Here is a 57671-nt window from a genome sequence, read left to right on the forward strand (position 1 = left end):
AGAAGTACATGAACCACTAAAACAAGGGAAGATTCGAAACAGTAACTCTTATATGATTGCTGCTCAAATTGAGCGAGCAGGTGGAATTGTACGCTATTATGGACAATTTGCTGACGATTTAGAGACGTGTTATGAGACCGTAAAAAGAGCAATAAAAGAAGTCGATATTTTAATTACAACTGGTGGCGTTTCAGTAGGAGACTACGATTATTTACCTGCTATTTATGAGAGATTACAAGCTAATGTACTTTTCAATAAAATAGCGATGCGACCAGGAAGCGTGACAACTGTAGCTGAGCTAGAAGGAAAACTATTATTTGGTCTATCTGGTAATCCCTCTGCTTGTTATGTTGGATGTGAATTATATGTTAGACCAGTTATTCGAACATATTTGCAAAGAAAAGATCCGCATGTATATCGTGCAGAAGCGATTTTACAGAAAGATTTTCCGAAAGCAAACCCATTTACTCGTTTTGTCAGAGGGAGAGTAGAAATTGTAGATGGCAAATTGCAAGCTACACCAGTTGGTTTAGATAAATCTAGTGCAATTTCTTCACTTGCAGAGGCGAATGCATTTATCGTCCTGCCGGGAGGAACAAGAGGATTTGAAGCAGGAATAATTGTTTCGGTATTATTATTGGAATCGAACATAGGAAGTGAGTGGCCGTGGAAAGAACCACTTCGATCATATAAGTAATAGAAAAATAGATTGCTAACTTATACAAAGGTAAGAGGTGCAAAATGACACATACGTATTATGAAGTAATTGATACACCTATTTCAATTGAAGAAGTTACAAACAAAGTAATTCGGTGTGAGTGTGGTGCGGTTACTACTTTCATTGGTACCGTCAGAGAATTTACGAAAGGACGTCGTACGCTATATTTAGAGTATGTAGCATATAAAACAATGGCGGAAAAACAGCTTGAGAAAATTGGTAATGAAGTAGAAGAGAAGTGGCCTGGGACATATGTAGCAATTACACATCGCATTGGTACATTGGAAATTTCTGATTTTGCTGTTGTTGTCGCCGTTTCAACACCACACCGGAAAGCAGCCTATGAGGCGAACGAATATATTATGGAGCGTATAAAACAAATTGTTCCGATTTGGAAGAAAGAGTTTTGGGAAGATGGTGAGTCATGGATAGGTGATCAGTTAGAGAAAATAGCATATGCAAATGGTGAGCCTGAAAGGGAGATGAGAACATGATTGAAGTACTATTATTTGCACATTTGCAAGAAGAAGCAAGTAAGCCGGCCTTGTACATAGATTGTGAAAATATTACGGTTGCTGAACTAAAGGAAGTTTTCATTAAGAAATACAGCGTAGCGATTTCAAACGAGATAATGGTCGCCGTAAATGAAGAGTATGCAAATGAGGATGACATTATTCAAACTGGCGATGTAGTAGCAATGATTCCGCCAGTAAGTGGTGGTTGATTCTTTTCAGCCTAATCATGTTAGGACGTGATTAGGCTGGAGAGAATGAATATAACTATGCATACATAGGAGGGAACAGGATGAAAAGTCCTAATTTTCAATTAAGTTTACAAACTTCTAATCTAGTTATCGGTTTTATGGTATGGGTTATCTTATCATCATTAATGCCATATATTAAAGCGGATATTCCATTAACTGCGGGACAAATTTCTATGGTCACAGCAGTACCGGTTATTTTAGGTTCTATTCTTCGCATTCCAATTGGTTATTGGACAAATCGTTACGGAGCAAGAAAATTGTTCTTTATTAGTTTTATACTTTTATTATTCCCTGTCTTTTACATTAGTGTTGCCAATTCTATGATGGATTTAATTATTGGTGGATTATTTGTAGGGATTGGTGGTGCTGTATTCTCTGTAGGAGTAACTTCTCTACCGAAATACTTCCCGAAAGAGAGTCACGGTTTTGTAAATGGTATTTACGGTGTGGGTAACGCTGGAACAGCAATTACTTCATTTTTAGCACCTGTAATTGCGACATCAGTTGGCTGGAGAACAACAGTACAGTGTTATTTAGTTTTACTTGCAGCATTTGCACTTATGAACTTTTTATTAGGCGATCGTAAGGAAAAAAAGGTGAATACACCATTAATGGAACAAATAAAAGGTGTATATAAAAATGAAAAACTTTGGTTTCTATGTATCTTTTACTTTTTAACATTTGGATCATTTGTTGCATTTACAGTATATTTACCAAACTTTTTAGTATCTCACTTCGGATTAGAGAAAGTAGATGCAGGCATGCGGACAGCTGGATTCATCGTATTAGCAACAATGATGCGCCCGATTGGTGGTTGGCTCGGTGATAAATTTAATCCATTTAAAATATTAATCTTCGTATTTATCGGCTTAACACTATCTGGTATTGTTTTATCATTCATGCCTAGTATGAACGTGTATACGTTTGGTTGCTTACTAGTCGCATTCTGTGCAGGTATTGGAAATGGTACAATCTTTAAGCTTGTTCCAATGTACTTCTCTGAGCAAGCAGGGATTGTAAATGGGGTTGTGTCAGCTTTAGGTGGATTAGGAGGGTTCTTCCCACCATTAATTTTAACGTTACTATTCCAACTAACAGGTCATTATGCAATTGGATTTATGGCGTTATCAGAAGTCGCACTTGCTTGTTTAATCATTACAGTATGGATGTATAGCCAAGAGAAGCTGTTAGTGATGTTAAAGAATCATTAATAAAGAAAAAGAACCCTCCTAAAGTAATCTAGGAGGGTTCTTTTAGTAATAGGCTTCGATATGTTTTTTATTGCTAACTTAACAAACACTTGTATTCTAAAATAATGTGGTTTAAAAATGAAAAACAGAAGTTTTATGGAATTTTATGTTAAAATATAGATATCAGATGTTATTCAATTAAAGGGTTAGTTAAAGAAATTTTAAATCTCTTCCGAAGATAGAACTAATTTTTAGCATACAAATACTTAATTGGATCGGGGTGTTTAGATGAAAAAATTATATAAGTCCACTCAAGATAAACAAGTATCAGGTGTATTAGGTGGCTTAAGCGATAAGTATGGAATTGATGTAAGTATCCTTCGCATAGTCACTGCATTATCAGCCTTTTTTACTAGTGGATTTACGGTGTTACTTTATATAATAGCTGCAATTGTTTTGCCTACAGATAAAGATATTAAGAGATAAATGTATGAACTTAAATCTAATTCCACAATCGAGAACTCTGTTTTTTGTCTATTGAAAGTTTCCAAAGTAAAAGCAACAGTACGATTGTTATAAGACTGAAATGAACAAACGAAAAATCCTCATAAAACATTCGGAATATATCGAGAACGAAAATAATAACTTTTGAATTAAACGATGACTATTGATCGCTAACGAATCGATAAATAGTCGCTCCTTTCTAAAGGATATCTATTAATCTGTACAAAAAAATATTGGTGGATTTAAATATTCTGAAATTCCAAAAACATATGACGGTATTTATAACAAGAAAAAACTTCATATTTTTTAGGACCAGATTTTTTCGTAAGGCTAATGGATATTGTGAAAAAGTACACTTAAAATAAAGAATAAAGTTTAGGTCGATAAGATAAAATTATGAATTTGTATAAATAATCCATAATTTTCTTTATGAGTCATATTTGATATGTTAAAGAAAAGAGAGGGGAGGGAAATGAAATGAGAATTTTTGATGTACATTTTCATATTATTGATTTTAATTTTCCGATTATTGAGAACCAAGGGTATTTTCCACCCAACTTTGTTGTAGAAGATTATCAGAATGAAACTCCTAATTTGAATGTAATTGGTGGAGCGATCGTATCTGGTTCTTTCCAAGGGTTTGATCAAGAATATTTATTAAAGGCACTAAAACAGTTGGGTTCAACATTTTGTGGCGTAACACAATTACCTTTTACAGTGACGGATGAAGAAATACTAAATTTAAATGAAAATGGGGTAAAAGCATTACGCTTTAATATTAAAAGAGGTGGTTCAGAAGATTTATCGAAGCTGGATTACTTTGCTAGAAGAGTTCATGATTTAGTAGGATGGCATAGTGAGCTTTATATGGATGCAAAAGAGTTGCCCGAAATTGCATCCACTATAGAAAAATTACCAGCTATATCAATTGACCATTTAGGGTTATCAGAAGAAGGTTTACCACATTTATTAAAACTAGTTGATAAAGGGGTACATGTGAAAGCTACTGGTTTTGGTCGTGTCGAATTAGATGTTGAGAATGCCTTAAAGTCGATTTATGAAGTTAACCCAGATGCACTTATGTTTGGAACAGATTTACCATCTACAAGAGCAAAAAGACCTTTTGAGTATGGAGATATCAAATTGATTCAACAGCTATTTGATGAACAAGCTACCGATAAAATCCTGTATACGAATGCTTTCAAATGGTATTTTGGGTAGCGTCAGGGGCTACATTTGAATTAACTGTATCCATATTTAGTAAAGAGTTTAATCCAACTATAATGTATTTAGAATGGGGTATTAAATGTTTGTTTTTATTATATTAGACGTGATATTACCAATATTAATATTGATTCTAATTGGTGCAATCTTACAAAGAAAGTTCCAATTTAACTTAAAGCAACTATCTACACTTATTACTTATTGCTTGATGCCAGCGGCTGTATTTGTGAATATATATGATATTAGTATAGAAACAGGTTTGTTGCTCCAGATAATATACTATTTAATACTTTACAGTCTGAGTGTGATGATAGTAAGTCATTTCATTTCAAAAACATTAAAGTTAGAAAAAGGAGAAAGTGCAGCTCTAAAAAATAGCATTTCGTTAATGAATTCCGGTAATTATGGATTACCAGTAAGTCAATTGATTTTTAGTCACAATCCAGTGGGGGTTTCCATTCAGATTTTCATTGTGATTTTCCAGAATCTTTTAACTTATTCATATGGGATATATAACTTACTATCAGCAACAAAAACAATCGGAAGTATTATTCAATCATTTCTAAGACTGCCTGTATTCCATGCACTCATATTAGGGGTTCTCTTTCAATCTTTTACAATTCAAATACCTAATTCTATCTTTCTACCTCTTAATCAGCTTGCGAATAGTTTTGTTGCAATAGCACTCATATTGCTAGGAGCGCAATTATCCAACATTAAGCTTAATTTTTTCAATCGAGTCATAACATGGGCTTTAATTGGAAGATTATTGATGGGACCATTATTAGCACTTGCCATGATATACCTACTAAACATTGATGGTATTGTTGCACAATCATTATTTATTGCAAGTTCTTTTCCTACTTCAAGAAATACAGCAACTATTGCTATGGAGTATCAAATAGAGCCTGAACTACATGCACAAATCGTTTTATTTTCAACACTTTTCAGCATTATTACAGTAACTGTCGTTATTTATTTGTCATATATTTTGTTTTGAATATACGTGCAAAAACGGATAGAATTGAGGCGGTAAATGATGGACGGAAATCCCATCGATATGAGAAGAAAACAGTTTTTGATATATTGGGTGTCGTTTACAATTGTACCATGTCTGATAATCAAGCGGCTTAATTCAAAAAAGGAACCAAAACAAAAAGAACAAACGCTTCTAAAAAACGTTTGTCCAAAGGTAATTACTATTTTAGCTAAGAAATAGATTATTATTTGTGAGTACGAGAAAGCTTTTTTATAAGTTTAGGAAATATAGATGCTAGTTCCTGCTTCAAACGCTTTGTAAACGATGGATCCTTACCGGAAGTTGAAATAGTTACAATATATTCATCATTTCGGATGACACCAGGTGTGTGAAAGGATGATTCTGTGCCATCACTTACAACGTTAACCCATTGGAAATCATGTGCGGCTTGTTTGACCATCATATTGACATCATGTTGATTTGTAGCTGCATAAATAAGATGAGCATCTTTAATATCATCATTACTAAAAGTTTTTTGCTTCCAAGTAATATAAGGAAGTTCCTTCATTTCCTCACAAATCTCTGGGCTGATAACGGTGACAAAAGCGCCTGTATCTTTTAATCCAGACGCTTTCCGATATGCGATTTTACCACCACCAACTATAACAACAATTTTTTTATCTAAATTAAACATAAGAGGATACATATTATACATACACACATTCCTCCATTCGTTCTAATAATGCCAACTTCATATATGTATCAAATTGAAGACAATTACAAGTCGTAACGTGATCATATTTTTTTGTATGCAACTTAATTTTTTGAAGCAACAATCCGGTAAAGAGAAGGTACGGCATGACATATACACGGGACGCAGTCGATGTTATAGCCTTGAGCTCAGCAGTAAAAGAGGGCGTTCCTTTCGTTAAAAAGGAGCACGATACTGGCATACCGAGTTTTCGTTCGACCGCTGCTCCGATTTGTTGTAACTCATGTATCGGCTGTGGATCACTACTGCCTCGTCCTACGAGTAAAACGCTACTATCTTGCTTTGGCATAGTTTCAAGTATTCTTTTCACTACAAGTTCAACCATATGTGGATGCGTACTAAAAGGTGGTACAACTGAAAATGTTATTTGAGGATATTTCTTTTGTAGTTGCTCTATTTCAAAAGGAATATCACGTTTATAGTGAGCTGCTGCAAATAATAAAACAGGTACAATCATTATTTCAGTTGCACCCTCTAGTATTGCTTCTGTAACTGCATCCGAAATGGTAGGTGTCGTTAGTTCTAGAAAAGCTATTTTTTGACTCCTTTCGTTACGTTCTTTCATAACAGATTGAATAAAGTGAATGAATTGTTCATTACCTTCTCGCAGGCGACTACCGTGTCCAACGTATACAATTCCTTTCATCGTACCACCAAATCTTTCTTCATAATCATGTCTTGTAATTGTTCATCTACATTATGAAAACCAACTTTATTCGCATAGTGTAACGTTGGAATGTCGGTATACGAGAAGGGAAGAGTAAGAATATCGATAAAGCCAAGTCGTTTTATTTCTGATAAAAATGTATCAATTGAAGCACGTCCTTCAAATACAATGCTATCCCATGAGAATTCAGAAAGCATACGAGAATGAATTTCATCGAAGCGATGATCAATTGTATACTCATGAGTCATCATATAAGACCCAGCACCAATTTTTTCTTGAATAAAACCAATTCGATTAATATTTCTGCCTAAATAAACAGTTGTATCGGAAGAGAACTCTGCTTGTTTACTTAGTAGCCCATATTGCATAAGTTTTTCTTGAGTGGCAACGTTCATATACTGCAGTTTCGCCTGTAAGGAACGAATATCTTTCTGGTGCTTACTACATGATCGCATCAAGATTTCTACACTTTCATCTGAACAAAATACAAGGCGATCAACGTTAAAAATTTCATTGATTTGTTCAGATGTTAATGTGTATTCTTCCCTTTTGAAAGTTGGAATTTGATATGTTTCTGCACCGCATTCTTGTAACTTTTGCTTCATGAAACTGGTTTTATTTGTTGCGGATGCAAATAAAACTTTTTTACCATGCAATGGTTTACGTTCTTTCCAAGCGATTTGATCCCGTAAGGAAACGACATCACCAACAATTGTCATAGAAGGGTTAGAAAAATTTTCGTTTTTGACGATAGGAACAATGGTTGAAAGTGTTCCTGTGACAACGCGTTGCTTTCCAGTTGTACCCCACTCAATGACTGCTACGGGGGTATTTTCTTGTTTTCCTGCTTGTAGTAAATTTTCACAAATTGTAGGTAAGTTTTTTATACCCATGTAGTAGGCAATTGTATCGCTATTGTGGGATGAATTATATTTTCCATGATCGGTTAAAGGACCTTTTGCATGCCCAGTTAGTAAAGTAACGCTATTACTATACTCACGGTGGGTGAGGGGGATACCTGCATAGCTACTAGCGGCGATGCTAGATGTAATACCTGGTACAATTTCATATGGAATGTCCGCTGCTGCTAAAGTTTCTGCTTCTTCACCAACACGGCCAAAAATAGATGGATCTCCGCCCTTTAAGCGGACAACGATTTTTCCTTCTTGTGCAAATTGAAGGAGGTGGGCGTTAATCATTTCTTGACGCATAGTATGATTCTTTGGCATTTTACCGCAATAAATAAGTTCACAAGTTGGCTTTGTATAGCTAAGAAAGTTAGGGTTCAATAAGCGGTCATATAAGACAATATCTGCACGCTTTAAGCAATCTATCGCTTTTTTTGTAATAAGCCCCTCATCCCCTGGTCCTGCACCAACTAAATATACATATCCGTTCATAATCGCACCTCATCATTTTTTATTTAAAAGGAAGCCAGAGGAGGCTTCCTTTCGTAAATTACATGTTTATCCCGCTATTTGCAGGGCAGTAAGACCCCTACCTCAAAATTCAGCGAAAGCAAAGTAGTTAGGTAGGGATCACCTGCCCGTAAAAGCCCGATTGGTGAGGGCTAATAATCAGCGGGGGATGAACCAATCCCCGCTGATTAAAGTTTCACTTTATATAAATGTCACCATCAATAACTTCTACCTCGTACGTTTGGATACAGCCGTCATCAGGTTTTTGAACTTCACCTGTTAGTAATGAGATTTTCCAATCATGCAGTGGACAAAAGACGAATTCCCCAGATACAATTCCTTCCGCTAACGGTCCATTTTTATGAGGGCACCGATTTTCTACAGCTCGAATATCACCATTTGAAAGGCGGAATAGGGCGATAGACATGTCTTTCATTTGTACCTCTTTACCGATTTGAATAGGAAGGTCTTCCGCACGCATAACTTTTATTTTTTCTTTCGTTTGTATCATATAGATCACAGCTCCTTATTTCACAGTTTCTACTTCATACATCGCTTTTAAAGACTTCGTTTCTAGTGCTTCTCCCCAAGCTTCCGTATATGTGCTACGAGCTGTTTGGAAACGATCATTTAACATCGTGACCATACTTGTATCTTGTAGTATTTCTTTTATATGATCGAAGCCTAATCGTTCTGTCCAATAGGCAGTACGCTCCCCGTAAATACCAGTTTCACGATAATATTGCATGTAAGCTGTAGCGATGCGAAGGACATCGTCTTCAGTAGGGACGATCATTACAAAATCAGCCTCGCGTACTTCCGTACCACCATTTCCACCGATATACAGTTGGAATCCATTTTCAACACACACAACGCCGAAATCTTTCGTAAGTACTTCCGCACAGTTACGTGGACAACCTGTTACACCCATTTTCATTTTATGAGGTGTATCTACCATTTCTAATGACTGTTCAAGGAGCATACCAAGTCCTAATGAATCTTTCGTACCGAAACGACAGAAGCGAGAACCAACACATGATTTTACATTACGAAGCGATTTTGAGTACGCATATCCAGAAGTCATATTTAAGTCAGCCCATACGTTAGGTAAATCATGTTTCTTAACACCATATAAGCCGATTCGGCTCGCACCTGTAATTTTCACAAGAGGAACGTCATATTTTTTTGCGACTTCAGCAATTTTCATTAAATCATCTGCGGTTGTAACGCCTCCGTACATACGTGGAATAACAGAGAATGTACCATCGTGCTGGATGTTACCATTCATTCTTTCATTAACGTAACGGGATGATTTATCATCTACATATTCTTCCGGAATCGCCATACGTAAATAGTAATTTAAAGCAGGACGACATTTCGAACAGCCGTCTTCATGTGCAAAACCGAGTACATTTCGTACTTCTTTTGGCGATTTTAAACCTTTCTCGTGAATGGCGGCTACGACTTCGTCACGTGATAAAGTTGTACATCCGCACATACCAGCAGACTGCGCAGAAGCATCAAAAGCATCTCCGAGTGTATGAGCTAGAACTTGTTCCACAAGCGGACGACATTTACCACAAGACCCTGCGGCTTTCGTGCATCCTTTAACTTCTTCAAAAGTAGTTAACTCTTGTTCTAAAATGGCATGAACGATTGTACCTTTCGTAACGCCATTACATCCACAAATTGTGTCATCCGCACTCATTGTAGCAACGTCAAGTTCACTTTCTTCACCAGCTTTGTGAAGAAGGGAAGCGGCTGTATATTCTTGTATATCTTCTTCTTTCTTTAACATGCTAAAGAGGCGTGTACCATCAGTTGCATCACCATATAAAACGATACCGACGACTTTATTGTCACGAATTAATACTTTTTTATAGGAACGTTTACATTCATCAAAGATTGAAATTGCTTTCGTTTGATCATCTTCATAAATTTGACCAGCAGAGAATAAATCACAACCTGCAACTTTTAACTGTGTACCGACGATGCTGCCCGTATATCCATTAGTTTGTAAATTCGTTATATGTTTTGCTAATATTGCGCCTTGTTCATAAAGAGGGGCAACAAGTCCATATGCGATACCGTCATGTTCTGCACATTCTCCAACTGCATAAATGGATTCATCATTCGTTAGCATATAGTCATTGACTACAATGCCGCGATTTACAAGTAAACTAGCATCTTTTGCTATTTGAGTATTTGGGCGTATTCCGACAGCCATTACGATTAAATTACAATCTACAACTTCACCATCTTCAAATTGAATGCCCTCAACATGGTCTGTACCAAGAATCTTTACAGTTTTCTTTTCCATTAGAAACTTCATGCCTTGCGCTTCTAAATCTTCACGCAATAGGGAAGATGCTTTCGTATCTAGTTGTTGCTCCATTAAGCTAGGCATTAAATGAACAACATGTACGTCCATTCCTAAGTCAATAAGACCTCTTGCGGCTTCTAAACCGAGTAATCCACCACCAATGACAACGGCCTTTTTCTTTTCTTTAGCGGTATCCATCATAAATTGTGTATCTTCAATTGTTCGAAATCCTGTTACACCAGGAAGGGTGGAACCTTCAACTGGTAAAATAAAAGCACTAGAACCTGTTGCGATAATGAGTTTGTCGTATGTAACAGTACGATTTTTTTCTGTAATAATAATTTTTTCTTTTCGGTTAATACTTTGAACTCTTTCATTTGTATACAAAGTTATTTCATTTTCTTCATACCAACTGTATTGATTCATAATGATATCTTGCATATTTGTTTTTCCTTGTAATACATGAGAGAGCATAATACGGTTGTAGTTCGGATGTGGTTCATCTCCGAAAATAGTAATCTCATATAAATTACTATCATGTTTTAATATTTCTTCCATACAACGTATGCCAGCCATACCATTTCCGATCATAACTAAACGTTTTTTCATTTTCGTTTCCCCTTTTTATGTGAAATGTTGAACAAAGGATTATATTTCTATTATAGAAAATTAAAAAGAGGGAGATGTGATATTTATCACATTTTTATCCCTTTCGGCAAGAAGACTCCATCTAATTTGTGTTACGGGTGAAACCCAACAATTCAGGTGGAGATGAATTGCTATCATTCAATAGACCAAACACTTTTGTTTGGTTCATAATAATTTTCCCGGGGGCGAATATTTATTTCTTTTTGTCTTGCGATATAATCCGCCCTTAGATAAGGAGGGAATATATCGTAAGATAACGAAATTGGATAATAATCATCATTCGGTTACTTGAGCCAAATGTAATTACGATGAAGAACATGTTCACATTTTGTTCCGTTTCGTTCCAAATATTGATTTGTCAAAAGTAATTAACAGTTACAAAATTATTTCTTTCCTAAGATAAAACACTATCTTAGGAAAGAAATAATTTTAATGGACTCTCTAAGAAAGGTGGTGAAAACAATGGCTAGAAAGAAAGCAGTGAAAGTATTACGTAAACAAAAGAAAAGAGAAACCATGCAACGATTCACGCAGAAATAGAATATCGGACGAGCTTGTCTCACAGCTAAAGAATTTCGCTTACTGCAACGCATGTCACATAGTTCTAAAGCATTGCGAAATGTTGGATTGTACACGATTAAACAAAGTTATTTGAATAATAACAAGATGGCTACTGTAAAAGAAGTGGACACTGCCATGCAAACCGATATGAACTACTGGGGTATTCAATCAAACTCTGTTCAAGCGATTCGTAGAGCCTTATTTACAGAAGTGAAGAGCTTTTTTAAAGCAATGGAACAGTGGAAGAAAAAACCTGAAACCTTCACAGGTCGTCCTAAGTTTCCGAATTATTCCCGTTCCACTGACAAACGAATCATTGAAATCTATCAAGTTCCAAAAGTTGATAATAACGGGTATTGGATGATTCCGATGAATGTTGCATTCAGAAAAAAATTCGGTTCCATTAAAATACGTATGCCTAAAAACGTAAGAAATAAAAAAATCTCCTACATTGAGATTGTACCGAAGCAAAAAGGTCGGTTCTTTGAGGTGCATTACACATATGAAATGCACGTTTCTCAAATGAAGAAGCAATCCACGACTACTAGTAACGCTTTGAGTTGCGATTTAGGTGTAGACAGATTAGTAAGTTGCGCAACAAATACAGGTGACACATTTTTAATTGATGGAAAAAAACTTAAATCCATTAACCAGTACTTCAACAAAATGATACGTAATCTGCAACTGAAAAATGTGGAAAATGGACTTTCAAAACGAGTTGTAACGAACAAAATGGCTGCACTTTGGCATAAACGAGAAAGACAAATAAATGGTTACATTTCACAAACTGTAGGCTTGTTGTTCGAAAAAGTGAAAGCATTCAACATAGATACTGTTGTCGTAGGGTATAACGCTGGTTGGAAACAAAAATCTGATATGGGAAAAAAGAATAATCAAAAATTTGCTCAAATCCCATTTCATAAACTGATTGCAGCAATTGAGAATAAATGTATAAAAGAAGGCATCCGATTTTTAAAACAAGAAGAAAGCTATACTTCAAAAGCTAGTTTTCTTGATAAAGATAGGGTCCCAGTTTGGGATAAGGATGATAGGACGCATTATCGCTTTAGTGGCAAACGAATCACTCGTGGTCTGTACCAAAGTAAAGCAGGAACATGTATCCATGCTGATATTAATGGTGCATTGAATACATTGGAAAAATCAAAAATTGTACAATTGGATGACAATCTCAAAGTGAAAACGCCGATTCTATTAAAAGTGCAAAAACGTAGGGCTTTTGCTTCGCGCATAGCTTAGTGGGTGTGTCAACCATCCATGTGTACTCGACTTGTCGGGGCTTGTAGCACACGCCGGGTTCATCTGAGTGGTGGCTTCTTCTACAAGGAAGAATTGCTCTTTTTCGAAAGGGTGGTGCAAGTGGGGAAACGATTGTTCGTTTCTAGTACCAACCAAAAACTTACTTGGGGTGTTACCTTAAGGTGGCATGAATTCTAGAGCGTCAAACTGTCTAGCGATAGACGAAAAGACCTAGCGTTCTAACTCAAGCCTCCACTGAAACGTTTTATCTCAGTGGGGGTAGTTGACAATGATTCACAAATTGTTAAAATTCGGATTTGTGTGAGGGGGATGTGGATATTTTTCGCAAAATGAAAAAGCAGGACATAAGTATTTACACTCATGTCCTGCACTTGATTTATACTCTCGTAATGGCACGTGGAAATAAAATATTATTTTCTAAATGAATGTGCTCAAATAAATCAGACTCTAGCGCTTCAAGACGTTGGTAAACAAGTCGATAAGTGCCGCAAGCGCCTTCTGGTGGAGTAAAGTCATTTGTCACCTTACGAAGTTCTTTAATAATATTGCCAGCGTGGTTATGTTCATTTTCGAGCTCATCTACTACTTTACGTAACTTCGCATAGTTTTCATCAGTTGGATTTTGTTCGAATGCTAAAATTAATGGGAAATCTTCCGTTTCTTCTTTAATTAAATGTTGTTCTAATTCCATTTTAAGTTCATGAAATAGTTTATGAATTTGAGCTAAATGAGGCTGATTTGCTCCATGAACGCGTAATACTTTCGTCACATATGGACTTAGCTGTGGCAACTCTTCATTTAAATAGCGATGATGCTTATTTACAACATAATCAATCAATTCTTGATAAGAAGCATTTTTCCAATCAATTTCAGATTCATTTAATAGTTTCGTATTATTATAAAGTGTATTTAACTCTGTAATTACCTCTGTTGCCGATAAATTTCTTTCATTAATTGCGTCAATAAGTGGTCTACTACCACCACAACAAAAGTCTATTCTATATGATTTAAAAAGATCACTAGCTTTCGGGAATTGTGTTACAATCTCACCGATAATTGAAGTTTCAGTAAATGTATGTTTCATATGAATGCCTCCATAAAATTTAAATGTAATATCTAAATTAAGAATAGCGATAAATTAAAATTAATGTGGTGATTTAAATCACTTATTATGTGTCATTTTTGAGAATAATAAAATGAGTTTTATAAAAGGGAGAGGGAGGGTAATCCGTCGCAATAGTTTCTGATAATAAAAAAAGAAGCTTACTAGAAGCTTCTTTTTTACTACTATTTTTCACATGCAACTCCATCGCCATCACGATCAAGTTTAGAGCTATAACCTGGTTGATCTCTATATAATGGAGCTTTTCCAGCGTTTTTAACTTCAGTACAATTTTTGTAAGTTACATTACTATTGTTACCTGCAGCTGGTTGTGTTTGAGCTTGCTGTACTTTTTGCTCTTCTTGTTGTTTGCGAGCTTGTTCATCAGCCTGGCGTTTTTGCTCTTCTTGTTGTTTGCGAGCTTGTTCATCAGCCTGGCGTTTTTGCTCTTCTTGTTGTTTACGAGCTTGTTCATCAGCCTGGCGTTTTTGCTCTTCTTGTTGTTTACGAGCTTGTTCATCAGCCTGGCGTTTTTGCTCTTCTTGTTGTTTACGAGCTTGTTCATCAGCCTGGCGTTTTTGCTCTTCTTGTTGTTTACGAGCCTGTTCATCAGCTAGACGTTTTTGCTCTTCTTGTTGTTTACGAGCTTGTTCATCAGCTAGACGCTTTTCATCTTCTTGCTTAAGAGCTTGCTCTTCGGCTTGGCGTTTTTCATCTTCTTGTTGTTTACGAGTTTTTTCGTCCGCTTCTTTCTTTTCTACTTCCTTTTTCTTTTCGTCATCTTTTTTCTCTTCACTATTAGAAGCAACTTGTTTATTCGTTGCTGTCGTTTTTTCAGAAGAAGGACCTGAAATACCTAATAGCACAACAAAAATGACAAATAAAACAGCTGTAATGATAAATTGTTTTTTTGCAACACCTGTCTTTTTAATTACAGATAATATTGCTAGTACGAGGAAGAAAATAAATAAAACAAAGCTTAAAATAGAAAAGAATTCAACGATTGGGTGATTAGAAGTCTCTGCGCCAGTTATTATTAAGACGATTGAAATCATAAAAAGAATAACGGTAGAACGACCATATCGTATTGCTTTACCATTTTTCTTAAAGAACGAGATGATGCAAAGAATTAAAAGGATAAAAGCAATAAAAAATAAAGCTGCACCAATATTACTCAAAACTGCCATTTTCATACCTCCATTTGTAAGATTTTCTCTATTGATTATATAGGGATTTATTGGATATTACACGTTTTATATTAATTTAGAAAATTAATATTTTTAATAGACGTATAAACATTTGTTTTGTATATAAGGAAAAATAGATATATTTACTATTACATTTTGAAAGAGATTTCATAAATTATGGTATATCGATTGAAAGGAGGAGATTTGAATGGAATTTCAATTATTAGTGAATTGTGTGTTACAAGAAGGGAATGCTTACTTTTTAGTAACAAAAGTAGACGATGTTATTACGTTGAAAGTGCCAATTACAGCAGGAGTAGCAGGTTTATTCTTAGCTTTAGGTGTACCAAGATGTTCTTAATTTAGCTTTTGATAGTAAAAGGATGAGGGACAAGCCTTCCCCTTTTACTATTACATAATTTTTTTATGTAAACTAAATAAGGATTTTTAAGTTTTTTAATATTATTTTTGCCATAGCACGTTTAAAACGGACATGCATATACTATAATGTTTCATTGGCCTTCGATGATGAACGATAGTTTTAAAAAGTGTATCGAAAGTAGAAGTGATATTCTTTTCAATAATGAAAATAAAAGAGGTGCTAGTATATATGAAAAGACGAACGTATGATATTCCAGTCGTATTACGAAGAGAATGGTTTTTAATAGAATTAGCGCATTTAACAAAAAAATATGGGATTGAAATAGCAACTAGTAAAATAGAAGATGCACCATTTCTAAGAGATCAAGTTACAGAATTCAAAATAGGAGCGGGTTTGCAATACGATAAATATGATGATGAGTACATCATCGAGTTTTAAACAAAGAAGCTGCGTATAAAAGGTTATTAAAGAGACCTTTTATACGCAGTTTTTTTGTAAAGAGAAAGCTTTATTGAGAAATATTCAAAAGGCTTATTGTAAAAAGGAATGAAGAAATGTTGAGAGAATAACGTTTGATAAGAAAGGAATGCGGCTATTAATTTCTTATTATATTGTAACGTAAAAGTAATTGATTAAATGGAATTTAAAACAATTGGTGTTCAACGTAATGGTAGCGTTTTCTTTCGGGAGAAAAAGGGGGATGTTAATGGGAATTATGAAAAGGAGTATCGCATTATTTATTGTACTTTGTTTTATGAGTCCGCTGGTTTTTAGTGCAAATGTACACGCAGAGGTTGTAACAGAGCTTAAGACTGGCTTTCCAAATCAAGAAGTATTTACTCCTGGAGAATGGTTTTTAGGTCAGAAACCTGCTAATTATGATGAGAATAAAACACCAATTCTCTTTGTACAAGGAAGAAATGGTAATGTGGATAGTTGGTATGGAAAGACAGTATATCATGAGATGAATGATATGTACGATTATGCTTTGAAAGCAGGCTATCAAACTGTATTTATTCAATTATATGATGCCGCGGGGAAAGGATCAGCTAGCCAATGGGACAATGGAAAATTGTTAGCACAAAAGCTTGAAGAGATTTATAATCATTTTGGCAAAAAAGTAAATATTGTAGCTCACAGTAAAGGTGGTATTGATACACAAGCTGCGTTAGTTGGATATGGAGCGAATCGATTTGTTGGAAATGTTATTACGCTTGCCACTCCGCATTACGGATCCAATTTAGCGGATTTATCATATAGTTGGTGGGCAGGATGGCTTGCCTCTATATTAGGTCAAAAAGATGATGGGACATATTCATTGCAAATAGGTGAAATGGCAAAGTTTCGTTCTACAATAGATAATAATCCTGCAGCTAAATTAAACCGTTACTATACGGCTACTGGGACAAGCTGGGGACCTGTTTTTTCAGCACTATCTATGGGCGGGTTGTATTTGTCATCATACGGTTCTAATGATGGATTGGTGAACGAATGGAGTGCTAAGTTACCATATGGAACACATTTATTTACAGATTCACGATTTGATCATGATAATATACGAAAAGGTTCAGCCGTTTTCGCACGAATTGAACCATATTTACGGACAGTAAATGTACCAGTACCAGCTTTATTAGCCCCGAGTAATAGTTCAGAGGATAAGGCAGAACAATTAAACACAACTTCTAATCAAGCTATTTTAGGAGGAGAGTTGTCACAAAATGAGTGGGTAGGACAAACTGTCGCAGTTGATAAAAAAGCAGAAGGGGTAGTTTCTATTTTAACAGCTTCTTCAGATGTAGAAATACAACTAATATCTCCAAAAGGAAAAGTTTATACAAATAAAGATAGTGCTGTATCTACTGGTGAAGGTGAATCTCTCTTTAAAGGAGCCACTATAAGAACATTTAAATTTGATAAAATGGAAGCAGGAGAATGGCAAGTTAAAATGATGGCGAAGCAGCCGAAAGATGCATATTTAATCGTGACCGATTACAAAAAAGATGCTCCGTTCGTCCTTCAAATGCCGGCAAAGGTTAAAGTAAATAAAGCAGAGTATAAACTCAAAAAATCACCTGTAGCTCCAGAAATGAAAGGCGATCTTTCAGTAACAGTACGAGTAATTAATAAAGATGGAAAATTAGTTTCTGAATCAAATGAATCGAAAAACATTAATACAACTACATTTACAGGTGCTTTGAAAAATATAGAACAGCCAGGTGTATATAACGTTACAATTGATATGAAAGGAATGAATAAGGAAGGACAACCTTATAATCGTACGATAGTTAAATCGGTTTATGTGGAGAAGTAGGAAAGAATGAATCGGTTTTAATAAAAAAAGTGCCGAATTCTTGTGGAAGAAGGATTTCGGCACTTTTTCATGTTTATTAGATGAATAGAAAAGTGAAATAGGAGCTTATGTTCTATAAGAGGACGATAGGAATAAAAAAAACGTTATGCAATAAAAAAGATGCTGAGTTAGCATCTGAATGTGAGGGAATAATATTAACTTAGTTTTGTAACTGTTAATTCAACTGAATTTATACCATTATCACAAGTTACAATACTTTGATGATTAAAACCACTATTATTTCTAAGTTGAAGAGTTGAATTAGCAGGCACCGTAACAATAGTTTCGCCAACTAGTTGAAGGCATTCGTTATTTGATGAAGTATTCATTTGAAAAGCGAAATCACCTTGACTATTAGCAAGTGGATTATTATTTAAAAATATAGTTATGACTGGAATATGGGGAAATACAGGATTTAACGTAGTGTTAATACTTGAAATGAAAGAAATTCTATAATCACCAGCTTTACTAAATTGTATAGTAGTCGGATTTAATAAGGAAACTCCCCCTGCCAAAGGGCCAACGTGATTAAACGGAAAAGAACCTCCAAAAGGAACAGTTATAAACTCAGTTTGCCAAAAAGTGCCGTAAGCAGGCTTAGATGATTTATGTGAATGGTCGCATGAACATTTTTTATACGAACTGGAAGATTGATGGCACGAACATTTTTTATATGAACTAGAAGAAGAGTGGCATGAAGATCTTTTATATGAACTTGAAGAATGATAGTATGAACCCAATATATTACCTCCTATTATTAATAAATGTATAACACATAGTAGTTTATGCAATCGAAAAGCAATTGGCGTGTATACTTGTCCATATATAAGGTAATAGATTTGGGATAAAAAGCTGGCATAATATAAAGTGCTCTAATGAGGAGATATAGTTTTCAAAAAAATGGAGTTAGAATATTCTATGTAATGAATTTTGGAGAAGAAAAAGGATGAATATTTAGCAGATAACTCTATCCAAGGTTTTAAAATGTTGAAGTATTTAAACTTTAAGATAGTATATCGCCAAAGTAAAGAAGAGAAGTATTTAAAGGACAGCATTTTAGTGAAACAGAGAAATGGATAAAGCGATGATTAAGTTTTTAACTTAGTCGTCGCTTTTTATTTATGTAGTTGTGCAGGAAGAAGGCAAAAAATATCGAATGAATGTAATTATACAGAATTGTTTGTATTTATTTCGAATAGTAGTTAAAGATACGTTAGTTATATTTCAAACAGTAAGAAAAGAGAGATTAAATAATAGAGGGAGCAACTTACATGGAAAATATATTAAAGGTATCCTCAAAATCAAGTCCGAATTCAGTGGCAGGTGCAATAGCGGGCGTACTAAGAGCAAGTGGCAAAGTAGAAATCCAAGTGATTGGAGCTGGTTCTTTAAATCAAGCGATTAAAGCAATTGCGATTGCAAGAGGTTTTGTAGCTCCAAGTGGCATTGACTTGGTTCTTGTTCCAGCATTTCAAGAGGTTACTATCGATAATCAAGAAAGAACAGCAATCAAATTAATTGTAGGTCCTAGAAGGAGAAGGTCTTAATAGCGAGCATTAATATAAGGGGATTTGAAAAGGTCGCTAGATAAAGCAATAACAAGACCACTCTCACTTTTGAAGTGAACCCGAATAGTGGTACATGAGAAAAACACCTCCTGAATTCGCATACTAAGTATGCAAATTCAATGGAGGTGTTTTTCGTTTGAAGACAAGAGTTCATTATCCAGAAGAAATAAAGTGGAAAGTGATTGAGATGAAAAAGGATGGTTATTCAAATCGTACCATTATGGAGATACTCGAAATTAAAAATGTTTCCCAAATTAAGACATGGATGAAATGGTATCGTACAGGTCAAACTTATCGTTTTCAACAACCTTTAGGAAAACAATATTCTTATAGAAAAGGGCCAAAAGAGCTAAATGAATTGGAACAGCTACGATTAGAAAATAAACATTTAAAAACAAAATTATTTTGTTGTTGCTGGAATAAAACGCTGGTATCTTTCGCGATATACTCCTACTAATTTTTCTTCACCATTAATTATCGTGTAGATTTCCGCTCCGTTTTTTGGTTCTAAGATTCATATTCTGGAATAATCCGTCCGTTTTCGGACATTACAAATCCATTTCCTGTTTGAGGATATTGTAAGTAGTCGCTAGGTTATTTATTGGTCATTAAAATTATCGCCATAAGGGATAAAAAGTAAATGTAAACGATCCGCTACAATATAAAGTACACAATAGAAAAGGGGGAAATATACTATGTTACGACAAATGAAGCTTTTGTATATATGAAGTAGAAAAAGTAAAAGACCACCTGTAAAGGGCGGTCGAAAATCGTTCTTACTATTTATTTTTTAATGCTCTATTTAAGAGGTCAACTATTTGCTCTAGCCATTCTATAGGGGTAAGGTTTAAAGCAGGAAAATAAATTTCGGCATTATATTTAATGAACTCTTCTTTTTCATGAACAGTTAAACCACTTTGTAGGAATGATGTAATGTCTTCAATCGTATTCTCTAAACATATATTAGTAACTTCAGTGATAAATTCGTTTATGGCGAATTCGAGTGATTCAATATCTTGATGGAAAGTTCCTGCTAAAAAACCACCTAATTCTTCATATTGTGTGTATTTATCTTTCATGTAAACTCTCATCTATCTTTCTGGATATCCTGTAATAATAAAACTACCATCTCTGTCTTTTTTAAAACAATTTTTGCATTTGTTACTTCTGAGATAATTTCTGATCCTCTAGCAACATGCCTACCAGTAATATCTGTACTTTGGTATCTTAACGGTAAGGTTGGCCTGCTGTTAGGGTTATTTAACCATCTGTTTATTTTTTCCGTATTTTGCGGGTTGCTTAAAACTTCATTTGTTATTTTTTCAGCCGTAGCTCTATCGGCAAAGGTGGACGCACCTGTTATTGTAGAATTACTTTCTAATCTTTGCAATAGTTCTTCATCCGTTTTACCTACATGTCTTTCTAGTAAATGTCCACCTCTAGCCTCATGTGCAGCTAGGCCTCCTCCAGGGGCAAGTGAACTGCTATCACCAGGTTTTACCTTACATGAAAGCTTTACAACTTATAAAATAAAAAAGGTAGTTATTTCGATTTCCTTTTTTAGATTCTATTTCTGTATTAGAAGAACATAGTAGATGAAGGATTAAAGTTTAAAATTAATGGGTGATAATAACAAATAACTTTGAACAATTTGTCATTATCACCTCACTAACTATTGAATGTATATTTGTTATACGGTAGCCCCATATGGAAAGGAAAATATACAACGTAACAGTAAATGAAGTCTATATGTTTGTGAAGTAAGATAAAAGCCGTTTCCTTTAGTAGAGACGGCTTTTGGGTAGCATTGCATTTTGTATCTTTTTTTTAATAAATCAACGGTTTGTTCTAACCATTCTAAAGGTGTTACTTTTAATCCCTCAAAATATATTCCATCTGCAGCTTCTTTTATATATCTATTTTTTTCTTCGTTACTGTAATCACTTTGAATAAATTAAGTTAAGAAAATAATAGCATCTTGTATATATTCTTTGTTTTCCTCTTCTATTAGTTCTTGAATTACCTCTTCATAGAAAGAATCTTGATGAAAGTTTCCTGCTAGGAATTGATAAATTTCATCTTCTGGATTGTGTTTTAATAACATATTTATCCTCCTATTTATTAATTTGGATAGCCAGTTAAAATAAATTTTCCGTTTGCATCTTTCTTTAAAATAATTTTAGCATTGGTCATTTCCTCAATTGTCGTAGAACCTCTTTGAATTCCTCTACCAATTATTTCATTACCACTATAGGGTAAGGCTAAGGGCCGATTATTACGTGAATTATTTAACCAGTTTTGAATAAGTTCTTGGTTTTTAGGGTTATTTAAAGCAGGTAAGTCAATATCAATAATATTTTTACCATAATTGCTTGCAACTTCAGGATTTATTGAGAAACTAGTATAAGGGCTATTATGTTTTGCTCCCCTTCGATATCCACCTAAGATATGTTCAGTGACAGTTACTTGTCGGCCCTTATACATCCCTTCTTTATTTGCTGGGATTAAGTTTCCATTCTCACCAATATGCGGTTTACCAATGCCGTTTGGTCGTGTTGCTGATTTTAAGTAATCCTCTCCTCGTAAAAGATTTTTACTTTCTACTGCAGCATGCGTCATCTAAACGCCTTTTCCCACTTTAGCAAGTTTCCCGACAGGTGTAAGACCAGCTACTGCCATTCCACCTGCAAAAATTCTATCCTAGGTTGAAAGTTTTTCGCCAGTAGATGGATCAACTCCATCCCACGCTCTTTTAATATCATACTCACCACTTATTTCACCAGCTATATCTCTAGCTAATTTTTTACCATCAAATCCTTTTTCCTCCGAAGAAGGTTTACCACACATTGCACCTTCTTCCATTGTAACATCTTGATTATCTGCGTTACGGAATTTTTCGGCAATTCGTTTCAAATCCTCTTCCACTTGTATAATTGAATTGATAGATGTAAAAGCTTTTGGTCTCGCTTCATTGAACATTTGAATGAACTGTTGATTAGAGGCACCAATCCATTGAAAACACAAATGATCAATTTCATTACATAAATTATTATGTATAGATTCTAATGCGATTCTGGTATTACTTGCATGATTAGCAACTTCTTCTAGCATTTCAGGTGTTACTTTGATTTGAACCATTTCTTTCCTCCCATTCCCAATTTAAATTATGAGAGAAAAAGAAAAAAGGATATTATTTGCTCACATTTTGCTCACAAATAATATAAAAACACATGAAAAAATATGAAACTCTTTTTTTTGAATAGAATATAATATAACAAAAAAGCATCGAAAATGCTTGTATAACAGGCATTTTCGATGCTTTTATAGTTTTATATAACATGAAATGAACAACCCTAAAACTGCTCATTCTTCTCCCAAGATTCTACAATATAATGAGCAATCGTTGGGTTGAATCCTTTACCAACTAAGAACATAATCGCAGCAACTTCTGTTAAAGCATGTTTGTGTGATGTATGTTTCGCTTCATTCAAGCCGTAATCTACCCAAGGTTTTACGAAATCAAGTACAGGTTTCTTTAAAGGTAAAAATTGTGTACCGACAACTTGTTGGATTTGTTGTTGCGTTGGTTCTGTAATAGGTCCAGGTGGTAAAATTTGTGGTTGTGTAATATCTAAAGTCGGCCCAGGTGGTAAAATTTGTGGTTGCGTCGGATCAATTGTTGGTGGTTTAGGTGGTGAGACACGTGCGTCATAGTTTGGTTGATACATTTGTTGTTGGTATGGATTTTGTTGATATTGTGGTTGCGTCTCGTATGGAGTACCTTGAAATTGAGGTTCTTGGCTAGGTTGTGCTACGTATGGATTTTGAGGATATTCATAATTTGGACGTGTGTCATAAGGGTTTTGAGGATATTCAGTTTCTTGATTTTGCGGTGTTGCGTATGGATTTTGTTCGTATTGTGGCTCTTGATGTTGTGTCTCTTGCTCCTCATATTGTCCAGCATATCTTTGTTCCTGATGTTGAGGATAAAGAGGTTGTTGTGGGTAAGGTGGTTGGTTATTATAGAACATTTTTATTCCTCCTTCATAATGATGCCTACCACCTAGTGTATGGGCGGACAAGAAAATATGTGATGAAAAAATGCGGGCGTGTTACAATAAGTAACTGGGTGAAGATAAAATGATAAAACAAGAAAAAATACAAAAAACAATAACTTTCGTAAAGCATATTTTAGAAAAAGATGCGAGTGGGCATGATTGGTATCATATTGAACGCGTACATAAATTGGCGATTTCTTTATCCGAGCAAGAAGGGGGAAATCGTTTTATAATTGAAATGGCAGCATTACTTCACGATGTAGCAGATGAGAAGTTAAATGAGAGTGAAGAAGCAGGAATGAAAAAAGTTTCTGATTGGTTAGAAGAGTTACGTGTTGAAGAAGATGAAAGTAAGCATGTTCTTCATATCATCGCCAATATGTCTTATAAGGGCGGTCATGGTGGCACAGTTGAGTCACTTGAAGGTAGAATTGTTCAAGATGCGGATCGTTTAGATGCTCTTGGTGCAATTGGAATAGCTCGAACGTTTGCATACGGAGGAGCGAAAGGGAGATTAATGTATGATCCAACTATCCCTCCTCGAGAAGTGATGACGAAAGATGAATATAGAAAAAATAATGATCCATCTTTAAATCATTTTTATGAAAAGCTTTTAAAACTAAAAGATTTAATGAACACGAACGCAGCAAAACAAGAGGCTGAAGTTCGTCATCGTTATATGGAACAGTTTATTGAACAATTTATGAAAGAGTGGAATGCACAAATATGAAAATGTTAACTGTGGAGAACTTATCGAAATCATACGGAGAAAAACCGTTATTTGATGGATTATCATGTAGTATTACAGAAGGACAACGTGTCGGAATTATCGGTGTTAACGGCACTGGTAAATCAACGTTATTAAAAATTATTGCAGGATTAGAAACTCCTGATACAGGTGATATGACGCATTCACGCGGATATACAATTAGTTATTTATCACAGCAACCAGAGTTTGATGAAAAACTAACAGTATTAGAGCAAGTGTTCCATGGTGATACACCTTTAATTCGTCTTCTTCGTGATTATGAACAATCGTTATTAAATATCGAAAAAGATCCAAGTAATGAAAAAGTACAGGAACAATTATTTGCAGTGCAGCAACGTATGGATGCGATGAGTGCATGGGAAGCAAATGCGAATGCAAAATCATTATTAACGAAATTAGGAATTACTGATTTTACAGCAACTGTTGGAAACCTATCTGGTGGACAAAAAAAGCGTATTGCAATGGCGCAATGTTTTATTGAAACACCTGATTTATTAATTTTGGATGAGCCTACGAACCATCTTGACCATGAGACAGTTGAATGGTTAGAAGAATATTTAGCAAGATATACAGGTGCGGTATTACTTGTAACCCATGATCGTTATTTCTTAGATCGTGTGACAAACCGTATTTTTGAATTAGATAACGGTAAACTGTATAGCTACGAAGGAAACTACAGTACATTTTTAGAAGCGAAAGCACTTCGTGAAGAGCAAGAATCGGCACAAGAATCAAAACGCCAAAATTTATATCGTCGTGAACTTGCTTGGATTCGCCGTGGTGCAAAAGCCCGTTCTACGAAACAAAAGGCGCGTATTCAGCGTTTTGATGAGCTGAAGGGACAAGAAGGACCAGCAGCGAAGCAATCAGTTGATATTGCACTAAGTGGAAGTCGTTTAGGAAAGAAAGTACTTGAATTAAAAGATGTAACGAAAAAATTTGGTGATAAAACAGTATTACATAACTTTAATCATATTGTGAAGCCTGGTGATCGTATCGGAATCATCGGAGCAAATGGAAGCGGAAAATCATCACTATTAAATATGCTTGCAGGAAAATTCTCTCCTGATAGTGGTGAAATTGAAGTAGGACAAACTGTAAAAGTTGCCTATTATACGCAAGAAAATGAAGAGATGAATTTAAACCAGCGTATGATTGAATACATTAAAGAAATTGCGGAAGTTATTCATACGACAGACGGAAAAGTAATTGGCGCATCTCAAATGTTAGAACGTTTCTTATTCCTACCGCATTCACATGGAACAACGCTTGGTAAACTATCTGGTGGCGAAAGAAGACGGTTATATTTATTGCGTATTTTAATGGGAGAACCAAACGTACTATTACTTGATGAGCCTACGAATGATTTAGACACACAAACATTAACAGTGCTAGAAGATTATTTAGAAGATTTCCCAGGTGTCGTTTTAACTGTATCGCATGACCGTTACTTCTTAGATAAAGTAGTAGATGAATTGTTCATCTTTACTGGCGAAGGCGAAGTGCGTGAATTCCTAGGTAGTTATACAGAGTATTTAGAAATGGAAAAAACGAGAGAACTCATTGAGAAAGCAGAAGTTCAAAAGGAGAAAAAAGTAGTAGAAGAGGCTCCGAAACAACAACGTAAACGTAAACTTTCTTACAATGAGCAGCGTGAATGGGAAACAATTGAAGATACAATTGCACAACTAGAAGAGAAACTTGAATCAATTGGAGAAGAACTTACGAATGTTGGATCTGACTTCACAAAGGCCCAAGAATTATCTGAAGCAGGGCAGAAGATAGAAGAAGAGCTAGAAAAAACGATGGAACGATGGAGTGAACTATCCGACATCGTTGAAGGATTAAAATAAAAACAAGCTGCATATATTGAAAAGTAAAGAGAAAAACTTTACACTATTGGTAGAACCTATTTTAGGAGGGAAAAAATGAGAACATCTAATCCAATGTTGAAAAAAGAGGCATTCCGTAAAGAGGGAGCAAATACTTCTGCGATGACTATTGGCGGAACAGTAGGCAAAACGTTTATCATGCTTATCTTGCTGCTTGCAACGTCTGTCTATTCATACATACAGATGACGCAAGGTACGATGAAAATGCCAGTATTAATTGGTGCTTTAGTTATTGCGGCAATCGTTGCATTTGCATCTATCTTCTTCCCGCGCATATCACCAATTGGTGCACCGATTTATGCGGCAGTAGAAGGGGTAGTGTTAGGAAGTATTTCAGCAGTTTATGCAATGAAATTTCAGGATTCTATCGTTTTAAACGCTGTATTACTAACAATCTCAATTCTATTTGCGATGTTAGTTTTATATGCAACACGCGTAGTGAAGGTAACTGATAAATTCCGCACAGGTGTTATGGCAGCAACAATGGGAATTATGGTTATGTATTTAATCGTATTCTTATTAAACATGTTCGGTGTTTCTGTTCCATATATTCACCAAGGTGGAACAATTGGTATGATCATTAGTGCAGTTATTATTGTAGTTGCTGCATTAAATTTATTACTAGATTTCGATTTAATCGAAAATGGTGCACGTAGCCAAGCTCCAAAATATATGGAATGGTACAGTGCAATGGGTCTAATGATGACGCTAGTATGGTTATACTTAGAAATTCTTCGTTTCGTTTCTTACTTTACGAAAAATGACTAATAAAAAATCCTGCATGAAATGTGCAGGTTTTTTTATTTTTAAAGATAAATTGAAAATATGGATGTTGGCGACTTAAATTGAAGGGGGATGGAATATGATGAAAGAGAAAAAGGGATTATGAAAAAACTATTTTCTAAAAGTTTTTTCATAGAACTAGATGACGCTTTAACATATCCATCAGCAGAAGTTATTCGTTCAGCTATTGAAAGCTATGCGGCTAAATGTAATGAACAATTAAAAATTGAGAGTAAAGTTAAACCGATTACTTTCTACTTAGAAAATGTAATGTACCGCGCTGAAATAAAGATGGCCCGCGGAGGATATTACATATCTTGCAGTGAAGTATAATATTTTTGGAAACCTTACATGTTTAAACTATGTAGGGTTTCTTTTTTTGATTTGTAAGATATAAAGTAATAATTTTTGCTTACAAACATATCATTTTGCGCTTTTTACCCTTCCAACATTTTTCTTTACAATGAAGAAAAATATGTGAGGTGGTATAACTTATGATGAATCGGGTTGTATTAATCGGTAGATTGACAAAGGAGCCAGAATTATACTACACAAAACAAGGTGTCGCTTATGCACGAATATGTGTTGCGGTGAATAGAGGTTTTCGAAATAGTTTAGGTGAGCAACAAGTAGATTTTATTAATTGTGTTGTATGGAGAAGGTCGGCTGAAAATGTAACAGAATATTGTACGAAAGGCTCACTTGTTGGGATTACAGGGCGTATTCATACGAGTAATTACGATGATGAACAAGGAAAGAGAGTATATAGAACTGAAGTTCTGATTGAGAGCATTACATTTCTGGAGAGAAGGAGGGAGGGGGCATCGCAATAAGATGTAAAGAGTATTAAAAGTTAAGAGGGCTTTGTAGCATAGCCCTCTATTATTTTTGATTGATACCTTCCCAAACAACATCTAACTGTTGATTGAGTATATTTTTTGCATTTGTTTCATTAGAATTTAATAGGGATTGGGACATGAGTGTATAAAAATAAGTACTCATAATAGTAGAAGTGATAATATTTATATCCCATTGACTGTTTAATTTTCCTGTTTCTTTCGCTGCTGTAATAATTGAAGACAAACTTTCTTGTAGCTGTTGTATACTTTTTAATTCATTTTCTACTAAGTAGTTAGATTTAATAATTTCAAAAACAGCATGCTTCATTAATTCTCCATGTCCAGTAAAGCGATCTAGTAAGTCTCCTAAAACAAGTTTGATTCGTTCTTTTGGATGTTCCACATTTTCATACGTTTTTAAACTTTCATTCCATAGTTCAATTTGAGAATCACCTAAAAATAATAATATGTTTTCTTTTTTCGGAAAGTAGTTGAAGAAAGTTCCTTTTGCAATCCCACATGCAGTAGTAATATCTTGAACCGTTACATTTTCGTACCCACGTTCTTGAAAGAGCTGTACTGCTTTTAGGAATATAAGTTCTTTTAATTCTTTTTTTCTCGTTTCTCTAAGCATATAATCGACTCCTAATACAAACAATTATATCTGTTTATTAGAGTATCTCAAATGAAATCTTATTTCATGCCTCCTAATTTTACTGTTTAATACAATTGAAAGAAGGATAGAGAGAATTCCGTTCATACTTTTCGTTGGAGTTTGTCATAAATGAAAACTGTATAGTTCATGTGCTTGCCTATCAGAAATCCATTTCGGAATATGTTTCATTGCTTGGTTTCTTAGTATAGTTAAAGGTTTACTTTCTATTTGCGCCATTTTTCCAACTTTCCACGCAGTGTTTGAGATTTTTTCAATTCTTTCTCGTCTTTTTTGTTCGTATTCTATAAATGCTTGGCGATAGTGGGCATTATTTTTGATGCATTCAGCAAGAATAATAGAATCTTCAATTGCCTGACAAGCCCCTTGGCCTAAATTAGGTGTAAGTGCATGGGCAGCATCCCCAATAAAGACGATGCGTTTGTCAAAAAACTGTTTCATTGGAATAATGTCTACAATATCACGATGAATCATATCAATGTCAGAGGCGTTATTTAAAATAGATGGGATGGGGTTATGGTAAGTTTTGAAATGATTATACAAATCTGCTGTTGTGTAATCCTTGTATTTGGGATCTCTAGCTTTAGCGTTTATGAGCGCATACCAGTATACTTCGTTGTTTGGGAGAGGGACGATACCAAATCTACCGTTTGTTCCCCAAGTTTCAATAAAATCGTTTGTTAAAGATAGACTATGAGCTGGAGTTACGCCGCGCCAACACGTATAACCGGCATAACGATAACCGTCACTTTGTGTTACTTGTTTTCGAACGACAGAATGAATACCATCTGCAGCAATGAGTATATTGCCGAGTGCTTCACTACCATCTTGAAATAATATTTTTAAGGCGTTTTCTTCATTTTGTTCTATTTTTACGCACTCTTTTCCCCATTCGACAGTACCTTCTTGTAGTTCGGAAAGTAGCAATTGATGTAAATCTTTTCTATGAATGGAGTACATTTTTGGATAACAAGCTGGAATGGTCAATTTACTAAATATAGTTCCTTTTTCGGATACAAGGTTAAAACCGTCACTTTCGTTGCCAAATTTTTTTATTTGCTCAGAAATTCCGTATGGTTCAAGTGCTTGCATCGCATTTGGGGCAATGATAATACCTGCACCAGCAACAGTAGTTTCAATATTTTTGTCATATACTTTTACATCTAATCCTATTTTTTGTAAGGAAATTGCTACACAAAGACCAGCAATACCACCACCTATAACCATGAAATTATTCATTTGTTATCCCTCCACAATTAAGTGACTTAACTCATAAAATGACCATGGTCATTTTATGAGTTAAGATTAATACCTTTTTTTGTTATTGTCAATTAGACTTTTAACTATAGTTCCGGAACGATTAGGTGAAAATAGAAATAATTGAAATTCTAAAAATGTAGAAGAGGAATTAGTAAAATTAAGCATCCGAGTAGGAGTATAGAGGGATAACATGTTACAATACAGCTAAGAACACGCAATAAAGGAGAGTTTTTTACGTGAAGATTAAAGCAATTGAACCGACGCCAAGTCCAAATACAATGAAAGTTATTTTGAATGAAGTATTACCATCAGGAGCGCGTAATAATTATACAAATGAAAATAAAGAACAAGCACCAGTGCAAGTGCAAGAAATTTTGAAGATTGAAGGCATTAAAGGTGTGTATCATGTTGCAGACTTTTTAGCAGTGGAGCGAAATGCGAAGTATGACTGGAAAGTTTTATTACAACAAGTTCGTGCTGTTTTCGGTGAAGAAATAGTGGAAGAAAGCGAAGAACAACAACTTTCTCATTTTGGAGAAGTGAAAGTGTTTGTTCAAATGTTCTTTACAATTCCGATGCAAGTGAAGTTAACAGATGGAACCTCAGAAGAGCGTGTTGGTTTACCTGATCGTTTTAAAGAATCAATTATGAAAGTGCAAATGTCTGCACCTAACGTTGTGAAAGAGCGTAAGTGGGTAGAGCAAAGTACACGTTACGGTAATTTTGAAGAAATCGGGAAAGAAGTAGTAGAAGAAATTATTGCTGCTTATTCAGAAGGACGTGTAAATGAAACGGTTAAAGAATTATTAAACCAGGCAGGTGCTGTTGAAGTAACGATTCAAAAGCGTGAGCCATATAAAGTAACAGAAGAGATGATGAAAGATTCTGACTGGAAAAACCGTTTTGCAGCTTTAGAACAAATGGATCCAACGGAAGAAGATATGATGGTATTGAAAATGGCATTAGATGATGAGAAAGTATCTATCCGCCGTTTAGCAACAGCTTATTTAGGTATGGTAAAAGGTGAAGGAGTATTGCCGTTATTATATAAAGCGTTATTAGATCGTTCAGTAAGTGTTCGTCGTACAGCAGGAGATTGCTTATCAGACGTAGGTGATCCAGCAGCGATGTTCGTTATGATTAAATCTCTGAAAGATTCAAGTAAATTAGTACGCTGGCGTGCAGCAATGTTCTTATTTGAACTTGGTGATGAAAGTGCAATTCCGGCACTAAAAGCAGCAGAAGATGATCCGGAGTTTGAAGTGGCGATGCAAGCACGTTTAGCTTTAGAACGTATTGAAGGCGGCGAAGAAGCAAAAGGATCAGTATGGAAGCAAATGACGGAGTCTCGTAAAGGGGAATAGTTTATGATTGTTTTCTATGATAGTTGGTGCCCGATGTGTACGGCGGTTGCAGAACGTACGAAAAGATTAGATAAAAAGGGTAAGATGAAATTTGTTTCATTTCGAGATGAAGATGTAGTTGAGAAGTATGAACTTTCTCAAAAATTACAAAGTAAGATGGAACAAAGATTGTATATTTTTAAAAATAATAAGTGGTATGACGGAATTCATAGCATTAACGTATTAGCAAAGGCCGTTCCATCTTATTGGTTTGCAGTACCTTTTATAAAACTATCTATCGTACTTGGATTTGGAAGTAAAGTATACGATTATATTGCCAACAATAGAAAACTTGTCCCAGTTGGACACTGTCGTGAAGGGGTTTGTGAAATCCCTACAAAAAAATGAAATCATCGTTATCTTTCTTTTGCACCTATTAATAGAGCGTGATATGATAAATTTGGAATGAAAGTTGAAGGAGAGATACAAGATGTCAAATGCATATGAAGAATACATGCGTCAAATGGTAATTCCAATGCGCCAAGAGTTAGTGCGTTCTGGATTTGAAGAGTTAACTACAGAAGAAGCTGTAACAGAATTTATGGAGAATGCATCAGGTACAACTTTAGTAGTTGTAAACTCTGTTTGTGGTTGTGCAGCTGGTTTAGCACGCCCATCAGCAGGTCAAGCGGTTGTACGTGCTGAAAAACAACCTGATCATCTTGTAACTGTATTTGCAGGTCAAGATAAAGATGCTACTGTAAAAATGCGTGAATACTTCGGAGAAATTCCTCCATCTTCACCATCTATGGCATTACTAAAAGGAAAAGAAGTTGTTCACTTCATTCACCGTCATGAAATTGAAGGCGCAACAATGGACGAAATTATTACAAACTTAGAACAAGCTTTCGAAAAGAATTGCTAAAGTAGGGGGAGAGTGAATCTCCCTCTTTTCTTTATATAGAGGTGAAAAAATGATAGTAACAACAGCAGGAAGAACAAATAAAGAAATGAAAGATTATGCAAACAAGGTAGCAGCAGAATTAAATCTTTCTTTCGTTAAACGTAATGACATACCAGTACATAAACTGCATGAGCAGTATGAACAAGATGTACTTGTCGTAGGGAAAAATCGATTAGCCATTTATCCAAAAGGTACGGAAGAGTCGTTTTTCTTTCATCCAAACTCAGCGATGTTTCGTGTGAAAAGGTTAATGCGCGGAGAACATGATCCATTTATACAAGCAGCTAAATTAGAGAGCGGAATGACAGTATTAGATTGTACGCTCGGTATGGCATCAGATAGTATTGTAGCTAGTTATATCGTTGGTGAGAACGGAAAAGTAACAGGGCTTGAAGGAAACGAATATATGGCTTATATCATGAAAAAAGGCTTGCAAACATGGTCTTCATTCGTTTCTGAAATTGATGAAGCAATGCAACAAATCGATGTGAAGCAAACGGAGCATTACGCATTTTTAACACAATGTGAAGATAATAGTTATGATGTCGTTTACCTTGATCCGATGTTTGAAGAAACTGTCATAGAATCAGATGGAATTAAAGGATTAAAACACTTCGCTTTGTATCATGATATTACTGACGAAACAATTGCGGAAGCGAAGCGTGTGGCGAGAAAGCGTGTCGTTCTGAAAGATCATTTCCGTAGTTCTAGATTTGAAAAACATAATTTTCAAGTATACAAAAGAAAAAGTGCTAAGTTTCACTTTGGTGTAATTGACCCTTGCTAATTGTTTGAAAAGATGTATAATAAGCAATAATTAATTAAATATACTGTCTGTGATGAAGAGAGTAATCTTTTTCAGAAGGAAAGCGAGCTAGGGATGGTGTGAGCCTAGTGCAGAAGAAAAAGATGAAGCGCACTTCGGAGACGCTTCTTGAACGAATAGTAGAGTAAGCCGAGGCCCCCTGTCCTCGTTATAAACGGGAAAGTGGTTCGAAATGAACAACAAGGGTGGTACCACGGGTTAAAACTCGTCTCTTTTTTAGAGACGAGTTTTTTGTGTTTTAAAAAATAAGGAGGTTATAGTATGAATTATAAAACGCAGTTTGCGAAAAGTTTATCGAATATTTTTACGAATGAATTAACAAAAAATCAAATTTTAGATTTAATCGAAACACCAAAACAAGATGAATTCGGAGATGCAGCGTTCCCATGCTTTTCACTAGCGAAGCAATATAAAAAATCACCAGCTATTATAGCGAAGGAATTGGCGGAGAAATTAAATGATCCGTTCTTTACGAAAGTAGAGGCTGTGGGTCCTTATGTAAATGTCTTTTTTAATCGTGAAACAGTAAGTGATAAAGTATTAAAAACGATTTTAGCGGAGAAAGAAGAGTACGGTCAAAATCACTTTGGATGTGAAAAAACGGTAGTTATCGATTATTCCTCTCCTAATATCGCGAAACCTTTTTCAATGGGGCATTTACGTTCTACAATGATTGGTAATTCGCTGAAACATATCGCCGAAAAATGTGGGTATGAAGTTGTCGGAATCAATTATATTGGCGATTGGGGCACGCAGTTTGGAAAGTTAATTACTGCATATAAAAAATGGGGAAATGAAGAAGTTGTTAAAGAGGATCCAATTCGTGAGTTATTTAAGTTATATGTTCAGTTTCATGAAGAAGCAAAAGAGAACAAAGAACTAGAAGAAGAAGGACGATCATGGTTTAAAAAACTAGAAGAAGGAAATGAAGAAGCAGTCGAACTTTGGAATTGGTTCCGTCATGAGTCTTTAAAAGAATTTTCTCGTATTTATGAACTTCTCGGTGTGGAATTTACAAACTTTCAAGGAGAAGCTTTCTATAACGATAAAATGGAAGACTTTATTGGGATTTTAGAAGAGCACGATTTACTTGAAGAATCAGAAGGCGCATTAGTCGTTAATTTAGAAAAAGAAGGTATGCCGCCATGCTTAATTAGAAAATCAGATGGTGCAACTATTTACGCAACGCGTGATTTAACAGCGGCATTGTATCGTCAAAACACATACGAATTTGATAAAGCGGTATATGTTGTAGGCCCAGAACAAAGCTTACATTTCAATCAATTTTTCACTGTATTAAAAAAGCTTGGTTATGACTGGGTCGATGGTATGGAACATGTACCGTTCGGGTTCATATTAAAAGATGGTAAGAAAATGTCGACACGTAAGGGCAGAATTATTTTATTGGAAGAAGTGTTAGAAGAAGCTGTTGCGCTTGCGGAACAAAATATTGAAGAGAAAAATCCGAATTTAAAACAAAAAGAAGAAGTGGCAAAACAAGTCGGTATTGGAGCAGTTATCTTCCACGATTTAAAAAATGAGCGTATGCATAATATCGAATTCTCATTAGAAAATATGTTGAAATTTGAAGGAGAAACAGGACCGTATGTACAGTACACACATGCGCGTGCCTGTTCAATTTTAAGAAAAGAAAGTGTGGAATTTGAAACGTGTACTTTTGCATTAAAAGACGATTACAGCTGGAGTGTAGTAAAATTACTCAACAAATTCCCGCAAGTAATTGAAGCAGCCTTCAACAAAAATGAGCCATCTATTATTTCAAAATACGTATTAGATGTAGCACAAGCGTTCAATAAATATTATGGAAATGTTCGTATATTGGAAGAGAGCGAAGAGAAAGACAGTAGACTGGCATTAGCTTACACTGTGACGGTTGTATTAAAAGAGGGATTACGTTTACTTGGGGTGGAGGCACCTGAGGAGATGTAAATATGAAAAGAATTATTATGAACTTAGTAATAAACTGACAAACCGGGTCTAGTATGAACCTGGTTTGTTTTTTTATTGGATATATAATTTTTTTGCAAAATCAATTAAAATATTTTTAGAGAGGGTGATTCATATTGATTCGAACTTTTATTTTACAAATTCCTTGTCATAGAAGATCGGAAAGAAGTTTCCTTAAACTACAAAAATACATACCTTTATGTGCGCGTTGTACAGGCATGCTTATCGGTATTTTAATGTTTCCAATTTATTTTTATATGACACCTTCGTTTCTGCTTGCAATAATACTATCATTTTCCGCTCAAATTCCGTTACTTATTGATGGATTCACCCAAAAATGGAAATGGAGAAGCAGCACAAATTTACTAAGAGTAACGACCGGTTTATTAAGCGGTAATGGTATGGGGCTATTTATTGCCTCTAGCATTATATGGATAACATCTAAAAGCATATATTAACGGAAGGAGAACTTTACATGTTTTGGATTTACTCAGTTCTAATTCTTATTTCAGGAGGAAGCGGGATTAGTTTTCTCATTCATGAAAGAAATATAGAAGCAATAATTGCTTTTGTTATTTGTACAATATTTATTGTGTTACTCTATTTTCACCTAAAAAGAAATGACGAACATAGAAACTGTGATTGCAGTACATTAGCTTGTACCGATTATACTGATTGTAATTGTTAAATTATGCGAGTGGAAAAGTTAGTGTATCATTTAAGGTATACTAGCTATTTTTATTAGAAGTGTAGGAATGTGACTATTAAATGGAGAACTTTAGTTTTGTATATAAAAGGAGGTGTTGGACCTGAAAGAGTATGATTGGAACAGCAAACTAACATATTTAAAAAATACGAGAGATTTATATTACAATGACGATTATTTAAGTTTTTTAGTAAATACAGTTTGGAAGATTTATGAACCGGTACATATTGTTGATTATGGTTGTGGATATGGTTATTTAGGCTTAGTTTTGTTGCCATTGCTTCCAAAGGGATCAAAGTATACAGGCATTGATAGCGGGGAAGCATTAATAGCTGAAGCGAGAGAGTTGTTTCGTTCGCTTCCATATGAATCAGAATTTATTGAAGGAGATGCTACAGAAATTGAATTGGAAAATAAATATGATATAGCAATCTGTCATGCCTTCTTATTACATATGAATTCACCCAAAGCAATGTTGCAAAAAATGATAAATTCGATTAAGGAGGGCGGACATGTTATTTGTTTTGAACCACATTGGATTTCTAATATGTCCTCATACACGCTAGACGGATTAATTCAATCGGAAATTATCCAGCTTGGTGTTTTGCAGAAGTTATTTGAAGAAGATGTACACAGAAGTGGTAGAGATGGCAATATTGGCATGAAAATACCAATGTATTTAAGTGAATTAGGTGTTAAAAATATTGAATGTAGAGTAAGTGATAAAGTGAATTATTTAGATTCTAATTTAAATCAAAATGATAAGCAAGGATTATATAATTCTCTAAAAGAAGAGGGGATTGCTAGTAATCCAGGTGAAAAACAACAATTTATAGACCGTTTAATGAGTCGGGGCTTAACATTTGCTGATGCACTCGCTCAATATGAAGCAGAACTACGATTTTTTGAAATGTTTCATATACATGCATCTTTAGTATATGCTCCGAATATGAAAATTACATTTGGTGAAATAAAGAAGTAAATATCATATTAGAAAAGTAAGGGAGAAGGAGAATTGCTACATTTCTAATATGGATAGGTTATCATTATTATCAAGATTTTTCGGTGAATCGATATATCTTATCAAATCGTTAATATAATTTCATCCACTGAATGAAGGCTCAAAAAAGAAGATAAAACCCATCTTCGAATAATACATGTTATTTCATCAAATTAAACAAAATAACGAGAAAAAGTATCGTTTTTAAGATATTTAGTTATAAACTTGAATAATATTAAATAATATCGTTCATTATATGAGGTTTTAGTTGAATGCATACTATATGATGTGTAAAATCTAAGCAAGTAGGTTAGAATACTGCTTGCAAATGGCAGTATAAATAATAATTTGAGGTGAATGCATGCTAGATTTTAAGCAATTAGAGATTTGTTTGAAAGAAAAGAGATTCGTAGATGGATTACATGAGATAAATAATGAAATTGCGCATATAAAAGAAACGAATAAGTTATCATACGTGAAGAACTGGCTTTCTAACGTCTCGTCACCTAAGGAGTTTGATACATTAATTCGTCTTGCTGATGAAGGTTTGATGCATCAATATAGCTCCTTTTTAATTCGTTATACTTATAAAAAATTCCCAAATATGAGAACGCTCTCTTTATATTGTGATGAATTAATTGATGAGCGTAAAATCCTTGATGCTGAACAATTGTTAAAAGCTTCTTTGGAAAAGGTAAATGAAGAGGAAACTGATGCGGATGTTTTAACGAAAGCATACTTTACGTTAGTTAGATGTTTGCTAGATATGAAGCGAAATGAAGAGGCCTATGCCTATATGCAAAAGGCGGAAAAATATAGTACGCGTGCAGTTTTTGATAAATGGGGTTACTTATATATACAGACTGGTGAGTGGGAGAAGGCAGAGGAACAACTTTTATTCGGTCAGCAGCATAAAGATTGTGAAGAGTTAGCTACGTACTTATTGGCGCAATTATATGCATATAAAGGTGAACAGCAGCGAGCGTTACAACTCATTAATGATGCGATTGCAAAGTTCCCTCAAGTACCATATTTCTATTTTGAAAAAGTAAAATATTTATTAGATTTAGAGCGCTATGAAGAAATGTTAGCGGTAATAGATAAAATCAATCATATGCTTCCGCATCATGCATATACAACTTATTTTATACATTTACGTGCAGAAGCATTTTATAAAATGAATAATATTCACGATTTGCAAGCACTATTGAAAAGTGAAAAGAGTTTGAAAAATTCTCTATATCATCATATAGAAAAAAATCCTGATGGAAAAAAGGTTCGTTTACCGATAGTTCCGGTTGTACAAAAGGATAACTATTGCGTTCCGACAAGTTTGGAAATGATGTTAGGGGTATGGGGAGAAAAACGTACGCAAGATGAAATTGCACAACATATTTTTGATGTAACAGGTTCTAAGTTTTCAGATACAGTTACATATATAGAAGAGCAAGGTTACGAATATCGTTATTTTCAAGGGAATGAGGAAAATTATAAGAGATTACTCAATCAAGGTATTCCCGTTTTATTAAGTATAGATATTGAGCACGCTTCCCATGTACAAGTGCTTTCTGGTTATGACGATGTACTGCAAGCTTTTTATATTCAAGATCCGAATTTCTTGGAACCGATTCTTGTGGAATATGATAAGTTGCAAGAAAAATATCGTTATACAGATTGTTTAGCTATTACGTTTATACCAAAAGATAGAATGGAACAACTTTCATTTTTAAATGAGGAAGAACACACTTATTATAAAACAATCTTTTCTCTTACAGATCATTTAGGTGAGCAAGATAAAGAGGGAATTGAAAAGTTAGTACTATTTTTAAAAGAAACAAGTGAAAATCCAAACACTTGGTTATATACGATTAAACATTTAGATGCTGAAGTAGATAAAGATTTTATTCAGTTTTGTATAGAAAAATTAATGAAAAAGTTTCCGAGCTCTGACTTTGTGAAATTGCATAGTGCACAGTGTTTTATTCGTCTGCAGGATATGGAAAAAGCAGGACAGATGCTTCAAAGTGTGGAGAAGAAAAGCAATCAAGCGTTGTATCATTTTATAAATGGACGTTATTCTTTTGAGCAAGATAATTATGCAGAATCGATTGCTAGTTTTCGTTCATCATTACAATTGGATGCAGATCAACCAGTTGCGTGGAGTTTCTTAGCATTATCATACATGTATATGGATCAATCCGAAAAGGGGCTAGAGTATTCTCTAACAGCTATAGAACGTAGTCCAGAAAGGTTTACACTTGTAAATCACGGTTTAATTTTAATAGATTTAGAACGATATGAAGAAGCATATGGATTCTTTAATGATTTATTAAAAGAATATAAATATGAAGCGCACATATGGTATGAACGTGCAAGATGTGCTCAGTATTTAGGGAAAGTGTATTTGGCGGTAAAAGGACTTAAAGTGGCGATTCAATTAGATAAAACAGCAGCCTATTTATATACGAAGCTTTCGGAAATCTATGAATCGGATTTGGATGATGAGAAAAATACGAAGGAAATTCTATTACAAGGAATTCAAAATTGTGAAGATCAGGCGTCTTTATATGTTCGTTTAGGAGATTTTCATTTTCAAAATGATGAAATTGAAGAAGCGGAAACTATATATAAGCGTTCTTTAGAAGAAAATAATGAAGATGTATATTCTCATTTCGGTTTAATTCAAGTTTATATGGCAAAGGAACAATATAAGGATGCAAAAAACTATATTGTCAGTATTAATAAGCAATTTGAAGACAATCAAGATTTCCTTATGAATGCTGGTATGGTGTTATGGGATGCTGAAATGGCATTAGGTGAGGATGAAAAAGAGTTAAAACTTGCACTTTCTAAATTAGAGAACGGTATACGAAGCGTATACGCTAATATAGCGAGCGTGTTGGATGAGTATGTAAATCGAATAAAAGACACAGCTTTTGTGCAACGAGGCATAGCATTTTTAAGAACGTTAGAAAAAGAAAAAGAAAAAGAGGATGTAATTGAATACGGTTGTTACGCAGGTGTTTTATATGAATCTATTGGACAGTATGATCAGGCGATAAAACGGTATAATGATGCACTTAAGAAAAAACAAGATTCATTGCCGTATTTCCGTATCGGTGAAACATTCATGGCGTTAGGGCAATTTCAAGAAGCGAAGCATGCGTATGAAACATGTTTAGAAATGGATAAGAACTTCTTAGGTGTACATTTGCAGCTTGCTGAAATATACGAAAAAGAAGAGAATCGTTCCAAAGAACAAAAGCATATGGTCCAGGCGATGAAAGAAGAACCAATGCATATAAATATGGAATATTTAGCGCAGCTTTCAGTAGAAATGAATCTTCAGGAAGAATTGCTAGTTGAACTAGAAAAATTGGAGGAAGAAGTTCCTGAAACATGGCGTTTAGATGCGATTGCATACGTGTTTGGCGCGATGAATGACATAGATAAAGAAAAAGAATATATCGAATGCGCAATGAAAATAGATGAAGCGCATGTGGAAGTACTATATCATTATGCGAAATTGCTAGTTAAAAAGCAGAATGCAGAAGCAATCGAAGTTGCGCTGAAAGTAATGCATAAAGATTTGGAAAGTGAACGTATTTTTGGTGTGTACGTAAAAGCAATGGAACAACATAAAAAATTATCCCAAATACGAGACGTACTTCATACGCTAAAGGTGAAAAAAGCAGAAAGAAGTACAGCGTTTATGTATGCAGCTACTGCGGTTGCCGAAAGATTAGTAGAAAGGCAACAAAATGAGCAACCGAAAAAATCTATATTTACAAGAGCATTTTATCGTATGAAAAATCGTGCGAAGGAAATTTCAATGATTACAGTTATTATTGATTTATTTGAAATCTCCTTAAAGTTAAATCCGAAAAATAGTATGGCAGCGCAGCGTTTCGCAATATTTTATGAGAATGCGGCGATGAATAAAGAAGCTATAGAGGTTTTACAAACATCGTTAGAAAATAAGTGGGATTATGATGTAGCGAAGCAACTTGTAAATCTTTTCATTGAGTGTGAGGAAGAAGCTATGTTACGAGATGCTTTGGAATTAACGAAACAAATGGTTCGAGAGCTACCGGATGATTATGATACTCTTCTTTTACAAGCGAGTGTATTATGTAAGCTAGGCGAAGAAAGAAAAGCCGAAAAAATTTACTTGCAATTAATTGAGAAAACACCATTTGTAAGTAGAGGATTCCTTGCTTTAGGGGAAATGTACCAAAGTCAAGAGAGGTTTGAAGAGGCGATTCATTTATTAGAAGGTGCTTCTGTGCATCATCCGAATGAAACGGCAATTCTTCTTGCTTTAGCATCTTCGTATCATAGAGCTGGGCAAACGGCCAAGGCAGAAGAAATAACAAGTGAAATATTAGCAATTGATGCTACTGACTTGTTAGCAAGATACGATCATGCTTGTTATTTAACAACATTAAACAGAAATGAAGAGGCAAGAGATGAACTTGAAATTGTGCTTCGTGAAGATGAAACAGGATTTTTCGCTGAACTTGCAGAGGAAGATGAAGATTTAGCAGGATTGCGAGAATTTGAAAAGTAATTGTATAAGAATAGAGAAAAAGGGTATAAATAAAAATATATTTCGAATTAGTTGACAATTAATTGTTTAATGGCATAAAATAACTTTTAATAAAGTATACAAATCTGAAGACGAGAAAGAGTAAAATAGTGAGCTGTTCTCCAGAGAGCCGGTGTATTGCTGAAAGCCGGTGTGCAGACGTTATTTGAAAATCATCTCCGAGGAGCCGTGGCTGAATAAAGTAAGCTCGGACGGATGTCTACCGTTACAAAGAACGCGTATGTTAGTACGTTGCTAAGTGCTATTAGTGAAAAGCTAATAGAATTAGGGTGGTAACGCGGGTAAACCCGTCCCTACTTCATAGGGGCGGGTTTTTTGTGTGCTTTTAAAACATTCAAAGGAGTGATTGTAGATGAAGAAAGTAGATGTAAAAGAGTGGGCTGTAGGGAGAGAAACACGTATTCGTAAACAGTGGAACGAACAGGGCATTTTTGAACAATCAATTCAGAATAGAGAAGGCGCACAATCGTTTGTGTTTTATGAAGGACCACCAACGGCGAACGGTTTACCACACGTCGGCCATGCACTTGGTCGGGCAATTAAAGATTTAGTAGCGAGATATAAAACGATGGCTGGATATAAAGTGTTAAGAAAAGCTGGCTGGGATACACATGGATTACCTGTAGAATTAGGCGTCGAAAAACAACTTGGTATTTCAGGTAAGCATGAGATTGAAGAGTACGGCATTGAGCCATTTATTCAAAAGTGTAAAGAGAGTGTATTCACGTATGAGAAGCAGTGGCGTGAATTTACGGAGAGCATTGGATATTGGGTAGATATGGATGATCCATACGTTACTCTAGAGAATCCATATATCGAAAGTGTATGGAATATTTTAGGGACGATTCATGAAAAAGGTTTGTTATATAAAGGACATAGAGTTTCTCCATACTGTCCAAGCTGTCAAACATCGCTTAGTTCACATGAAGTTGCACAAGGATATAAAACAGTGAAAGATTTAAGCGCAACGGTTAAGTTTAAAGTAAAAGATAGTGAAAATGAATATTTCCTTGGATGGACGACAACGCCGTGGACACTTCCAGCGAATGTTGCACTTGCCGTACATCCAAATATGGAATACGTTAAAGCGAAACAAGAAGGATATGTATACATTGTTGCGAAAGAACGTGTACAAGAAGTATTAAAAGAAAACTATGAAGTATTATCTGTTCATAAAGGCGAAGAATTAGTAAACACATCTTATACAGCACCGTTTCCGATGAAGGAAGTTACAAATGGATACCACGTAATTGCAGCAGATTTTGTAACAGCAGATAGTGGTACAGGACTCGTTCATATCGCTCCAGCATATGGGGAGGACGATTATAAAGTCGTTCAAAGTGAAGGGTTATCATTTTTACATGTTGTAGATGAGAAAGGTGAGTATACAGAAGCAGTACCGTTCTTAAAAGGAAAGTTTGTAAAAGAATGTGACGTTGATATCGTTCGTTATTTAGCGAAAGAAGGGTTACTATATCATAAAGAAAAATATGAGCATAGCTATCCGCACTGTTGGCGCTGTGATTCACCATTACTTTATTATGCAGGAGAAAGCTGGTTAATCCGAACAACTGAGATTAAAGAAACATTTTTACGAAATAATGATTCTGTTAAGTGGTATCCAGACCATATGAAGCATGGACGGTTTGGTAAGTTTTTAGAAAACATGGTGGACTGGAATATTAGCCGGAATAGATATTGGGGAACACCTTTAAACGTATGGGAATGTGAAAGCTGCGATCATCAATTTGCACCGAAAAGCATTGCCGAATTAAGAAAGCATAGTACGAAAGAAGCACCTGAAGATTTAGAATTGCATAAGCCGTATGTAGATGAAGTGCAAGTTTGCTGCGAAAAATGCGGAAGTACAATGAATCGCACACCAGAAGTAATCGATGTTTGGTTTGATAGTGGTTCCATGCCGTTTGCACAATATCATTATCCATTTGAAAATAAAGAGTTATTTGAAGAACAGTTTCCAGCAGATGTTATTGCAGAAGGCATTGATCAAACACGCGGATGGTTTTATAGTTTATTAGCCGTATCAGCGCTATATACAGGGAAAGTACCATATAAACGAGTGTTATCACTAGGGCATGTTCTAGACGAGGAAGGACAGAAAATGTCTAAAAGTAAAGGAAATGCACTAGATCCAGTTGATTTAGTAAATCAGTTTGGTGCAGATGCTTTAAGATGGGCTCTACTTGTTGACAGTGCTCCGTGGAATGCAAAGCGTTTTTCTGAAAGAACAGTACTGGAAGCAAAATCTAAATTTGTAGATACGTTAGTCAATGTATATAGCTTCTACGTTTTATATGCAAATTTAGATGAGTATAATCCGAAAGAAAAGTATGAAGTTAAACGTACGAAATTAGATGAATGGGTATTATCAAGATTGCATAGCACAACGAAAAAAGTGAGAACAGCACTTGATGATTATCAATTTACGAATGCAGCTCGTGAAATCGCGGCGCTTGTAGATGGAGTCAGTAACTGGTACGTAAGACGATCACGTAATCGTTTCTGGGAATCTGGTATGAATCCTGAAAAAGCAGCTGCGTATGAAACGCTTCATGAAGTGCTTGTAACAATTAGTAAATTAATCGCACCATTTACACCGTTTGTAGCTGAGGATATTCATCTGAATTTAGAAGGAAGAAGCGTTCATTTAGCAGATTATCCGGTTGTAAACGAATCACTTATCCAGCCTGAGTTAGAAGCAGAAATGGATGCTGTTTTACAAGTTGTTGAACTTGGAAGAAGTAACCGTAATCAACATTCATTAAAAGTAAAACAGCCGTTAGCGGAACTTGTATTACTAGCGCATAATGAAAATGATATGGATTGGGAATCTTATCGTGATATCATCATGGATGAGCTAAATGTAAAAGCGTTCCATGTTGAACTCGATGAAACGAAATACACGTCCTATCAATTAAAGCTGAATTTTAAAACGGCTGGGCCGAAGTTTGGTAAAAGTGTGAATGCAGTAAATGGCTGGCTAAAACAATTATCAAAAGAAGAAGTACAACACTTTGTATCTACAGAAAGAGCAGTTTACGAAGTAGCACCAGGAGAAGAAGTAGTTGTAACAGCTGAAGATGTATTAGTAGAGAAAGTTGCGAAATCAGGATTTTCAAATACGACTAACGGTCAATATACGGTCATGTTAGATACGAATGTAACTGAGGAATTGTTACAAGAAGGAGTAGCACGTGAATTTATTCGTGCAGTTCAAGAATATCGTAAGCAGTTGAATTTACCGGTTAATTTACGAGTGGATGTAATTCTTGATACAGAAGAAGAACTACAGCAAACGTTAACGAATCATAAAGATTTACTGGAAGAAAACTTACTCGTCAAGCAATTTACATTTGGTCACTTAACGAATGAGGACGATGAACTTTCTTTAGGTGAGACAAAGATCCGAATTAAATTAAACGCGGCTAATTAAAGAAAAAAGGAAGATGGAATCATTCCAACTTCCTTTTTTGTATGAAGATAAATTAATCAGTTATTTTCCGCATAATCCATTCGATAGGTCCTCTAGAAAAGTTCCTTCGCCATAATACGCTAAATAAAATACTGAAAATGAAAAATGCAGTAGCAAATAATAAAACGAAAAGTAGTGTTTGATGTTCCATACGATTTAATACAATCAATGCGCCAATACCGATAAATACATGACTTACATAATGCGTTAATGTTAATTGTCCTGTTTGTATAATGGAAGTAACAAACCAATTATTTTCATATTTTTCAGCAATGTAGAGGCAAATTATTAATATAGCAATAGCAGATCCTGTAGCGGATGCGACGTATAATATATTGGGCAAAATGGGTCCTGTGTTAAACAAAAATGTAGCTGCCTCTTTGCCGATGTATGGAATAAAGAAGTGTGTAAGTCCTTTTGATAAAAGTTCTGTCAGTATTGTGATTGTAATACTGAGTAAGAGTAATCTTTCTCTAATATTTTTATTATGAAGATCTAATCTACCAATTATCATACCAATTAAGAAGAAAGAAAACCATGGGAAAATAGGGTGATAGCCATTAAAAAATAAGTTGCGAAGAAAACCTGTTAAGGTCCAAAAGTCTATATAGTTTATAAATGGGATTGTGCCTCCCCATCCTTCGAAGGCGTTGAAAGTAAGTTGGAGATATTGTGCAGCAAGTAAAATAATGATAGAAAGCCATATTAGTATAGTTCTTCGTACAGTAATTAGTAATGCAGCGATGAAAAGGTAAACGCCGTAGTAGTGTAAAATATCACCCGTCCATTCCATTACATACAATAATAATCCTAAAATAAATAAGAATAGTGATCGTTTCCAAATCAATATTCGGCTGGTATTGATTTTTATTTTCTCTTGGCTAGCAACAGATGATTTAGTCATTAAAGTTATGCCAATCCCAGCAAGTATAACAAACAAGGCAGAAGCTCTACCTTCAAAAAGTGTTATAAAGGTTTTTAACAGAGGAGGTCCATTTCCTTCCGCCCCTGTTATCACCATGAAATTAACTAGTAACATTCCAAACATTGCCCACGCTCTAGCAAAATCTAAGCCGATAATGCGCTTTTTTGTATTCACTTCAATCCCTGCTTTCAAAAATGCTATTTACAGCTTCAATCCATATTTGTTTATAATCCATATCTAAATGTAACATCATAAAATTCCCAATATTATCAAGAACTAATGCTAACATATGAGCTTTTGAAACTAGATTTTTATTTTGAATGAGTTGAAGTTCATTTGCTTTTGTTAGGAGTGATTCAAATCCGTTTAAATATTCTGTTTGTACAGTTAGTAATCGATCTTTGTACATATCGTTTCTTGAAGATAGTAATACATATTCTTGTAATACACGATTAAAATAAGGATCTTTCTGTTGTTCGTCTATCATTTTAAAGCCAATTTCAATACATTTCGCAATGAAATTCTCTTTCGTAAACTCTTCTGTATGGAAGAAAGAGGAGAACTGCATCGCTTCGCATAATTCATTAAAAATACTTTCGATTAATGCATCTTTAGATTTAAAGTAATAATAAATAGATGGCTTGGCGATACCAACTTCCTCAGCAATCATTGAATAGGTCGTTTTAGCAATACCACGCATAGCAAACAGTCGATAGCTTGCTTCCACTATGGAAGAGAGTGTTTCTTCACTTTTGCTCATAATAAATCCTCCTAAAAAAGGTTACATAAATCGTATCATTCATTAACAATATTTTCAACCTACCGTTAGGTAAAAAGTAACCTATTTTTTTACACATTAATTTAAAAAGTATAAGGTAAAGGAATTTACAAAAGAAATATATTTCTACAGTATTTTTCTAGTTTTACACATAAATATTGAGAAAATTTCACTTACCCAAAATGTAAAGGTAATAGAATTGTTTGTATAGAATTACTCGTAGATTCACTTTATTTCGTTACTTGTGGACAGTAATAGCCTTATAGGAATGGGGTAAAGGGTTCAATTTATTAGGGGGAGTGGTTTTATGTTAAACAAAAAAATGGTGGCAATGGCAATGACTGTGCCGTTAGTAATGGGGACGATTTCTACGGTTTCGGCGTTGGAAAAACAACAACAAGTAAAGCTAGAAGCTTATTCGCCACAGAAAAAAGCAACTGAATATTTAAAAGAAAATGCTGCGCAGTATGGATTGAAAACAGACCTCTCAGACTTGCAATATATTTCTACAACAGAAACGTCAGTAGCTTCATATGTTAGGTTCCAACAAGTAGTTAATGGTGCTCCTGTATTTTCAAAACAAATTACAGTTACTCTTAACGGAGAGGGAAAGGGAGTACTTGCAGTTTCTGATTATCAATCTGTCAAAGATGTGAAGGAAGTAACGACAAAAATTAGTGAAAAAGATGCAATACAAAAATCAATGGCGTATGTTGGAGAAGCAAGTGAGCAAAACTTATGGGCTCCTACAGAAAAAGAATTCGGATATATTGTTGAAGAGGGAGTCGCTATTCCTGTATATAAAGTGGTAGTCCATTCTAATAATCCATTCGGTGCATGGGAAACATTCATTGATGCGGAAAATGGAAAGTTAATTAAAAAAGTTGATATAAACCGAAAAGCAGAAGGAACAGGAAAAGTATTTTTACCTAACCCTGTCGTATCTAGTGGAAGTTTAGCAGGGTTAAAAGATAATAATGATGCAGATTCAACAGCATTAACGAATCAATTGAAAACTGTTACGTTAAAAGGTTTAGATGGTACAGGATTTTTAATTGGTGAGTATGTTACGATTTCTTCAAAAGCGAAGACGAAATCTACAAACTTACAATTTAACTATACACGTGCAAATGATAGTTTTGAAGATGTTATGTCATATTATCATATTGATACATTACAGCGTTACATTCAAGGATTAGGCTTTCAAAATATTAATAAACGTTCGATTAAAGTGAATGTAAATGGTACAACTGACGATAATTCATTCTATTCTCCATCAACGAAAGCTTTAACTTTCGGTACTGGCGGAGTAGATGATGCAGAAGATGCTGGCATTATTGCGCATGAATATGGTCATTCTATTCAAGATAATCAAGTGCCAGGCTTCGGAAGTTCACCAGAAGGTGGAGCGATGGGAGAAGGATTTGGAGACTTCTTAGGTGCTACTTATGAAGATGCAGTATCGACAACAGGATACGGGAAAGCATGTATTGGAGAATGGGATGCGGCTGCTTATTCTAGTTCAGATCCGACGTGCTTACGCCGATTAGATACGAATAAAGTATACCCGAAAGATATAACGAATGAAGTGCATAATGATGGGGAAATTTGGGCTCAAGGTCAATACGAAATGGCGCAATCTTTTGGACGTGATGTAGCAACAAAAATTATTTTACAATCACATTGGTCATTAACGCCAAATGCGAAATTCCGTGATGGAGCGAAAGCGATTAAGCAAGCAGATGCTCTTTTATACGGCGGACAACATGCCGCGGAAATCGATCGAATTTGGACAGCGAGAGGAATTAGTACGAATTAATATAAAAAGTCGTGGCGTTTAAAAGCCACGACTTTTTTATTTGCTTAAGAACTGGTACTAGTAAATTAAGCTATATCAATGATAGTGTGAATTTATACGCATTCCATTTATTTTTTTGCGTCTTTAAAAACAAAATGCTCTTTAAATTTTCTAGACTCGACTTTTTGACCGTTTCGCATCGAGCGGAAAGGGTGTTCTTGCCAAGTGATTATAACGTCAACCTCATCTGATTTTGTAGAAACAGGGAAGTTAGCATGTCTAAATCCAGTTTTTCCACTTGCTAGACGACCTTCTTTTAGGGAAAAGAGTTCGTATTTTGTTTTCATATTTGGTTCATTGCGGAAGACTTCAACTTGTACGTTATATACTTCGTTTTCTCCAACATTCTTTACCGAAAATTGATATGTTTGAAATTTATCTTTTTTAGCTTGAAGCATATTTTCACTTGTTTTTTTCGGTTCATCAATATTCACTTGCCATTGATCAGAGTTTTGAGAGATTGGTAAAGATTTTGGTGAATAGGCGTATGTTTCATTAACTACAACTAAGCATAATAATAGGAGAAAGAAACTAATTGTTTTTTTCATATAAACACCTCGCTACAAAATTTTTATTAATATGCGTAAATGAAACGGATTTTATGTAATAAAATGGAAGAAGGTGATACTTTGATTCAAATGAATTTGAAAAAACTTGAAGAGGTAGTAGATGGAGAAGGATTACAAGAATCGTTTCATCATATAAAAATACATGGTGTCTGCATAGATTCCAAAAACATTAAAGAAGGAAATTTATTCGTTCCAATCATTAGGGTGAAGGATGGACATGGTTATGTGAAAGAAGCAATGGATAATGGAGCTGTCGCTTCATTATGGAAAAAGTCTTACGGTACTCCGCCAAAAGGGATACCAATTATATTTGTAGATGACACTTTGTTTGCTTTGCAACAATTGGCACAATTTTATCGACAAGGGCTAGATGTAAAAGTAATCGGAATTACTGGTAGTAATGGCAAGACAACGGTAAAAGATATAATAAGCACGATTTTAAGTACAACTCATCGTGTGCATAAAACAAAGGGCAATTTTAATAGTCAAATCGGTTTGCCGTTAACAATTTTAGAAATGAAACGAGATACAGAGTTTTTAATACTTGAAATGGGAATGAGTGAGAAAGGACAAATTCGAAATTTATCACAAATAGCACAGCCAGATGTAGCGATAATTACAATGATTGGACAGTCTCACTTAGAAACACTTGGATCAAGAGAAGAGATTTCGAAGGCTAAATTAGAAATTATAGACGGATTAAAAGAGGAAGGATTGCTCTTATATAATGGTGATGAGACATTACTTTCTCGAAAAAATAATGTACTAGTTCTAGAATGTAAGTCATTTGGTGAAAAGGATACAAATGATTTGTTTCCAACAAACGTGCAATTAGATGAATATGGTGTTCATTTTAAATTAAATGATTCAAAAATACAGTATGATGTCCCCTTACATGGAAAACATAATATTTTAAATACGATTGTTGGAATCGCTGTAGGTCAATTTTACAATGTCCCTACAGAAAAAATACAGGATGCATTGAGGCAAATAAATATTACTCATATGCGTTTTCAATTTTTAACTGCTAAAACAGGTTTTACGATTATTAATGATGCATGGAATGCCAGTCCATCTTCAATGAAGGCTGCAATTGAAACGTTAGAGAAGTTAAATGCTTATGAGAAAAAAATCATTGTCATTGGGGATATGTTGGAGTTAGGGAAGGAAGCTGAAACTTATCATAGAGAAATTGGTAAAATGTTAAATCAAGAGAATATTTCATATGTGTTTACTTATGGAGAGATGGCAGAAATAGTGGCGGAAGAAGCAAGAAAGAAATATGATACAGGAAAAGTACAGTCATATAATAATAAAGCTAAGATAGCAGAGGAAGTATTGAAAATTATAACGAAAAAGGATGTCGTATTATTGAAAGGCTCTCGTGGAATGGCTTTAGAGGAGATTGTGCAAAATTGGATATGAAAAATCAGAATATATTTTAAAAAAGCTTGCGTTTTATAAAATAAAGAGATAGAATACTCTGTAAATATAAAAAGTGATGATTAGGAAAAGTACATGATGCAGGTGTCTACAGAGAGCAATCGATTGCTGGGAAGATTGCGATACCGCATGATGGAAAGACACCTGTGAGTGTTGCTTTGAACGTGATAATTAGTAAAAGCAAACGGTACCTACCGTTATCAGGGCTAAGATGGTCATTATGACAATTTGGGTGGTACCGCGGAAAAATCCGTCCCTATTTATAGGGGCGGATTTTTGTATTCTTTGAAAGGAGGTGAGTGACCGTGGATGACGACGATGACAACAATAATGTAAATAAAAATAAAACTATTGGAGGGAAATGTAATGGATCAAATAATGAAGCGTTCACTCACACGAGAATGTACGGAACATGGCGGGAAGGTTGTATTACTACAAGGATGGGTAAAAAAGATTCGTCATCTAGGGAATGTTAGTTTTTTATTATTAAGGGACCGAACGGGAGTTATTCAATGTGTATTAGAAAACGAGTTAGCCGGATACAAAGTTGATGTTGAAAGTGTCGTTCAAGTAGTTGGTGAAATTGTAGAGACTTCGAAAACAGAATTAGGGGTTGAAGTACTCGCTCATGAAGTGAAAGTATTAAATGGTGCAGAACCACTTCCGTTTGAAATAAATAAAAAGAAGTTACAAGTTGGCTTAGATCAATTATTGAATGAGCGGGTATTATCTTTAAGACATGAGCGAACCGCGGCGATTTTTAAAGTGAAATCGACACTCGTTCAAAGCTTTGGTGAGTTCCTAATAGAGAACGATTTCACACGTGTATTTACTCCGAAAATTGTCTCGCAAGGGGCAGAAGGAGGAGCAAATGTTTTTAAGCTTCCATACTTCCAAAAAGAAGCTTACTTAGCGCAATCACCACAGTTTTATAAACAAATGATGGTAGCGGGAGGACTCGAACGTGTTTTTGAAATTGCTCCTGTGTACCGGGCGGAACATCATAACTCTTCACGACATTTAAATGAATATATATCGTTAGATGTAGAGCTTGGATTTATAAATGATTTTTATGAAGTGATGCAATTAGAAACGGATGTTTTACGATATATGTTTCAACAAGTAGGAGAAACATGCGAGAAAGAACTACAACTATTACAAATAGAAGTACCTGTCATTACTGAAATTCCTAAAATCACATTGTTAGAAGCACAAGATATTTTGAAAAATAAATACCGGAAAGAATCGCAGATTGGGGATTTAGATACAGAAGGTGAAAAGTTATTAGGGAAATATGTGAAGGAAACATATAATAGTGAATTTGTCTTTATTACACATTATCCGAAAGAATCGCGACCGATGTATACAATGCCGAATAAGGAGAACGAAGCCATAACGGATTCATTTGATCTATTATATAAAGGATTAGAAATAACGTCAGGTGCACAGCGAATTCATAATCATGAAATGTTGCTCGCATCTTTTAAAGAAAAAGGATTACATCCAGATAAATTTCAATCTTATGTAAATACATTCCGATACGGTTGTCCGCCACATGGTGGTTTTGGAATTGGATTAGAACGAGTTGTGTATAAGCTATTAGAATTATCGAATGTAAGAGAAGCGAGTGCTTTTCCGAGGGATTGTACACGTCTTATACCATAACATTAAAACCCTTCTATAATATAGAAGGGTTTTGTGCATTTCAACATATGTTAAAGGGAATGATAATGGTTTTTTCGTGTGAAAATATGTAAATTATATCAAGAAAATTTGATAATGAATTGAGAAATAGAAAATTCATAAGTTATAATAAAATATGAATATAAAAATAGTTCACATAATAATGTATGGAAGGGTATGAAACATGTTATATCAAACTCAAGCAACACAACAAACACCAGCTTATATAATCTATCTTCTGGATGTAAGCGCATCAATGAATCAAATGATGGATGCAGGCGGAGAAGAAAAAAGAAGAATTGACATTGTAACGGATGCTCTTTCTTTAGCGATTCGCCAAATGGTATTTCGTTCAACAAAAGGTAGTCGCCTGCTTCCAAGGTATAAGTTATCTATTTTAGCCTATAGCGATCATGTTTTTGATCTATTGGGTGGGGTGAAAACAATAGACGAAGTAGCAAGACTGCGCCCACTAGAAAAAATCCAAACGCATCGCTTAACTGATACAGCAAAAGCTTTCTCTGTAGTGGAGAAGTTATTGCAAATGGAATTACCAAATTTACAAGATGGGCCAGCTCCTGTGGTCTGTCATATGACAGACGGTGCTTCAACTGGTGAAGATCCAGAATTAATTGTGCGAAGAATTATGGATATGTCTGTACCTGATGGAAATGTGTTAATTGAAAATATTTTTATTTCAGATGAAATTATGCAAGACCAAATTACTAATATAAAGAAGTGGCAAGGTATTATGCCAAATACAGAAATTACGGATGAGTACGGAGCAAAGTTGCAAAGACTTTCATCGCCTATCCCTCAAAGCTATCGTGAGATGATGACTGAATATGGTTTCCATATTGCAGATGGTGCGGTGATGATGTTTCCTGGTACAAATGTGGATTTAGTATCACTTGGATTTCAAATGTCTGCTGCAACGCCGGTTCGATAGGAGGGAGAAGTATGGTGAAATATATCCTATCGCAAGAGAAAGAAACGGTATTGCAAGAAAAGAAAAGCAAACATTTTACTTATCGATATAGCTATGTCAGAGCAAAAGAAACGCAGGATTTAAATGAGAGTGGACAGGACTTCTTAGTATTTCAAGATAATGGAACTAGTTTCATATTTGTTTTATGTGATGGTGTAGGGATGTCTTTCCACGGTGAAATTGCTGCAGAGTTTCTTGGTATGAAGTTATTAAACTTGTTTGAAACGTGTCAAGAAAGTGGACAGGACATTCCTACATTATTAGATGAACAGTTAAATAATTGGATAGAAGAAGCTTCAGAGGAAGTGAGTGCATTTCGATTGCCAGAAGAAACACCGTGGTTACTTCGCGATGTATTAGAAGAAAAGCGAAAACAAGGTAGTGAAGCGATGTTTATCGGTGGGAAAATAGAGCTCATTCCAAATCAAGACAAAGTACAAATAACGATAGTTGTACATGGTGATTCATTTGTACAATTGTTTCAAGATAAGAAGAATTGTTCGAATGTAGTGAAGTTTGAGAGAAATATAGAGAAAAGATGGTCTACACATCGTGGCATTATTGGTGGCGAATTGGAGGTTTTTTCAAAGACATTATCCAGAGAAGAAGCTAATCGGATGGTTATTCATTCAGACGGGCTTATGTCGCTTATGCAGTATAATTTTGAGGAAGTCTTAGCAGAAATCGAGAGGGCGCAGTGCTCGCCGACAAGCGATGATATTTCATTTTTAGATATTTCTTGGTAACAACACGATGGAAAAAGGTGAATAAAACGTGGAAGAGATTATTGTGACGTACATAAAACAATCAAATGAAGAAATAGATATTGCGATTCCTAATGATATAAAAGTAGTGCAAATTATTGAAGCGATTTTACATCATGAAAAAATAGATGAAGCATTAAGCAGTATCTATGAAATTAAAGTGGCAAAAGATAAAGAAGAGTGGCATTCTATTCGGAATGATGAAACTTTGCGAGATAATGATGTTTGGGATGGACAATATGTAATGCTATATAAAAAGGGGGCTATTATTCCTTCTTTTGAAATGTTATCGGCAGAAGAAGTTTATAATGAACCTGTTAAACCAGATATATCTTCTAGTGAAGAAGATTATGTATGGAAAATCATTGAGTAATAGTTTTTGAATGGGGAAGGAGAAATGTTTTGTGCAAAAATCACCATATTTTCAACGCTCTCCGCGTGTGAAAGTAGATATACCCACAGGGGATGTTATTATTCATGATCCGCCGAATATACCGGAGGAGCCGAAATTTTCAATTGAAACGATGATATTGCCAGCGGCGATGACAATTTTGACTCTAGTATTATACTTTGTGATGATGAAGGTTATGAAAATGAATTCAAGCTATATGCCGCTAATGATGGTTTCTAGTATTCCTATGTTAGGGTCATATATATTTACATCGATGGGGCATTTACGTAGAAAGAAAGAACACCGTCAATTGGTTGAACAATTGCAAACAAGATACTTAGAGCAAATTCAAAAGCACCGAGTGGAATTAGATACGTTAAAGGTTGAACAAGCAAAGTATTTAATTACACAAAATCCAAGTCCTTTAAAAAGTGTGCAAAGAATTGAAAATCAAGAAAGTAACTTATGGGAGCGAACACCCGAAAGTCCGGATTTTTTAGATATTCGAACTGGAACAGGAGGAACTGGAACAGGAGGAACTGGAACAGGAGGAACTGGAACAGGAGGAACTGGAACAGGAGGAACCGGAACAGGAGGAACTGGAACAGGAGGAACTGGAACAGGAGGAACTGGAACAGGAGGAACTGGAACAGGAGGAACCGGAACAGGAGGAACCGGAACAGGAGGAACTGGAACAGAAAAACCAAAACCAGATCCAGAACCAACATACCCAACAATTACAGTATCACCAAAAACGGGTGATATTCTTGTAGAATGGTATACAGCAAATGGAGAGAAATCTAGTGCAGTATTTTTTGGGGAGTTTTATAAGGCACAAAATCATTTGAAACTAATTGATGGTATGAAAAATATAGAGAATCGTAATGATTTACAGCTTATTTCTCAAGTTAGTTCTTCACCAACAGAAGCAAATAAAGCAGCATTATTGTTAGCAGCACAAGATTCCGCTCAATTTGAAAAAGTAGCTAGTTCAAAATATGAGCAACTATTTTATATTCGAAATCAATTAACTTTATATCAAGAGCCTGCTTTTAATGACCAAGAATTTGAATACTTTAAAAAAAATAAGCAAGATGTTATAGAAAAGCTGTCTAAAGATATTTTTAAAGTTGCACTTAATGAAGAAAAACGAGATGTAAATGCAGCTTTAAGTAAATATTATTTATTAACTTCCGTATTACAAGGCGTAGATGAAGACTTGCAAAAGCAGGCTTACGATCGAGTGCAAGCTATTTTTAATCAAATGCTTGAAAATGAATTGGAACAAATGGTACAAGGAAAAGTTGAAGTTCCAACTGTGCCAGTTTTAAATCAAGGAAAAGAAAAAGATAAAAATGTAGCAGGAAAACCAACGACTGAAAATGAAGTTAAAAATTCAAAAGGTGAAGAAAAACAAGAGAATAAAGAAAAATCGAAGCCAGAAGAATCAAAAACAAATAAAGAAGAGGTAAAACAAGAAGAAATCCAAACGAATAAAGAAAATGCAAAACAAGAAGAAGTACAAAATAATAAAGAAGATAAAAAGAATGAGGAACAAAAAGATAATAAAGATGGTAAAAAGCAAGATGAAGTAAAAACACCTGGACAATGGGCGATTGAACAGGTAACAGCGTATATGAACGAAGCGAAGTGGAAAGAAGCAATTGTACTAGCAGATCAATACATTGATCAGACAAAAGGTGAAGAACAAAACACATTGAAGGATCAATTGAAAAATGCAGTTGAGAACTTATTAACACAATCAAAAGCAGAAGAGACATCTGCAGAAATGGCATTACAAAATTATCACTTTATCTTAAATGTTAAAAATGTAGTTGCTGAGCAGAGAGAAGAGGCAAAATCGTTATCTTTACCTGTAATGTTAGAAGTAAAGGCAGATCAGGCATTAGCAGAGAAAGATTATTATAACGCTGTATTATATATGGCGAACTCTATTCGTAATAAAAATAAACATGCTCATGCATTTGAAAAATTACAAACAAATACAAACTTCCTTTGGAATCAAACTATGGAGCAATGGAATAATTTAAAGGGTAATTCTGGATGGCAAAGTGAAGTTAAAAAATCTGTTCAACCATCCCTTGAATTAATTGTATATTTAAAAGATATTTCACCAGCTATAGTGGATGATACAAGATTCAATGAGAAAATAAAGGAAGCAACGAAGAAATTAGAAGGTATTCAGTTGTTGAATTTAGCAAGTTATGAAAATAGTAAGAGTGATGAAGCTAGTCAATTGAATGCATTGTATTATTATGGACAAGCTTATGAACGTGGTATAGCTGACGCAGGAGATATGAGTAACATTTTTAATAAGTTATTAAATAAAGCACGTGGATTTGAAGTGTCTGATCCTGCAAGAGCTATGAATTTATACCGATTAATGTATACAACGCCTGGTGCGCAAGGACTTGGCTTCCAAGACGTAATTAGAAATTCTATTGATTACTTGAATGATTTCAATGTAGCAAGTCAATCGTTCGCGAAATATGGTAATAGTTTAAATGTGAAAGATATTGCAACAGCATTAGCTTATGCAAATACAGCTATTGAAAATGGATATGCAAATGAACAAAGTAAAGCGAAAATAAGACAAATTGCAGAGGAAATGGTTAAAGTGGGGCAAAATAAATTAAAGGGAAATGATTTAAATACTGCATATCAGTATTTTGAATTTGTAAGCCGTGCAGATTATAAACATGTTCCGCAGGATGTTCGTAGCCAAGCAAATGATGGACTACAAGCGATAAAAAATGCTACTAAAAAATAAAGTAATAAATTTCGCCATCTTACCCTAGGTAAGATGGCGAAATTTATTCCAAATAAGGAGTGAAAGTTAATGAGTTTACTAGAAATTAGTCCATTAGATGAGGCGTTAGTGGAAGCTTTACAAAACGAAGAAAAAAGAGGCCATTTTTATGAGATATTACAGAAATCAAATTTATTCGTTGTTGCTTCTGTCGAAGGGGATACAAGTGTAGATGAAGAAGGGAATTTGATTTCTACTAATAATACACAATTACAAATTCATTATTTTGAAATGGAAGAAGGATTAATGTTACCACTGTATTCTGATTTAAAGCATCTAGAAATGGTTATTCCAGAAGAATGTCCGTATGTCTCTATGAATGCAGTTGAATTATTGAAAACGATAGATTTAGAGGCAAATGTCATATTGAACCCACGAACAAAATTTCAAAAATTATTTGTAAAGGAAGAAATTGAAGCGATTTGTGATAACAGTATTTTTGATGTTTTCTCTAAAGAGAATAAGTAAAAATTGATGCAGTTCTATTTCTTTTTGGTATAAAATAGAGGAAGGTGGGAGAAGGTTTGGAGATTAAAGTCAAACCTGAACAACTCGAACAAATTGCCAAAAACATATCAGAGATGCAAACACACAGCCAGAATATACAACAAAATCTCAATCAATC

At 34.9% G+C, this 57671-nt stretch carries 49 protein-coding genes, 7 pseudogenes and 3 other annotated features (2 of these 59 only partly in view); of the genes and pseudogenes, 38 read left to right on the plus strand and 18 right to left on the minus strand.

Translation table 11 applies throughout. From position 1 onward, the window contains the following. From JFU54_RS26520 to JFU54_RS26550, 7 genes are all read left to right on the plus strand, one after another. A protein-coding gene (locus tag JFU54_RS26520; protein WP_201067041.1) for a molybdopterin molybdotransferase MoeA crosses the window boundary here: on the plus strand, positions 1-697 show its 3' portion. 593 nt of this gene lie to the left of the window's left edge; the window shows 697 of its 1290 coding nt (coding positions 594-1290); the start codon falls outside the window, past its left edge; its stop codon occupies positions 695-697. Between the two features lie 44 nt (positions 698-741). After that, positions 742-1212: a molybdenum cofactor biosynthesis protein MoaE gene (locus JFU54_RS26525; RefSeq protein ID WP_002127097.1), complete on the plus strand. Its 471-nt coding sequence runs from the start codon at positions 742-744 to the stop codon at positions 1210-1212. Next, positions 1209-1442, plus strand: a complete 234-nt coding sequence (gene moaD, locus JFU54_RS26530) for a molybdopterin converting factor subunit 1 (protein WP_201067043.1) — start codon at positions 1209-1211, stop codon at positions 1440-1442. Before JFU54_RS26525 ends, moaD begins: the two co-directional genes overlap by 4 nt. 80 nt (positions 1443-1522) lie before the next feature. Further along, a complete protein-coding gene (narK, locus tag JFU54_RS26535) occupies positions 1523-2692 on the plus strand; it encodes a nitrate transporter NarK (protein WP_002031603.1) in 1170 nt (389 codons plus the stop codon). 267 nt (positions 2693-2959) lie between these two features. Further along, positions 2960-3157: a PspC domain-containing protein gene (locus JFU54_RS26540; protein WP_000737853.1), complete on the plus strand. Its 198-nt coding sequence runs from the start codon at positions 2960-2962 to the stop codon at positions 3155-3157. A gap of 495 nt (positions 3158-3652) precedes the next feature. Beyond that, positions 3653-4396, plus strand: a complete 744-nt coding sequence (locus JFU54_RS26545; RefSeq protein WP_201067049.1) for an amidohydrolase family protein — start codon at positions 3653-3655, stop codon at positions 4394-4396. An 85-nt stretch (positions 4397-4481) separates the two neighbouring features. Continuing rightward, a complete protein-coding gene (locus tag JFU54_RS26550) occupies positions 4482-5399 on the plus strand; it encodes an AEC family transporter (protein ID WP_098635329.1) in 918 nt (305 codons plus the stop codon). 223 nt (positions 5400-5622) lie between these two features. On the opposite strand, the gene JFU54_RS26555 is transcribed toward JFU54_RS26550, so the two are convergent. From JFU54_RS26555 to nirB, 5 genes are all read right to left on the minus strand, one after another. Further along, a complete protein-coding gene (locus tag JFU54_RS26555; RefSeq protein ID WP_201067051.1) occupies positions 5623-6093 on the minus strand; it encodes a precorrin-2 dehydrogenase in 471 nt (156 codons plus the stop codon). Further along, on the minus strand, positions 6086-6796 hold the full coding sequence (locus JFU54_RS26560) for a sirohydrochlorin chelatase (RefSeq protein ID WP_201067053.1): 711 nt from the start codon (positions 6794-6796) through the stop codon (positions 6086-6088). The genes JFU54_RS26555 and JFU54_RS26560 overlap by 8 nt, the downstream gene beginning before the upstream one ends. Next, entirely contained in the window at positions 6793-8217 is a 1425-nt protein-coding gene (locus JFU54_RS26565) for a uroporphyrin-III C-methyltransferase (RefSeq protein ID WP_201067055.1), read from the minus strand. Before JFU54_RS26565 ends, JFU54_RS26560 begins: the two co-directional genes overlap by 4 nt. Before the next feature lie 214 nt (positions 8218-8431). Next, positions 8432-8746, minus strand: coding sequence for a nitrite reductase small subunit NirD (nirD, locus tag JFU54_RS26570; RefSeq protein WP_002031610.1), 315 nt, complete (start codon positions 8744-8746; stop codon positions 8432-8434). Between the two features lie 15 nt (positions 8747-8761). Then, complete coding sequence (nirB, locus tag JFU54_RS26575) at positions 8762-11167, minus strand: NADPH-nitrite reductase large subunit (RefSeq protein ID WP_201067062.1); 2406 nt, start codon at positions 11165-11167, stop codon at positions 8762-8764. 340 nt (positions 11168-11507) lie between these two features. Here nirB and JFU54_RS29920 point away from each other — a divergent pair. Both JFU54_RS29920 and JFU54_RS26585 read left to right on the plus strand, forming a co-directional pair. After that, positions 11508-11597: pseudogene (locus tag JFU54_RS29920) on the plus strand (transposase); the annotation flags it as partial. A 71-nt stretch (positions 11598-11668) separates the two neighbouring features. Beyond that, positions 11669-13024, plus strand: a pseudogene (locus tag JFU54_RS26585) (RNA-guided endonuclease TnpB family protein). Between the two features lie 397 nt (positions 13025-13421). Here JFU54_RS26585 and ric read toward each other — a convergent pair. Together ric and JFU54_RS26595 are read right to left on the minus strand one after the other, a co-directional pair. Next, positions 13422-14129 (minus strand): iron-sulfur cluster repair di-iron protein, encoded by a 708-nt coding sequence (ric, locus tag JFU54_RS26590; RefSeq protein WP_201067069.1) that lies wholly within the window; start codon positions 14127-14129, stop codon positions 13422-13424. A gap of 203 nt (positions 14130-14332) precedes the next feature. Continuing rightward, positions 14333-15334: an excalibur calcium-binding domain-containing protein gene (locus JFU54_RS26595; protein WP_201067075.1), complete on the minus strand. Its 1002-nt coding sequence runs from the start codon at positions 15332-15334 to the stop codon at positions 14333-14335. A gap of 208 nt (positions 15335-15542) precedes the next feature. Between JFU54_RS26595 and exsG the strand changes: the two genes are divergently transcribed. The 3 genes from exsG to JFU54_RS26610 all read left to right on the plus strand — a co-directional run bounded on the left by exsG (position 15543) and on the right by JFU54_RS26610 (position 18027). After that, positions 15543-15695, plus strand: a complete 153-nt coding sequence (gene exsG, locus JFU54_RS26600) for an exosporium protein ExsG (RefSeq protein ID WP_000395676.1) — start codon at positions 15543-15545, stop codon at positions 15693-15695. A 249-nt stretch (positions 15696-15944) separates the two neighbouring features. Continuing rightward, positions 15945-16154, plus strand: coding sequence for a hypothetical protein (locus JFU54_RS26605; RefSeq protein WP_002085943.1), 210 nt, complete (start codon positions 15945-15947; stop codon positions 16152-16154). A 262-nt stretch (positions 16155-16416) separates the two neighbouring features. Continuing rightward, positions 16417-18027: a lipase family alpha/beta hydrolase gene (locus tag JFU54_RS26610; protein ID WP_374100991.1), complete on the plus strand. Its 1611-nt coding sequence runs from the start codon at positions 16417-16419 to the stop codon at positions 18025-18027. A gap of 194 nt (positions 18028-18221) precedes the next feature. Here JFU54_RS26610 and JFU54_RS26615 read toward each other — a convergent pair whose 3' ends face one another. Next, on the minus strand, positions 18222-18806 hold the full coding sequence (locus JFU54_RS26615; protein WP_002127124.1) for a hypothetical protein: 585 nt from the start codon (positions 18804-18806) through the stop codon (positions 18222-18224). A 190-nt stretch (positions 18807-18996) separates the two neighbouring features. On the opposite strand from JFU54_RS26615, the gene JFU54_RS29495 reads away from it, so the two are divergent. The 3 genes and pseudogenes from JFU54_RS29495 to JFU54_RS26625 form a co-directional block, all read left to right on the plus strand. Further along, positions 18997-19146: a hypothetical protein gene (locus JFU54_RS29495; RefSeq protein ID WP_002012544.1), complete on the plus strand. Its 150-nt coding sequence runs from the start codon at positions 18997-18999 to the stop codon at positions 19144-19146. Positions 19147-19337: 191 nt separating this feature from the next. After that, positions 19338-19613 carry a stage V sporulation protein S gene (locus JFU54_RS26620; RefSeq protein WP_002035358.1) on the plus strand — a complete coding sequence of 92 codons (276 nt, stop codon included), beginning with the start codon at positions 19338-19340 and terminating at the stop codon, positions 19611-19613. 157 nt (positions 19614-19770) lie between these two features. Next, a pseudogene (locus tag JFU54_RS26625) lies at positions 19771-20043 on the plus strand (IS3-like element ISBt2 family transposase); the annotation flags it as partial. A 370-nt stretch (positions 20044-20413) separates the two neighbouring features. Here the strand turns inward: JFU54_RS26625 and JFU54_RS26630 are convergent. From JFU54_RS26630 to JFU54_RS26655, 5 genes and pseudogenes are all read right to left on the minus strand, one after another. Continuing rightward, complete coding sequence (locus tag JFU54_RS26630; RefSeq protein WP_201067078.1) at positions 20414-20713, minus strand: contact-dependent growth inhibition system immunity protein; 300 nt, start codon at positions 20711-20713, stop codon at positions 20414-20416. Between the two features lie 12 nt (positions 20714-20725). Next, positions 20726-21135, minus strand: a pseudogene (locus JFU54_RS26635) (RNase A-like domain-containing protein); the annotation flags it as partial. A gap of 318 nt (positions 21136-21453) precedes the next feature. Then, a pseudogene (locus JFU54_RS26640) lies at positions 21454-21738 on the minus strand (contact-dependent growth inhibition system immunity protein); the annotation flags it as partial. 17 nt (positions 21739-21755) lie between these two features. Then, positions 21756-22772: pseudogene (locus tag JFU54_RS29925) on the minus strand (WXG100 family type VII secretion target). Between the two features lie 215 nt (positions 22773-22987). Continuing rightward, the gene (locus tag JFU54_RS26655) at positions 22988-23665 is read right to left on the minus strand and encodes a hypothetical protein (RefSeq protein ID WP_201067080.1); all 678 of its coding nucleotides are present in this window, start codon (positions 23663-23665) and stop codon (positions 22988-22990) included. Positions 23666-23774: 109 nt separating this feature from the next. Between JFU54_RS26655 and JFU54_RS26660 the strand changes: the two genes are divergently transcribed. The 5 genes and pseudogenes from JFU54_RS26660 (at position 23775) to JFU54_RS26680 (ending at position 27969) form a co-directional block, all read left to right on the plus strand. Continuing rightward, entirely contained in the window at positions 23775-24422 is a 648-nt protein-coding gene (locus tag JFU54_RS26660; RefSeq protein WP_002012557.1) for an HD domain-containing protein, read from the plus strand. Next, positions 24419-26314, plus strand: coding sequence for an ABC-F family ATP-binding cassette domain-containing protein (locus JFU54_RS26665; RefSeq protein WP_002127139.1), 1896 nt, complete (start codon positions 24419-24421; stop codon positions 26312-26314). Before JFU54_RS26660 ends, JFU54_RS26665 begins: the two co-directional genes overlap by 4 nt. Before the next feature lie 75 nt (positions 26315-26389). Continuing rightward, a complete protein-coding gene (locus tag JFU54_RS26670) occupies positions 26390-27121 on the plus strand; it encodes a Bax inhibitor-1/YccA family protein (protein ID WP_002127140.1) in 732 nt (243 codons plus the stop codon). Positions 27122-27215: 94 nt separating this feature from the next. Then, positions 27216-27469, plus strand: a pseudogene (locus tag JFU54_RS26675) (DUF4318 domain-containing protein). A gap of 161 nt (positions 27470-27630) precedes the next feature. Continuing rightward, the gene (locus JFU54_RS26680) at positions 27631-27969 is read left to right on the plus strand and encodes a single-stranded DNA-binding protein (RefSeq protein ID WP_002141572.1); all 339 of its coding nucleotides are present in this window, start codon (positions 27631-27633) and stop codon (positions 27967-27969) included. A gap of 49 nt (positions 27970-28018) precedes the next feature. Here JFU54_RS26680 and JFU54_RS26685 read toward each other — a convergent pair whose 3' ends face one another. Then, positions 28019-28609 carry a TetR/AcrR family transcriptional regulator gene (locus JFU54_RS26685; RefSeq protein ID WP_002136037.1) on the minus strand — a complete coding sequence of 197 codons (591 nt, stop codon included), beginning with the start codon at positions 28607-28609 and terminating at the stop codon, positions 28019-28021. 144 nt (positions 28610-28753) lie between these two features. Further along, positions 28754-29887, minus strand: coding sequence for an FAD-dependent monooxygenase (locus JFU54_RS26690; protein ID WP_201067086.1), 1134 nt, complete (start codon positions 29885-29887; stop codon positions 28754-28756). A gap of 257 nt (positions 29888-30144) precedes the next feature. Between JFU54_RS26690 and JFU54_RS26695 the strand changes: the two genes are divergently transcribed. From JFU54_RS26695 to ileS, 9 genes are all read left to right on the plus strand, one after another. Beyond that, a complete protein-coding gene (locus JFU54_RS26695; RefSeq protein ID WP_201067089.1) occupies positions 30145-31272 on the plus strand; it encodes a conserved virulence factor C family protein in 1128 nt (375 codons plus the stop codon). 3 nt (positions 31273-31275) lie between these two features. Next, positions 31276-31659, plus strand: a complete 384-nt coding sequence (locus JFU54_RS26700) for a thiol-disulfide oxidoreductase DCC family protein (protein ID WP_201067091.1) — start codon at positions 31276-31278, stop codon at positions 31657-31659. Between the two features lie 82 nt (positions 31660-31741). Beyond that, positions 31742-32176 (plus strand): BrxA/BrxB family bacilliredoxin, encoded by a 435-nt coding sequence (locus tag JFU54_RS26705; RefSeq protein ID WP_002012568.1) that lies wholly within the window; start codon positions 31742-31744, stop codon positions 32174-32176. A 49-nt stretch (positions 32177-32225) separates the two neighbouring features. Continuing rightward, positions 32226-33002 (plus strand): class I SAM-dependent methyltransferase, encoded by a 777-nt coding sequence (locus JFU54_RS26710; RefSeq protein ID WP_201067099.1) that lies wholly within the window; start codon positions 32226-32228, stop codon positions 33000-33002. 40 nt (positions 33003-33042) lie between these two features. Further along, positions 33043-33257 (plus strand) — a binding site (T-box leader). Between the two features lie 45 nt (positions 33258-33302). Next, positions 33303-34991 (plus strand): arginine--tRNA ligase, encoded by a 1689-nt coding sequence (gene argS, locus JFU54_RS26715; protein WP_201067105.1) that lies wholly within the window; start codon positions 33303-33305, stop codon positions 34989-34991. A 134-nt stretch (positions 34992-35125) separates the two neighbouring features. Then, on the plus strand, positions 35126-35467 hold the full coding sequence (locus JFU54_RS26720; RefSeq protein ID WP_002127167.1) for a DUF2085 domain-containing protein: 342 nt from the start codon (positions 35126-35128) through the stop codon (positions 35465-35467). Positions 35468-35818: 351 nt separating this feature from the next. Then, on the plus strand, positions 35819-36697 hold the full coding sequence (locus JFU54_RS26725) for a class I SAM-dependent methyltransferase (protein WP_201067320.1): 879 nt from the start codon (positions 35819-35821) through the stop codon (positions 36695-36697). Between the two features lie 379 nt (positions 36698-37076). After that, positions 37077-41285 (plus strand): bacteriocin-processing peptidase family protein, encoded by a 4209-nt coding sequence (locus JFU54_RS26730; RefSeq protein WP_201067111.1) that lies wholly within the window; start codon positions 37077-37079, stop codon positions 41283-41285. A 98-nt stretch (positions 41286-41383) separates the two neighbouring features. After that, positions 41384-41622, plus strand: a binding site (T-box leader). Positions 41623-41676: 54 nt separating this feature from the next. Beyond that, a complete protein-coding gene (ileS, locus tag JFU54_RS26735; protein WP_201067113.1) occupies positions 41677-44778 on the plus strand; it encodes an isoleucine--tRNA ligase in 3102 nt (1033 codons plus the stop codon). 52 nt (positions 44779-44830) lie between these two features. On the opposite strand, the gene JFU54_RS26740 is transcribed toward ileS, so the two are convergent. Beyond that, positions 44831-45916: a DUF418 domain-containing protein gene (locus JFU54_RS26740; RefSeq protein WP_002189456.1), complete on the minus strand. Its 1086-nt coding sequence runs from the start codon at positions 45914-45916 to the stop codon at positions 44831-44833. 1 nt (position 45917) lies between these two features. After that, complete coding sequence (locus tag JFU54_RS26745) at positions 45918-46502, minus strand: TetR/AcrR family transcriptional regulator (protein WP_012260828.1); 585 nt, start codon at positions 46500-46502, stop codon at positions 45918-45920. 325 nt (positions 46503-46827) lie between these two features. Here JFU54_RS26745 and JFU54_RS26750 point away from each other — a divergent pair, with 325 nt between their 5' ends. Then, positions 46828-48339, plus strand: coding sequence for a M36 family metallopeptidase (locus tag JFU54_RS26750; protein WP_201067115.1), 1512 nt, complete (start codon positions 46828-46830; stop codon positions 48337-48339). A 107-nt stretch (positions 48340-48446) separates the two neighbouring features. Here the strand turns inward: JFU54_RS26750 and JFU54_RS26755 are convergent, their stop codons facing one another. Further along, positions 48447-48926 (minus strand): hypothetical protein, encoded by a 480-nt coding sequence (locus JFU54_RS26755; RefSeq protein WP_002141587.1) that lies wholly within the window; start codon positions 48924-48926, stop codon positions 48447-48449. Between the two features lie 63 nt (positions 48927-48989). Between JFU54_RS26755 and JFU54_RS26760 the strand changes: the two genes are divergently transcribed. From JFU54_RS26760 to JFU54_RS26800, 8 genes are all read left to right on the plus strand, one after another. Beyond that, positions 48990-50372: a UDP-N-acetylmuramoyl-tripeptide--D-alanyl-D-alanine ligase gene (locus tag JFU54_RS26760; protein WP_201067118.1), complete on the plus strand. Its 1383-nt coding sequence runs from the start codon at positions 48990-48992 to the stop codon at positions 50370-50372. Between the two features lie 67 nt (positions 50373-50439). Beyond that, positions 50440-50651: a binding site (T-box leader), on the plus strand. 105 nt (positions 50652-50756) lie between these two features. Further along, positions 50757-52055 carry an aspartate--tRNA(Asn) ligase gene (aspS, locus tag JFU54_RS26765; protein ID WP_012260831.1) on the plus strand — a complete coding sequence of 433 codons (1299 nt, stop codon included), beginning with the start codon at positions 50757-50759 and terminating at the stop codon, positions 52053-52055. A gap of 202 nt (positions 52056-52257) precedes the next feature. Then, positions 52258-53022, plus strand: coding sequence for a vWA domain-containing protein (locus JFU54_RS26770; RefSeq protein WP_201067119.1), 765 nt, complete (start codon positions 52258-52260; stop codon positions 53020-53022). An 11-nt stretch (positions 53023-53033) separates the two neighbouring features. Continuing rightward, entirely contained in the window at positions 53034-53807 is a 774-nt protein-coding gene (locus tag JFU54_RS26775; RefSeq protein WP_078185406.1) for a PP2C family serine/threonine-protein phosphatase, read from the plus strand. A gap of 28 nt (positions 53808-53835) precedes the next feature. Further along, positions 53836-54198, plus strand: coding sequence for a ubiquitin family protein (locus JFU54_RS26780; protein ID WP_063219638.1), 363 nt, complete (start codon positions 53836-53838; stop codon positions 54196-54198). 31 nt (positions 54199-54229) lie between these two features. Then, complete coding sequence (locus JFU54_RS26790; RefSeq protein WP_374100992.1) at positions 54230-57007, plus strand: hypothetical protein; 2778 nt, start codon at positions 54230-54232, stop codon at positions 57005-57007. Positions 57008-57076: 69 nt separating this feature from the next. Further along, a complete protein-coding gene (locus JFU54_RS26795) occupies positions 57077-57514 on the plus strand; it encodes an SseB family protein (RefSeq protein ID WP_193653019.1) in 438 nt (145 codons plus the stop codon). A gap of 56 nt (positions 57515-57570) precedes the next feature. Then, positions 57571-57671, plus strand: partial view of a WXG100 family type VII secretion target gene (locus JFU54_RS26800; RefSeq protein WP_201067121.1) — the 5' portion only. The gene runs 1291 nt beyond the window's last position; the window shows 101 of its 1392 coding nt (coding positions 1-101); the start codon lies at positions 57571-57573; the stop codon falls past the right edge of the window.

Source organism: Bacillus sp. TH19 (genome assembly GCF_016651075.1).
Classification (GTDB): Bacteria; Bacillota; Bacilli; order Bacillales; family Bacillaceae_G; genus Bacillus_A; species Bacillus_A mycoides.

What these genes read in the sequence shown, in the direction of transcription:
- JFU54_RS26655 (WP_201067080.1), bottom strand. Translation starts at nt 23,665, where the DNA reads ATGTTCTATAATAACCAACCACCTTACCCACAACAACCTCTTTATCCT.
- JFU54_RS26545 (WP_201067049.1), top strand. Translation starts at nt 3,653, where the DNA reads ATGAGAATTTTTGATGTACATTTTCATATTATTGATTTTAATTTTCCG.
- JFU54_RS26705 (WP_002012568.1), top strand. Translation starts at nt 31,742, where the DNA reads ATGTCAAATGCATATGAAGAATACATGCGTCAAATGGTAATTCCAATG.
- JFU54_RS26610 (WP_374100991.1), top strand. Translation starts at nt 16,417, where the DNA reads ATGTTAATGGGAATTATGAAAAGGAGTATCGCATTATTTATTGTACTT.
- JFU54_RS26595 (WP_201067075.1), bottom strand. Translation starts at nt 15,334, where the DNA reads ATGGCAGTTTTGAGTAATATTGGTGCAGCTTTATTTTTTATTGCTTTT.
- JFU54_RS26745 (WP_012260828.1), bottom strand. Translation starts at nt 46,502, where the DNA reads ATGAGCAAAAGTGAAGAAACACTCTCTTCCATAGTGGAAGCAAGCTAT.
- moaD (WP_201067043.1), top strand. Translation starts at nt 1,209, where the DNA reads ATGATTGAAGTACTATTATTTGCACATTTGCAAGAAGAAGCAAGTAAG.
- narK (WP_002031603.1), top strand. Translation starts at nt 1,523, where the DNA reads ATGAAAAGTCCTAATTTTCAATTAAGTTTACAAACTTCTAATCTAGTT.
- JFU54_RS26560 (WP_201067053.1), bottom strand. Translation starts at nt 6,796, where the DNA reads ATGAAAGGAATTGTATACGTTGGACACGGTAGTCGCCTGCGAGAAGGT.
- JFU54_RS26525 (WP_002127097.1), top strand. Translation starts at nt 742, where the DNA reads ATGACACATACGTATTATGAAGTAATTGATACACCTATTTCAATTGAA.
- ric (WP_201067069.1), bottom strand. Translation starts at nt 14,129, where the DNA reads ATGAAACATACATTTACTGAAACTTCAATTATCGGTGAGATTGTAACA.
- JFU54_RS26770 (WP_201067119.1), top strand. Translation starts at nt 52,258, where the DNA reads ATGTTATATCAAACTCAAGCAACACAACAAACACCAGCTTATATAATC.
- JFU54_RS26670 (WP_002127140.1), top strand. Translation starts at nt 26,390, where the DNA reads ATGAGAACATCTAATCCAATGTTGAAAAAAGAGGCATTCCGTAAAGAG.
- JFU54_RS26710 (WP_201067099.1), top strand. Translation starts at nt 32,226, where the DNA reads ATGATAGTAACAACAGCAGGAAGAACAAATAAAGAAATGAAAGATTAT.
- JFU54_RS26750 (WP_201067115.1), top strand. Translation starts at nt 46,828, where the DNA reads ATGTTAAACAAAAAAATGGTGGCAATGGCAATGACTGTGCCGTTAGTA.
- JFU54_RS26690 (WP_201067086.1), bottom strand. Translation starts at nt 29,887, where the DNA reads ATGAATAATTTCATGGTTATAGGTGGTGGTATTGCTGGTCTTTGTGTA.
- JFU54_RS26550 (WP_098635329.1), top strand. Translation starts at nt 4,482, where the DNA reads ATGTTTGTTTTTATTATATTAGACGTGATATTACCAATATTAATATTG.
- JFU54_RS26540 (WP_000737853.1), top strand. Translation starts at nt 2,960, where the DNA reads ATGAAAAAATTATATAAGTCCACTCAAGATAAACAAGTATCAGGTGTA.
- nirD (WP_002031610.1), bottom strand. Translation starts at nt 8,746, where the DNA reads ATGATACAAACGAAAGAAAAAATAAAAGTTATGCGTGCGGAAGACCTT.
- JFU54_RS26620 (WP_002035358.1), top strand. Translation starts at nt 19,338, where the DNA reads ATGGAAAATATATTAAAGGTATCCTCAAAATCAAGTCCGAATTCAGTG.
- JFU54_RS26760 (WP_201067118.1), top strand. Translation starts at nt 48,990, where the DNA reads ATGGAAGAAGGTGATACTTTGATTCAAATGAATTTGAAAAAACTTGAA.
- JFU54_RS26630 (WP_201067078.1), bottom strand. Translation starts at nt 20,713, where the DNA reads ATGAAAGATAAATACACACAATATGAAGAATTAGGTGGTTTTTTAGCA.
- JFU54_RS26685 (WP_002136037.1), bottom strand. Translation starts at nt 28,609, where the DNA reads ATGCTTAGAGAAACGAGAAAAAAAGAATTAAAAGAACTTATATTCCTA.
- JFU54_RS26555 (WP_201067051.1), bottom strand. Translation starts at nt 6,093, where the DNA reads ATGTATAATATGTATCCTCTTATGTTTAATTTAGATAAAAAAATTGTT.
- ileS (WP_201067113.1), top strand. Translation starts at nt 41,677, where the DNA reads ATGAAGAAAGTAGATGTAAAAGAGTGGGCTGTAGGGAGAGAAACACGT.
- JFU54_RS26660 (WP_002012557.1), top strand. Translation starts at nt 23,775, where the DNA reads ATGATAAAACAAGAAAAAATACAAAAAACAATAACTTTCGTAAAGCAT.
- JFU54_RS26680 (WP_002141572.1), top strand. Translation starts at nt 27,631, where the DNA reads ATGATGAATCGGGTTGTATTAATCGGTAGATTGACAAAGGAGCCAGAA.
- exsG (WP_000395676.1), top strand. Translation starts at nt 15,543, where the DNA reads ATGGAATTTCAATTATTAGTGAATTGTGTGTTACAAGAAGGGAATGCT.
- JFU54_RS26665 (WP_002127139.1), top strand. Translation starts at nt 24,419, where the DNA reads ATGAAAATGTTAACTGTGGAGAACTTATCGAAATCATACGGAGAAAAA.
- JFU54_RS26730 (WP_201067111.1), top strand. Translation starts at nt 37,077, where the DNA reads ATGCTAGATTTTAAGCAATTAGAGATTTGTTTGAAAGAAAAGAGATTC.
- nirB (WP_201067062.1), bottom strand. Translation starts at nt 11,167, where the DNA reads ATGAAAAAACGTTTAGTTATGATCGGAAATGGTATGGCTGGCATACGT.
- JFU54_RS26565 (WP_201067055.1), bottom strand. Translation starts at nt 8,217, where the DNA reads ATGAACGGATATGTATATTTAGTTGGTGCAGGACCAGGGGATGAGGGG.
- JFU54_RS26755 (WP_002141587.1), bottom strand. Translation starts at nt 48,926, where the DNA reads ATGAAAAAAACAATTAGTTTCTTTCTCCTATTATTATGCTTAGTTGTA.
- aspS (WP_012260831.1), top strand. Translation starts at nt 50,757, where the DNA reads ATGGATCAAATAATGAAGCGTTCACTCACACGAGAATGTACGGAACAT.
- JFU54_RS26795 (WP_193653019.1), top strand. Translation starts at nt 57,077, where the DNA reads ATGAGTTTACTAGAAATTAGTCCATTAGATGAGGCGTTAGTGGAAGCT.
- argS (WP_201067105.1), top strand. Translation starts at nt 33,303, where the DNA reads ATGAATTATAAAACGCAGTTTGCGAAAAGTTTATCGAATATTTTTACG.
- JFU54_RS26700 (WP_201067091.1), top strand. Translation starts at nt 31,276, where the DNA reads ATGATTGTTTTCTATGATAGTTGGTGCCCGATGTGTACGGCGGTTGCA.
- JFU54_RS26605 (WP_002085943.1), top strand. Translation starts at nt 15,945, where the DNA reads ATGAAAAGACGAACGTATGATATTCCAGTCGTATTACGAAGAGAATGG.
- JFU54_RS26775 (WP_078185406.1), top strand. Translation starts at nt 53,034, where the DNA reads ATGGTGAAATATATCCTATCGCAAGAGAAAGAAACGGTATTGCAAGAA.